Here is a 48,732-nt window from a genome sequence, read left to right on the forward strand (position 1 = left end):
GACGATGCGAACCTATCACAGACATAGCCTTGACCTATGGCTGTGACTCCGCCGCCGCATTCGGATAGGCGAACAGCGCCTCTTTCGCCATGCGAACCAGCTCGGTCGTCGCGGGCGAAAGAGCAGCATCCTGCCGCGTCAGCAGGGCGATGGTGTCGTACAGCGGTTCTGCGAACGGAACCGTGAAAATCCCCTCCGGAAAACCCGGTGAATTCGCCACCGCGCGCGACAACATCGTGTCGCCCATTCCACGTGCGACCAAGGCGAGAGCGGTCTCGATGTTCTCAACCTCGATGAGCGGGTCTAGGCGAAGACCGGCCAACTGGGCCCGCTCAGCCAGTTGACGTCGGGTCGGGTCGCTCCACCCAAAGTGGGCGTCGTACATGATCAGCGGCGCTTGGGCGATCGCCTCGATGGTCATAGGCGCAGTGGTGCGGCTCGGGTCAGCGCTTGCCCACAGCACCTCGTCTTTCAGCAGGGGCGTGACAGAGAGCCCGTCGTCATCGATAGGCAGCACCGCGAAGCCGGCCTCGAGCTCTCCGGATCGAACACCTTCGGCCACTTCAACCGAGTTCTGACCCACAAGACGCATACGTACGCCCGGACGCTCTTTGTGAAAGCGCTCGGCCAGATTCGACAGGAAGTAGTAGTCAGCGTTTCGCAGCACGCCGAATGCGGCGACCCCGCCCGTGAGGCCACGCAAGGCTTCGAGGGCCTGCTCTGCCCCGTCTACACCGTCGACGACGCGTTTCGCCCACGGCAACAGTTCATGACCCGCGGCGGTCAAGACAAGCCGTCGCCCCGAACGCACAAACAGGGGTAAGCCGCTCTCGACTTCAAGTTTGCGAACGAGTTCTGAGACGGTGGGCTGCGTGGTGCCGAGCGCGAGGGCTGCGGCCGTGAACGACCCGAGCGTCGCTGCAAGAAGAAACGCCCGTAGCTGCGTCAGTGTCATAGCCGCATCCTATACATTTGATAGCTTGTAGCGCCCTTGTCCGATGCAAATGTGCGTTTTATGCTCGCGGAATGCAATTCACGCCCGCCGTATTGGCCTCGCTCAACGGAACCTTTCACCACCTCAAGTCGCCACTCATCGAGGGACCAGCCGCTCAACGAGAGCCGGAGGTAATCGACACCGTCTCGCGGATGCTCCACGACATCGAACGTGGCGGGCGCGACGCGGTGATGCGCTATGCCGCCGAGCTTGACGGTTGGGCGGGTGACGACATCGAGCTCACTGAGGAGCAGATGAAGTCGAGTGGCGACAGGCTGCCTGCGCCGCTCCGCGAGGCGATCGAGTTGGGATCGGAACGGACGCAGGCATTCGCTCGGAAGCAACGCTCGCACCTCACCGATTTCGACCTTGAGTTGGTGCCGGGACTCATGACGGGAGTGCGCTACGTGCCGATCTCCCGTGTTGGCGCCTACCTACCCGCCGGCCGCTTCCCACTCACTGCGAGTGCGTTCATGACCGTAGGCGTCGCCAAAGCAGCCGGAGTGCCCTCGGTCGTCGCATGCACGCCGCCGCAACCGGACGGAGGCGCAAACGACGCTGTTGTCTACGCCGCCTATCTGTCTGGTGTGGATCGAGTCTTCACACTGGGTGGCGTACAGGCACTCGCCGCCATGGCATTCGGGCTGCTTGAAGACGCACCGGTCGACATGCTCGTCGGCGCAGGCAACGCGTACGTCGCCGAAGCGAAGCGACAACTGTTCGGAACCGTGGCGATCGACTTGCTTGCAGGCCCGTCAGAAGTCGCCGTCATCGCCGATGACAGCGCGGACCCCGAGATCGTTGCCGCAGACCTCCTGGGCCAGGCCGAGCACGGCCCCAACTCGCCAGCGGCACTGGTCACGACATCGGAACGGTTGGGTCGGGCAGTCATTGACTCCGTCACGCGGCAGCTCGAAACGCTGGACACAGCACACATCGCCGGACCCGCGTGGCACAACTACGGCTCGGTTACGGTCGCTGACAACGCCGACGTCGCGATCGCCCTCATGGACGACCTCGCGCCGGAACACCTGGAAGTCATCACCACGGATGACGCCTACTACCACGAGCGCTTGCGCAACTACGGTTCAATTTTCCTCGGCGAATGGAGCACCGTCGCGTACTCCGACAAGGGCATGGCGGGAACCAATCACGTGCTGCCGACCGCCGGTGGAGCGAAGCACAGCGCCGGGCTTTCGGTGTCCCGCTTCCTTAAGCCGCTGACCTATCAGCGTGTCGCGCGCGAGGCGACCGGCCACGTCGCTCCCGCCGTTGCCGTCATCTCCGAATCCGAAGGCATGTCGGCACACCAGGCAACCGCGACCATGCGGCTCGACCGGTTGTCCGATACGCAATAGTTCAGCGTCCGAGTCCAAGTGCGAGAAGGTGGCTTCTATGACCGCGGCAATCCCGTTTACGGAAGCCACCTCCTCGGCACGACAGGTGCGCATCCGCTGCCACGAGTTGGCGCCCCGCATCGCCGACAAAGCCGCTAATGGTGAACTGATTGAGTCAGCGATCCGTGAGGCGGTGGCGGACGGAATCGAGTTACTTGTCCTGCCAGAACTCGCTACCAGCGGGTACTACCTCACCGCCGAAGAGGCGCGTGCGTGCGCTATCGACGCCGACGACGGGGTCTGGGCGCAGTGGTGTTCATCCCTCGGGCCGAATACAACCGTCGTCGTCGGGTTCGCGGAGCGAGCGAACGAGACGATCTACAACAGCGCTGCCGTGCTCACCGCGGCAGGTGTAGCCGGCGTGTATCGGAAGACGCACCTCTGGGACGCCGAACAACACATCTTCGCCGCAGGCAATCAGCCGCCACCCGTTATCGATACTCCCGTAGGGCGCGTCGGCGTGCTGATTTGCTACGACCTCGAGTTTCCCGAGATGCCTCGCTCGCTCGCCCTTGAGGGTGCCGACATCATCGCCGTGCCCACCAACTGGCCTGTCGTGCCGAAGCCCGCCAGCGAGCACGCCCCGGAAGTCATTCAAGCGATGGCCGCAGCTCGTTCCTCCTGTGTCGCCATCGCATGCTGTGATCGCAGCGGCGAGGAGCGGGGTAAGGCCTGGACTCAGGGCACATCGGTGATCGGCGCCGACGGCTGGCTCGCCGGCACGCGGTCAGAAAACCGCGTCGACGCAACCGTCGAGATCGCCGACGCACGGGCACAGATCGGGCCACTCAACAATGTGCTGAGTGATCGTCGGCCGGAGCTGTACTTCCGGGGATGAGGTCGCCGCCCCGAAGCGGCGACTGCTAACCAGAACGCTCTCATGGGCGGCGCTCAGTGCGGATTTGTCCCCACCGGCTCCCCCGGGCGCGTCGGAGCCGCGCCCGGGGCCCCTCGCGCGGCGTGGGCCCACCTGCTCGCAGGTGCACCCTTGATTAACCCGCAAAATGCGAGAAGGCCGTCCTATTGGACGGCCTTCTCGCATTTTGTCGGGCTGACAGGATTTGAACCTGCGACCCCTTGACCCCCAGTCAAGTGCGCTACCAAGCTGCGCCACAGCCCGTGGCTGGCCCCGGAGGGCCTAGGAGAGTCTAGCGGTATTGGCGGGGGCGGCCGAACCGGGGTGGGTGGCAGAGTGGGAGTGTGAGCGGGGAAACCATCCGGGTGTCGGCGGCGCTCGTCGTGGACGACATCGGGCGGGTGCTTGTGGTGCGCAAGCGGGGGACGACCGTGTACATGCAGCCGGGCGGGAAGCCCGAGGCGGGTGAGACGGCGGCCGAGACGCTCAGTCGTGAGCTGCGGGAAGCAATTGGGGCGAGCATCCCGCCCGAAGAATTGGTGCCGCTCGGGCAGTTCACGGCGCCGGCCGCCAACGAGGCCGGGGCGACGCTGATCGCCGACGTGTTCCGTGCAACGCTGACCGGGCCCATCGCGGCGGCCGCCGAAATTGACGACGTGCGGTGGCTCAGCCCCGCCGAGCTCGCCACGCTGCCGGTCGCGCCGCTCATCACCCAGCACATGCTCGCCCTCATCGAGACGCCCGCGTGACAGGCTGAGACGATTACCGAGACGCGCACCGTGCTGCTCACCGGGTTTGAGCCCTTCGGCGGCGACGTGACCAACCCGAGCGGAGACGTCGCGCGCGCCCTCGACGGCGACACCATCGGCGACGCCACAGTCGTTGGGCGGGTGCTGCCCGTCAGCTTCGCCGCATCCGCCGCCCAGCTCGAGCAGCTCGTCGCCGAACACCGACCCGACCTCATCATCGCCCTCGGCCTCGCCGACGGGCGCGAGGCGATCACCCCCGAGCGCGTCGCCATCAATTATGCGGATGCGCGCATCCCCGACAACGACGGCGAGCAGCCCCGCGACGCGCCCCTCGACGCCGACGGGCCCGCCGCCCACTTCACCACCCTGCCCGTCAAGCGCATCGCGCGCGCCCTCACCGAGGCGGGGCATCCCGCCGCCGTCTCGCTCACCGCCGGCAGCTACGTCTGCAACGCCCTCGCCTACCGCGTCGGCACGATCGCCGGCCGCGACGCCTCCCGCGACGGCGGCGCGATCCCCGCCGGCTTCATCCACGTGCCGAACTGGTCCGCCGAACGACTCACCCCCGCCATCCGCCTCGCCATCGCCACCACGCTCGAGAACGCGCGCGAGCTGGATGAGGCGGGCGGCAGCATCCACTGACCGAAGGAGGCCCCGTGGCCGAGCACCGTAGCGACGTCCGCGTCGAACCGGCCCACCTCGTGCCCCGGCACGCGATCGACGCGGTGCTCGGCGAGGTGACCGACGCCTCCCGCTGCTGGTGCCGGTGGTGGATGCTCACCAACGCCGAACACGAGGCCACCACCGGCGACAGCCGGCGCGGCGCCCTCGACGCCGAGCTCGACGCCGGCGACAGCCCCGGGCTCATCGCCTCCGACGGTGGCACCCCGCTCGGCTGGGTCGGCGTGGCTCCCCGCCCGCGGTACCGCCGCATCCCCCGCACCCGCGCCATCGTCACCGCGGCGGGCGACACCGACTACGACGACGAGGGTGTGTGGTCGATCGTCTGCTTCACCATCCCCCGACCGCACCGCGGGCGCGGCCTCGCCCACGTGCTACTCGACGCCGCCATCGAACACGCGATCGCCGCCGGCGCGCACACCATCGAGGCCTACCCGCACGACACCGCCCAGGCACCCCGCGCCGCCGGCGCCCTCAACAGCGGAACCCTCGCCCTGTTCCAGGCGCACGGCTTCGCCGAGGTCGGCCGCAGCGGCTCGCGCGTCGTCGTACGCGCCCCTGCCTCCCTCACGCCCCGATGAGTTCCGCGTACGGCCCCTCGTGCAGCGCGAGGTACACCCGGTCGCGCAGCGCGTTCGCCTCCGCGTCGGTCAGCGTGCGGTCGAGCGGCCGCAGCACCACCCGCACGAGCGCGTTCACCTGACCGTCGACGATTCCGAGCCGCGCCCGCGCCGCCTCCGGCAGCTCCGCCGCCAGCGTGCGCGCGATGACGGCAATCGATTCGAGGTCGTCGGCATGAGCATCCAGCGCCGCGCGCACGCGGTCGCCGACCGTCTCGTCGTCCTCCCCCGCCCCGATCACGACCGACAGGTCGCGGGTGATCGGCGGCATCGCCGACACCGGACGCCAGGGCGACAGGTCGGCCAGCTGCGATCGGATGCGCGGATCCGTCGACCGCAGCACCCGAATGTCATCGATGCCCTTGCGCAGCATCACCGCGCGATCGAGCCCCATGCCGAGCGCGAGCCCCGACCAGCGGCGCGGATCGAGCCCGCAGCGGCGCAGCACGCCCGGGTCGATGAGCCCGCACTCGGCGAGCTCAAGCCACTCGTCGCCGTGCCACGCATCGATCTGACGGCCGTCGACCGTGTACGGATGCTCGGCCGGCACCGCGCGCCAGCGAGCGCCCGGCAGCACCGCCTCGACCAGCGCGCCGGCGAGCTCGAGCAGCTCGTCGACCGTGCGCCGCTCGGGCGCGCTGACGCGCCACACGTCGACCTGGTGCGGCGTGCCCACGTGGGTGCGGTCGATGGCGTCACGCCGGTGCACGACGCCCGGCAGCACGAGCACCTCGTCGCAGTCGCTGGCCGGGTCGAGCGCGCGCAGCACCGCCGGGATGCCCGCCGACGTGTGGCTGCGCAGCATCACCGTGGGGCTCACGTAGTGCGAGTAGCGGCGGTCGCGGGTCACCGCGACGGCCGAGAAACCCAGCTCGTCGTAGTTGTCGCGCGTCAACACGAGCGGGCTCGAGCGCACCACGCGGTGCGGCGCTCCGCCCGACGCTGCGACCGCCGCCACGGTGACGGCCTCCAGCATCAGGGCGAGGGCGTGCGGGGGTTCGCCCGCCGGCGCGCTCAGGTCGCGCACCGCGAGGGCGGCCGCCACCGAGGGGGGTGAGAGGTACATGATCGTGAGTCCTTCCGAAACGGTCGAGTGTGGGTGGGGTTCCCCTCGACCGAGTCGGTGCGACTCAGGCGACCAGTGTCTACGCGTGCAGCGTCAGCCCGAGTCGGCCGGTGTTCGGCCGAGGGCTGAGAAATCGCACGGATGTGGTCATGCGAGCAGAGTAGCGGAGCCCCGGCATCGACGAAAGCGCCCCACGGATCCGCCGGTCATTCCGCCCACTCCCAGATCGGCGACCGCTCGATTGCTACGCTTGAAAACAGGCAGCGTTACCCGGGCCGAGACGTCAAGTCGTGCGCAACGCGGGAGTGGTGAGGGATCGAATCGGCCAACGCGTGATCCCGAGAAACGCACTGAGTCGCTTGCGCGTGCGCTTGCGGCAATCCGTTTGCGGCCCGCCGGATCACTGTCACGCTTCGCGGTCGGTAATTGTGCCAGCGCTGGCAACGTGTCCGGCGATGGTTATCGCTCGCCTCTGCGGCGTCGAGCATCACAAAGGATGGGAGTTCATTGGACATCGACCAGTTCAATCTCGTCCTGGTGGCCGTCAGCCTGGTTGTGATCGTGGCGGTTGCGGCGGTGAGGGTGTCCACGCGAGCCGGTTTACCCACCCTGCTCATTTACTTGGCTCTCGGGCTTTTTCTTGGCGAAGCGGGCCTGGGTCTCGAGTTCGACGACGCGGCGCTCGCCCAGCTCTTGGGGCTGGGACTACTCGCGATAATCCTCGCTGAAGGTGGTCTCACGACGAGGTGGTTGGACATCAAGCCCGTCCTTGGCCCCGCTCTCGTGCTGGCAACCTTCGGCGTCGCGGTCAGCATCGCTGTGACTGCCGGTATTGCGTACTGGCTGCTAGATGTTAACCTGCAGACCGCATTGCTATTGGGAGCAGTGGTCTCGTCCACCGACGCGGCGGCTGTCTTTGCGGTTATGCGTCGACTCCCGGTGAAGCCACGGCTCAAGGCGACGCTGGAAGCAGAGTCGGGGTTCAACGACGCCCCCGTCGTCATCATTGTTGCCCTCCTTGTATCTGACGCGTGGGAAGAAACGAACGTGTGGGCTGCTGGCGGGCAGATGCTGTACCAGCTCATCGTGGGCGCCGCACTCGGGTTCGCGATCGCCTGGCTTGGCGAACTGGTTCTGCGCCGCGCAACTTTGCCCTCATCAGGTCTCTACCCCATCGCGACAATCGCAATCGCGATCCTGGCCTTCGGCACAGCGGGAGTCATTGGCGCGTCGTCATTCATGGCCGTTTACATCACAGCCCTGCACCTTGGCAACGCCAAGTTGCCGCATGCGGGACAGACGCGAGGCTTTGCGGAGGGACTCGCCTGGCTTGCGCAGATCGCACTGTTCGTTCTTCTCGGGCTCCTCGCGAGTCCTGCGCGCCTTGTCGACGCGATCATCCCGGCTCTGATCATCGGAACCGGCCTGTTGCTGGTCGCCCGGCCGCTGTCCGTCCTGGTCTCCGTCTTGCCGTTCCGCACACCGTGGCGTGATCAGGCGTTTCTCTCATGGGCCGGACTGCGGGGTGCTGTGCCCATCGTGCTCGCGACGATTCCGATCAATGCGGGGCTGCCCGCGGCGACGCAGATCTTCGACATCGTATTTGTGCTCGTCGTGATCTTCACGCTGATTCAGGCCCCTGTCTTGCCGTGGCTCGCGCGCCGCCTCCGGGTCGATCACGTCGACACCGAGCCCGTTCCCGATGACGAGAGCAAGCTCAGCGTCATCGAGTTTCAATTGCCATCGGAGTTGTCGATCGAAACGGGCATCCAAGAACTGGGCCTGCCAACGAAAACGGTCGTCGCTGCGATACATCGAGGCGGAAGAACTTTCGTTCCCGATGCTTCGACGGTCCTCCAGGCGAGGGACCGGCTCGTCATCGTCGTTCCGAAGCGATCCCTAGCCGGCGTCGAGAAGTGCCTACAAGAGATGGTCGGTGGGCACATCAGGGCAGAGAAGCCCCACTCCGACCCGGAGGCGTAACTAACACGTCTGACAGGACACACGCGAACACGTCCGCCACCCGAAGGGTCAGCAGAATCCGTCGCGAGAGGGATGCGCGCATCCAGTCACATTGATTGACTGGCTGTCATGAACGACCAGCCCCGCTCCCCCGACGGCCCTCCCGCGAAGAAGCGCGACGACGGACAGGAAGCGTTCGTGCCCATCGGCATCGTGTTCATCATGCTGGGCGTCGTGTTCCTCATCACGAACGACGGCATGGGGCCCGTCGCGTGGACGTTCATCCCGGTCGGCTTCACCTTCCTCGTGCTGGGCTTGAGCGCCGTGTCGTCGAAGCGCTCGCGGTGCGACATCGACGGCTCGGCGTGAGCGCGGCCTCGGCACCCATGCGTGTGCGCACCGCGCGCGCGTTCGGGCGCGGGTTTTTGTACGGTGCGGTCGGGGCGTTTCTCGCCGCGCTCATCCTGTTCGCCATGGGCCGGGCCGGCACGGCCGTCGCCCTGCTCGTCGTCGGGGCCGTGCTCGTCAGCCTCGGCGCCACACTGCTGAAGCGCGTCGGTGAGGCGCAGCGCGCCGGGCGCGAGACGGTCGAGTAGGCGCGCCCGCTATCCGGTCGGCAGCTGCGCGCGCAGTCGCGGCCAACTCGCGGCAAACCCCGGATGCAGCGGCAGATGCTCAACGTCGCCGACGGCGACCCAGCGCAACTCGATGCTCTCCGCGTCGCCGAGCACCGGGTCGAACAGTTCGTCGACGCGGGCGACGACGGTCGTGTAGCTCCAGAAGCCGAGGTCGTGGTGGCTCTCCCACAGCACCGTCACGGCGTCGAGCGGAACCCCCGCCTCCTCGTGCGCCTCGCGCACGGCAGCCGTCGCGGCGTCTTCGCCGAGCTTGCGCGCCCCGCCGGGGATGCCCCACGTTCCGCCGTGGTGCGACCACTCGGCGCGGTGCTGCAGCAGCACCCCCGCCGTCGGGTGCCACGCGAGCAGGCCGGCCGCCCCGAAGCGGCCCCAGTACCGAGTGCCGTCGGGCCCCTCAACCCAGGCGTCGCCCGGGTCGCGCAGGTGCGGCGGCGGAAGGCGCGGCGGCGTGCTGCTGCGGGCCGCATCGGCCGGGCTAGGCGCCGCACTCTCCATAGCCGAAGGCTACGCGCGTTGCCTGCGAGAACGCGCGCGGCCAACGCGATCAGCAGCTACCGCTGCCTCCTTTCGCGGTCCGGCGCCCGAGACGGGCACCGGCGAGCTCCGCGGCGGAGGCCAGAAATGGCCTCCGCTGGCAGCGCCTAGCGCTGCCTCCTTTCGCGGACTCGCATATTCACAACGATCGGCGTCCCTTCGAAGCCCCAGGTCTCGCGCAGGCGACGGGTGATGAAGCGTCGGTACTGCGGGTCGAGGAACTGCGTCGTGAACAGCACGAAGGTCGGCGGGCGCGTCGAGGCCTGCGTACCGAAGAGGATGCGCGGCTGCTTGCCCCCGCGCACCGGGTGCGGGTGCTCGGCGACGAGCTCGGTGAGGAACGCGTTGAACTTGCCCGTCGGAATACGCGTGTCCCACGACTCGAGCGCCGTCTCGAGCGCCGGAACCAGCTTCTCGAGGTGGCGGCCCGTGCGGGCCGAAATGTTGACGCGCGGGGCCCACGACACGTGCGCGAGATCCTGGTCGATCTCCCGCTCCAGGTACCGGCGGCGCTCGTCGTCGAGCAGGTCCCACTTGTTGAAGGCCAGCACGAGCGCGCGGCCCGATTCAAGCACGAGGTCGATGATGCGCACGTCTTGCTCGCTGATCGGCTGGGTCACGTCGATCAAGACGACCGCAACCTCCGCCTTTTCGAGCGCGGCGGCCGTGCGCAGTGAGGCGTAGAAGTCGGCGCCCTGCGCCATGTGCTGGCGTCGGCGAATGCCGGCGGTGTCGACGAAGCGCCACACCTTCCCGCCGAGCTCAATCTGCTCGTCGATGGGGTCGCGGGTGGTGCCGGCGAGCTCGTTGACGACGACGCGCTCTTCGCGGGCGGCCTTGTTGAGCAGGCTCGACTTGCCGACGTTGGGTCGGCCGATGAGGGCAACCCGGCGCGGCCCGCCGAACTCGGTCTTCGCGACCGCCGACACCTCGGGCAGCACCGTCAGCACGTGGTCGAGCAGGTCGGCCACGCCACGGCCGTGCACCGCCGAGGTGGGCCACGGCTCGCCGAGACCCAGGCTCCACAGGGCGGCAGCCTCCGGCTCCTGGCGGGCATCGTCGATCTTGTTGGCGACGAGAATGACGGGCTTGTTCGAGCGGCGCAGCATCTTGACGACGAACTCGTCGGTCGCGGTCGCGCCGGTCATGGCGTCGACGACGAACAGCACCGCGTCGGCGAGCTCAACGGCGACCTCGGCCTGGGCTGCGACGGAGGCGTTGATGCCCGACGCGTCGGGCTCCCAGCCGCCGGTGTCGACGAGGGTAAAGCGGCGCGTATTCCACTCCGCCTTGTACGAAATGCGGTCGCGGGTGACGCCGGGCTTGTCTTCGACGACCGCTTCGCGGCGGCCAAGGATGCGGTTGACGAGCGCGCTCTTGCCGACGTTTGGCCGGCCGACGATCGCGAGCACCGGAAGGGCCGGTAGCGTGACGATGCCGTCTTCGCCGAGTTCGGCGCCCTCCAGTAGCGCAAGGTCGTCGTCGTCGAGGTCGTAGTCGGCGAGGCCGGCGCGCAGCGCGTCGGCCCGCTGCTGGTCGAACGCGGCACGCTCCGGGTCGTCGTAGTCGGCCGGCTCGGCGGTCGACTCGAGGGATTCGATGTCGGCGTCGTCAAACTCCGGCGCGCTCGCCGGGCTGCCGGGGTGGTCGGGGGTGTTAGTCATGAGGAAGTCCAGAGCGCACGATGTCGATGAGCGCCTGCACCGTCTGCTCGAAGTCGATGTCGGTGGAATCAAGGGTGATCACACCTTCGGCGGCCGTCAGAAAGTCGACGACGCGGGAGTCTTGGCGGTCCCGCGAGGCCAGCTGCTGCGCGGTCGCTTCGGTCGACTGGGCGCTCACCTCGGCCGACCGTCGGGCAATTCTAGCCTCTTCCGACGCGGTCAAGAGAACGCGCACCGGAGCATCCGGCGCCACGACCGTCGTAATGTCGCGGCCCTCGACGATGACCCCGGGTGCGGGATGCTCGTCCATCAACCGCCGGAACATCGCGTTCAGCGACTGCCGCACCTCCGGCACCCGCGCGACGGCCGACACGACGGCCGAGACGCGCGGCTCGCGGATGTCGGGCGTGATGTCTTCGCCGCCGACCCGCACGTAGTAGCGGTCGGGGTCCATGCCGGTCGCGTAGTCGAAGGCGCGCACCCGCTCGACCACCGCATCCGGGTTCTCGACGTCGACCTGCTCGTCGAGGCAGTGCCAGGCGAGCGCGCGGTAGGCGGCGCCGGTGTCGAGGTAGGCGTAGCCGAGGCGGCGGGCGGCCTCCTTCGACACGCTCGACTTGCCACTTCCGGCGGGGCCGTCGACGGCCACGACGATGTCGCTCACGGGTGCTCCTTTACGGTCGGAGGTCAGTCGGTTCCGGCGGCGGCAATCTTCCAGCCGCGCGCCTCTAGCTCGGCCACGAGCCGCTCTTCCGCCTCGGGCACGACCGACACTTCGGCGAAGCCGACGGGCGCGCCGGGCGAGTGCTCGAGCCGGAGGTCTTCCATGTTGACGCCGAGCTCACCGATCTCGGTCAGCAGACGGGCGAGCTGACCCGGGGTGTCGTCGATCATGACGACGAGCGTCGCGTACCGCCGGTCTTGGCCGTGCTTGCCCGGAATGCGCGCGACGCCGACGTTGCCCGCACCCATCAGGTCGGCGATCGTGCGGCGCGCGCCGGGAGCATCGGGATGCTCGAGGGCGTCGATCGCGGCCGTCACGTCGTCGCGCAGCCCGCGCAGGATCGCCGCCACGGGCGCGGCGTTGGCGGCGAGAATCTGCACCCACAGCCCCGGATCGCTCGAGGCGATGCGCGTGACGTCGCGCAGACCCTGTCCCGCGAGCCCAACCGCGCCGTTCGACGCGGTGCGCAGCCGCGCGGCCATGACCGTCGACACCAGCTGGGGCACGTGGCTGACCATTGCCACCGACTCGTCGTGCTCGGCGACCGTCATCTCGATGGGCACGGCGCCCACGTCGAGGATGAGGTCTTCGATCGCCCCGGCCCGCGCGTAGCTGATGCCGTCGTGCCCGGCGAGCACCCACGGGCGCCCGACGAACATGTCGCTGCGCGCCGAGATGGGTCCGCCGCGCTCGCGCCCGGCCATGGGGTGCGTGCCGAGGTAGCGGCTCACGTCGGCGCCCATCGCGATCAGCTCGCGCAGCACGCTCTGCTTCACGCTCGCCACGTCGGTCACGAGGGCAGTCGGATGCGCGGTCAACTCGGCCGACACCGTCACGGCGGTCACGTCGGGAGGAACGCAGACGACAACAAGCCCCGGTTCGTCGTGCCGGCCACGATCGGCCGACGCGGCACGACCGGCGCCGTAGTCGACCGCCAGCTTGACCGCCGTCGGCGACAGGTCGTCGAGCGTGACGTCGACACCGCGCTCGCGAAGGGCGAGCCCGATGCTGGTGCCCAGCAGACCGGCGCCGACGATGCGCACGCGCTCGTTCAGGCGTCGGTCGGTCATCGTGTTCCTCGGTGAGAGCGGGGACGGCGGGTGGTGGGTTTTTTCGCGGGGCGCGCGTCGGCGGTGCTGCCGGTGTCGACACCGTCGCGCGCCGCGCGCGCCAGGGTCAACAGCGCACCGCGCTCCACTGTAGTGAGTTCGCGCACCGCGCCGAGCTTGAGCGGCCCGAGGTGCAGGGGCCCGAACTGGCGCCGCACGAGGTCGACGACCGGGTGCCCCACCTCGGCCATCATGCGCCTGACGATGCGGTTGCGCCCCGAGTGCAGGGTGAGCTCGACCATGGTGTGGCCGTGCTGCGGGCTGCCGATGACCTTCACGGCATCGGCGTGAATCGGCCCGTCCTCGAGTTCGACGCCGGTCTTGAGCTGGGTCAGCGTCTTCGGTGCGACGACGCCGCGTACTTTCGCGATGTACGTCTTCTCGACGCCGAACTTCGGGTGCGCGAGCACGTTGGCCAGCTCGCCGTCGTTCGTCAGCAGCAGCAGGCCGCTCGTGTCGGTGTCGAGCCGGCCCACGTTGTAGACCCGTTCCTCGAACCGGTCGGCGTACTGCCGCAGATCGGGCCGCCCCTGCTCGTCCTTCATGGTGCTGACGACGCCGCGCGGCTTGTTCAGCATCAGGTACCGCTTCGTCTGATCGAGCTGAATCGCCACCCCGTCGACGGCGATCTCGTCGGTTTCGGGGTCGATGCGGCGCCCCAACTCCGTCACGACCTCGCCGTTGACGGTGACGCGGCCGGCCTCGATGTACTGCTCGCTGACCCGGCGCGAGGCGACCCCGGCCGCCGCCATGACCTTCTGCAGCCGCTCCCCCGTGGGGGCCGCCGCGTCATCCCACGGCGGAATCTCGAACGAGCCGCCCCGGGCATCCCCGTTATCGGACGTCATCGAAGCCGTCCTGTCCGTCGTCGAGCAGCGGCGAGATCTGCGGCAGCTCGTCGAGCGAGTTGATGCCGAGCTGGGTGAGCAAGAGGTCGGTCGTTTCGTAGTGAATCGCGCCGGTTTCCGAGTCGGTGAAGGCTTCCGTAATGAGCCCGCGGCTCAGCAGCGTGCGCACCACCGAGTCGACGTTGACGGCGCGGATGCTCGCCACGGCTCCCCGAGAGATCGGCTGCTTGTACGCGATCACCGCGAGCGTCTCGAGCGCCGCCTGCGACAGCTTCGCCGGCGCCTGCGTGTGCACGAAGTCGCGCACGACGTCGTCGAACTCGGCGCGCACGTACAGCCGCCAGCCGCCGCCCACCTCGCGCAGCTCGAAGCCCCGGCGCGGGCGCGCAGGAGCGTCGGGGCCAGCAGTCGGGTCGGGCTCGCCGTCATAGTCGGCGACGAGGGACGCGATGGCGGCGCGCACCTCCTTCACGGGGCGGCCAACCGCGCTCGCCAGCCCCACGACGCTCTGCGGTTCGTCGACGACCATGAAGATCGCCTCGAGTGCGCGGGCGAGGTCGACGCCGTCGGCGAGCCCGGCGCGCTCGGGAGCGTCGGCGGTTTCGGTCACGGTCTCACTGGCCATACTCGGCTCCCAGGTTCACAAGATTTTCGTCGCTCCAGTGCTCGGCGGTCCAGCGCACGGTGAGTTCGCCGAGCGGTTCGAGCTGTTCGAAGCCGATCGCCGCGTGTCGATACAGCTCGAGCAGGGCGAGGAAGCGGGCGACGATGACGCCCATCTGATCGGCCCCGGCGATGAGCTGGCGGAAGGTGAGGGGCTCACCCGCGCGCAGCATGCCGACCACGTGGGCCGCCTCCTCGCGCACCGAGATGAGGGGCGCGTGCAGGTGGTCGAGCCCGACAACCGGCAACTCTTTGGGCGTGAACGCCAGCAGCGCGAGCGCGGCGAAGTCGTCAAGGCTGGTGGTCCAGCGCAGCTCGGTGGTCGTCTGCCGGAAACGATCTTCCAGGCGCACGCTGCGGGTGTGGCGCGCCGTCTCGGCGGTGATGCGCTCGGCGAACCAGGCGCTGACCTCCTTGAACGCGCGGTACTGCAGCAGGCGTGCGAACAGAAGATCGCGGGCCTCCAACAGCGCGACGTCTTCCGCGTCGACCAGCTCGCCCTGCGGCAGGAGGCTCGCGATCTTCAGGTCAAGCAGGGTCGCGGCGACGACGAGAAACTCGCTGGCCTCGTCGAGTCGCTCGGCGCCCTCGAGCGCGCGCAGGTAGGCGATGAACTCGTCGGTGACGGCCGACAGCGACACCTCGGTGATGTCGAGTTCGCGCTTCGTGATGAGGCTCAGGAGGAGGTCAAAGGGGCCGTCGAAGTCGGCGACGGCGACGCGGAAGCCGCCGCGTGCATCCGGCGCACTGTCCTCAGCCTCGACGACGACGGCGTCAGGCGGCGTGGCCACGGGCGATCAGCTCCCGTGCCAGCTGGCGGTAAGCGCTGGCGGCCGGGTGGTCGGGCGCGAACGTCGTGATGGGGGTGCCGGCGACGGTCGCGTCGGGAAACTTCACGGTGCGGCCGATCACCGTTTCGAGTACGGCGTCACCGAACGCCTCGACCACCCGTTCGAGCACCTCGCGCGAGTGCAGGGTGCGTGCGTCATACATGGTGGCGAGAATCGCGTCGAGCTCGAGCGCCGGGTTCAGCCGGTCTTTCACCTTGTCGATCGTCTCAACGAGCAGGGCCACGCCGCGCAGCGCGAAGTACTCGCACTCCAGCGGAATCAGCACGCCGTGGGCCGCCGTGAGGGCGTTCACCGTCAGCAGGCCGAGGCTCGGCTGGCAGTCGACGAGAATCACGTCGTACTCGTCAAGCACGGGCCGCAACACCCGAGCGAGAATCTGCTCGCGCGCGACCTCGTTCACGAGGTGAACCTCGGCCGCCGACAGGTCGATGTTGGCGGGCACGACGTCGAGGCGCGGGGTCGAGGTCGACTGGATCGCAGCGTGGATGTCTTTCTCGCGCCCGATCAACAGGTCGTAAATCGTTGGCACATCGTGGCTCGCAACACCGAGGCCCGCCGACAGGGCACCCTGCGGGTCGAAGTCGATGGCGAGCACGCGCCGGCCATACTCGGCGAGCGCCGCCCCCAAGCTGATCGTGGTCGTCGTCTTGCCGACGCCGCCCTTCTGGTTGCACAGTGCGATGACGCGCGCCGGGCCGTGACTGGTGAGGGGCGTCGGTTCGGGAAAACTGCGCAGCGGGCGGCCGGTGGGGCCGGGCACCATGTCCGACATTCCCGGGAGTTCAGGTGCCTCGTGCTGGTCGCCGCTCATGGCAGTGAAGTCTAGTGTTCACGCAGGGTTCGGCCTTCGCGACGAGCCGTATGGGCACGTGAACGCTGGCCTGGGCGCGCGAGGGCGTTGGCGCCGCGCATCCACCCCTCCTGCGGCCTCGTTTCCGGGCGTTGTGCGTGCTTGACTGTCGCCCATGGACCCGACGGAGGGTGACGACCTCGCGGCTCGCGACACCGAGGCGCTGATGGCGATCGCGTTCGGGCGGCCCACCAACGAGCAGGGAAGAGCCCGCGCCCGCGAGGCTGCCGCGATCCTCCAGGAACGCGCGGCGCGGAGAAACGGTCCGGGCGCGGCCGATCTCGAACCTCTCCCCCCGCCGGTCGCCGTAGATGAGCCCGAGCGGGAGCCGCGCTGGCGCGCTCGACGCCGCACGACAGTAGGCCTCGTCGCGCTCCTGTGTGCGTGCACGCTCATCGGGGTGTTCATCGGCTCGGCGGCGGAACGGTGGGGAGCGGCCGGTGCCGGTGACTCGCTGCAGGTATTCGACAGGACTGCAACGCTGGAGGAGCTCGACATGCTCACGCGCGTCTTCGGTCCCGGTAGAGAGGGCGACGCCCGACTCATCCACACCGCTGAGTCACTGTCCTTGTATGGGGTGCGCTTCCTTAGCGACAGCAACGGAGGGATCAACACTGGACCGCAGATCTGCGTCGTCGCGCTCGCGGACGGGTTCCTGCAGACAGCCGAGCAGTGCGTGCCCGAGGCCGTCTTCCGTGAGCAGGGAGTGACGGGCTTCTTCCCGCTCGTTGATCGCGGCATCTACCCGAGTGTCCTCGGCGGTTTCGGTTACACGTGGGGCCCTCGCGGCGACATCGAGGTTCGCGACCTCAGCAGCAGCCTCAACGCCTCGGCGATCTACAGCGCGCAGGAACTCGCTCAGGGACTCGACGTTCCCTCCATTCAGGCATTGGGCATCGCCCGACCACTGGCGAACACCGGGCTCACCCTCCACGATGTCGAGTTGGGGCCGATCCAGATCGGCGCGGTTGGATCGGTCGCGCTTCTGGGAACAACCCGGATGGCGGCAGGGCCGGACGCTCCCCGCATTGTTTGCCTCACGGCCATGCACTCCCGTGAGACCATCGCCGACGCGTGCACGCCGATGGATCAGTTCCGCGAGGAAGGACTGCGCGAGCGCATCGAGTTCGGCGGGAGCACCTTCACGGTTGACTGGTCGCCACGGCGCGGGGTTCTCGTCGACCGCAGTGGGGAATGAGCGCGCGCGACCCCGGGGCGAGTGCCGCGCAATGAATCTTCCCCACCGACCGCACTGTCGTGATTGACTGACCCTCATGGACGAGACCGGTCGTGGCACCCCCGCCGCCGGCGACATCCCGCCCGACCTCGACCGGCTCGACGACGCGGCGCTGCGGGCGATTGCGTACGGGCGCACCGCCTCCGAGAACGATCGGATGCGCGCTGATCGCGCCGCGCGCATCCTCGCCTCGCGCGCCGATCGCGCCCGCGAGGCCGAAGCCGCACGCGCGGCAGTCGCGCCCGGCGGGAGCGGGGCGACGCCGGGTGATGCAGCCGGGGCCACCGACGATCTCGACGAGGACGCCGACGACCGCCCCTCCTGGTGGACGCGCCCGCGGCGCATCGGTGTGGCCGTGTTCGTCGGCGCCCTCGCGGTGGGTCTGGGACTGTCGGCGATTGGCGACCGGGTCGTCGCGGCGCTCGCCCCCGACGCACTCGCTGTGTTTGACGAGCCGGCCCCGGCCAACGAACAGGCGGTCGTGACCGAGGTGCTCGGCAGTGTCGGCGGGGGCGAGGCACGCCTGCTCACCACGATCGACGGATTCGAGATCTACGCGCTGCGCAGCGCCCCAGGGGGCCTCCTGTTCGAAGCGACAACGCTCGGGCCTCAGGTGTGCCTGGGCGCGCGCGATCGCGAGCAGGTCGTGCGGTTCTTCTTCAGTGAGTGCGTGCCCGAGCCGGTGTTCCGCGAGCAGGGAATCGCCGGCGTGCTCTCCGGCTACGTGTTCGGCGTGCTCGAGAGCACGCCCACGCTCGCCGTGGCCTTCGTATTCGAGTGGAGACCTCGCGGTGAGCTGACCGTTCGCGACGCGAGCGAGCAGCTGCTCGGCGAGGTGGTCGTGCCAGCCCCCGTTCCGCCCGACGCAGCACTGCCTCCCGGCGAAGAACCGGCGCTCTATGCGACCCTGCGCGAGCTGCCGGTCAACATCACCGTCGGCGAACAGCTGGTGCCGTTCGCTGGCCCGGTCGAGCTCGGCCCCGCCGAACTGGGCGCAGCGAGCGTCAACGGCGCCCAGCTGATCTTCTTCGGCAGTGTTCATGAGGGGCCCGACGATGTCGGATCACGCGTCTGCCTCTCGGCCGGAACCACGGCCGCATTCCGAGACCTTCAGTGCGTTAACGAGGCAGAGTTCGTGGCGGCCGGCGTCACCCTGCGCGGAAGCGGCGATTTCGCCACGGTCACGATCACCCTCGATCCGTCCGGCGAGCCCGATGTGAGGTTCGACTGATGTCTCTGTCACGCCGCGCTATTGCCGGTCTCGCGGTCGCCGGTCTCGCCGCGGGCGTTCTTGTGGGTGCCGGCACTGGCCCTCTCCTGCAGGCGGCCTCCCCCGACTCGCTTGCCGTGTTCGACCGCGAATCGACCCCCGCAGACGAGGTAATTCCGGGGTCATCCACCTATGGAGCCTTCAGCGCGACGCGACTGATCGCCGAGATTGATGACGTTCGCGTGTTCGCTGTGCGCGCCAACCAAGACCGCCGCACGGGCATCGACGACCTCGGCTCGCTCGTCTGTGTTGCGGCCTCCGCACCCGGCGTTGAGTTCGTGCCCAGCACCTGTGTGCCGGAGGAAGCGTTCCGCGAGCAGGGTCTGCGCGGCGTGCTGCGAGGACTCGCGCCCTCTAGCACTTTCGGCGGCTCCCGCGACGTGGAACGCGTATTCGCCATCGAGTGGGGCCCACGCGGCGGGCCGCGCATTGTCGACATGACCGACAGCACCGTCGTCGCTCTCGACGATCTCTTCACCGATGACGAGCTCGCCCTCGGCGCCGACATCCCCCTCGTTCTGGCGATGCGCGACGCCCCCATTGCTGACGATGTCGCCGACGAGATCAACGCCCTCACTGAGCTGCCCGCGGCCATCGCCGGACCGGTCTCGTACGGCGAGTCTGGCTACGACGGCCTCGGCATCACCGAGCTGTTCGCGAGCCTGCACCCTCCTGAGGGTGACCAGGAAGCCCACGTGTGCCTGAGCGTCCGGGTCGAGGGGGAGTTCGTCGCCTGGCAGTGCAACCCGCTCGAGACGGTGCGCATTCGTGGAGTCCGCGTAGTCGTCGAGCACGACGGCGGCCAGACGGCCTTCCGCATCGGCCCGAAGAACGAGGGCATCAACGTGGAGCAGACCAGTTGAGTGCCCCTTTCCGGGCCGACGATCTCGACGCCCTCGACGACGCAACGCTGCGCGGCATCGCCTACGGGCGCGCCGATTCCGACACGGCGAGGATGCGCGCAGAAGCCGCCGCGCGCATCCTCGCCTCCCGCGGCGCTCCGGCCGCCCCAGCCACCGGGCAGCACGCGCCGCCCACGACCCCGTGGGAACAGTCCGGAGCGCAACCTGCGCAACGCGACCGAGACGATGCCGAACCGGAAGCACCGACGACGAACGACGCGTCCCAGCGCCGCCGCTGGAGCACCCCCGTGGTCGCGGGTGTCGCCGCGGCCGCGCTCGTGCTCGGGCTCGTCGGCGGTGCCCTCGCCGACCGCGCCCTGCCGACGCTCGGCGGCGACGACCCTCTCACCGTGTTCGACCGAGAGCCCACGAGCCGCGAACTCGAACACGCCGTAGCGCTCTTCGGCCCCGAGGCGTCGGCGGATGCGCGACACATCGGCTCCGTGGGCCTCACCGAGGTCTACGCCGTGCGCATCGACGGTGCGGGAATCTACGGCGGTGAGTCGCTCGGCACGCAGGTGTGCATGACCGGCCAGGCTCCCGGCGTCTACTTCCCTCCCGAGGTCTGTAACCCCGAAGAAGTGGTGCGCGTGCACGGCATGCAGGGTGTCCTCCGCGGCATCGACCAGGCCAGCGTGAGTTTCGAGGTGGTCCAGGTGATCCGCTTCGAGTGGGGTCCCCGCGGCGGCCTCACCGCCTCCGACGCGACCGAACTCGTACTCGGCGATGACGCGGGCCGCTTCAGCGACGGCGACATCGCCGACGGGCTCGACATCGCGGCGGTGCGCGCGCTCGAGCGCCTTCCCCGCTTCAGCGGCTCCGACGAGCGACTCGGCCGCGCCCTGATCGGCCCCGCCGTTGTCGGCCAGCGCGACTCCATCCTCTTCATCGGCACCGTCGAGCCGGCAGCTGGGGACGGCCGCCAGGTGTGCGTCTACTCGCTCGTCGGCGGATCATCGCGGGCATCGGTATGCGCCTCGCTCGGCCAATTCCGCCGTGAAGGGCTGCGCGGCTCGTACGCACTGCCCGACGGCCAGGCGTTTGTTACCTACGCACCGTCAGGCGAGTTCACGGTCGACGGAGGGTGAGCGTGCGGCGCGGTCGTGCTTGACTGTGCCCGTGGGCGACGACGCTGACCCGGCGGACCTCGACCGGCTCGAGGCGCTCGATGACGCCGCCCTCGCCCGGCTCGCCTACGGCCGCGCCGAGACCCCCGAATCGCGGATGCTCGCCCAGCGCGCCGCCCGCATCCTCGCCTCCCGGCGCCCCGCCCCACCGCCCGTCGCCGCGCCAACCGCACTCGGCGCGCCGCCGGTCGCCCTGCCCCGCGCCGCGGGCCCGGAGGTTGGCGACGCCGCTACCCCCGAGATCACGCCGGGTGCGGAGGAGGTGCCGGTAGGCCGTGACCGCGCCCCCGGCTGGATGCTGGCGGTCGCCGCAATCGCCGTCGTTGCCCTCGGCATCGGGGCCGCCGTGGCGAGCCTGCCGGCGGAACCGGCCGCGTTCGCCATCTTCGCCGACGAGGCGGATCCCGAACCGCTCGCCACCGAGGCCGTCTACGCCGACCGGCTGGCGACGGCCGGCGAACGCCTGCTGTCTCCGGCCCGTGTGATCGCCAGCACCGACCTGGTCGACGGCGGGACGATCGACATGGTCGCGTACCGCACCGGGCGCCCCGGAGCGCCCGCCGACGCCCGCCAGGTGTGCGTGGCCCTGTTCGGAACGCTCGGGACACCCGCCGCGTCCCCGCGCCGGTGGGAGCGCACGTGTCTTCCCGAGCCCGAGTTCCTCGCCGACGGCCTCGACGGCGTGCTGGCGCTCACCGGCGCGCGGGTGGAGTACCGCTGGCCCGTTGCGTCCGATCCGCGCCGGGCTGACGAGGTTGAGCCTGCCAGCGTGAGCTTCCGCGCCACCGGCCCTCGCACAGTGACGGGGGTGTACGCACTTGATTCCACCGCGCTGATCCTTCTTCCCGAAAGCGACCGCGCGCCGTCGCCGTTGGTTGCCTCGATCACGAGCGCCGCGCATCCACCGGGCATGCCCCCGATCGTGCTCGGCCCGGTCGAGCTTGCCCGCGTCGACGACGAGGCAATCCTGATCGGGTTTGTGGCGGAGGGCGCTATCCCTGGGTCGGAACTCGTGGTGTGCGCCGTCGCCGCGCAGCTGGGCGTTGCTCGCGGCACAATCGAAAATCGCTGCATTCCGGTCACGCAGTTCGTCGCCGGCGGCGTGGGCAGTGAGGCGAGTCCGAACGCCGGTGTGGGCACGTTCTCGTTTCGCTGGGAGTCGAACAACGCGGCGAGCCTCACAATCCTGCGCCCCAGCGACTAATCGACGACGCCGGCGCGGCACACCCCGTGGTGCGTCGCTCGCCGCTACCGCGCTCGCGGGTGCGCCAGCGCCCACGCCTCACGCACCGCGTCAGCCGTCACCAGCGTGTACAGCTGCGTCGTCGCGACCGATGCGTGGCCGAGCAGCTCCTGCACGACGCGCACGTCGGCGCCGCCCTCGAGCAGGTGCGTGGCGAACGAGTGCCGCAGCGTGTGCGGCGACAATTCCGCGGTGAGCTCGGCCCGCTCCGCTGCGCCGCGAATGATCAGCCACGCGCTCTGCCGGCTCAGCGGCCCGCCGCGCGCGCCGAGAAACAGCGACCCGGATGCTCGTCCCCGCGGCGCGAGCAGCGGCCGCGACCGCACGAGGTACGCGTCAAGCGCCTCGCGGGCAAAGCGTCCGATCGGAACGAGCCGCTGCTTGCGCCCCTTGCCGAAGAGCCGCACGACATCCGCCGCTCCCCCGTCGTCGCCCGTCACGTCGTCGACCGCCAGTCCGACCGCCTCCGAAACCCGCGCACCCGTCGCGTACAGCAGCTCGAGCAGCGCCCGGTCGCGCAGCATCAGGGGGTCATCGCCCGCGCACGCATCGAGGAGGCGCTCGACCTCGTCAATCGTGATCGCCTTCGGCAGGCGCTTCGCCTGCCTCGGCGGCTTCTGCTCGGCGGCGACGTTGCGCGTGGCGAGCCCCTCCTCGAGCAGAAACGCGTGCCAACCTCGCACGCTCGACAGCATGCGCGCGGCACTCGACGCCGACACCGGGGATGCGCCGCCTCGCGCAGCAGCATCCGGGTCGCGAACGGCCGCGACGAACGACGCGACGTCGTTCTCGGCGATGTCGCCGACAGCATCCACGCCGTTCGCGGCGAGGTGGGCGAGGTAGCGGGCGAGGTCGCGCTGGTAGGCGGCGACCGTGTGCGGCGAGCGTCCGCGCTCGAGGGCGACGTGACGCACGTAGCGGTCGACCGCGCGCGTCAACTCGGGAGACGGTTCGGGCGCCTCCGCCATCACTAACCCCTCGCCCGGGTGCGGTGCGCGTGCTCGGCGAGCACCGCCGCCATGAAGATGCCGTTGCGGGTGCGTCCGGCGAGCACCGCGTCGACGGCCTCATCGACCGCGACCCAGCGCGTGACGATGTCGGCCTCCTCGCCGTCCCGGTCAAACGCCTCGGCCGCCGCGGCCAACCCGGTCGCGCGGAACACGTGGATGATCTCGTCGGATCCGCCCGGCGTCGTGTGCAGGCTGATCAGCGGCTGCCAGTGACGAGCCGTGAGGTCGGCCTCCTCGGCAAGCTCCCGCTTCGCCGCCTCGAGCGGGTCCTCCCCGTCGACGTCGAGTAGCCCGGCGGGTAGCTCCCAATTGCGCTCGCGAATGGGGTGACGGTACTGCTGGATGGCGAGCATCCGATCGTCGTCGTCGATCGCGAGCACCGCGACGGCACCCGTGTGGGCGACGAATTCGCGCACCAGGGCGCCGTCACCGTAGGCGAAGCGTTCGCGGCGCACATCCCACACCGCCCCGTCGAAGACGACGTCGCTCGCCGCGATCGGCACCTCGTGCGCTTCGTCAGCGAGCGGCCCGCCCACCCGGCTACTCGCCCTCGGTCTGCTCGTCGTCGAACAGGCGGCTGGCCTTCTGCCGCTCGATCGCGGCAGCGACGAGGCCCGAGAACAGCGGATGCGCGCGGTTCGGGCGCGAGCGCAGCTCGGGGTGCGCCTGGGTGGCGATGTAGAAGGGGTGAACGTCGCGCGGCAGTTCGACGAACTCGACGAGCGAGCCGTCGGGGCTCGTGCCCGAGAACCGCAGGCCCGCCTCGGCGATGCGGTCGCGGTAGGCGTTGTTCACCTCGTAGCGGTGCCGGTGACGCTCGCTGATCGTGGCCTCGCCGTAGAGTTCGCGGGCCAGCGACCCCTCGGCGAGAGCCGCCTCATAGAGGCCCAGACGCATGGTGCCGCCCAGGTCGCCGCCGTCAATGTGGGCGACCTGCTCGGCCATCGTGGCGATGACGGGAAACTCGGTGTCGGGGTCGAACTCGCTCGACGAGGCACCGGGCAGCGCGGCTTCGTGCCGCGCGTACTCGATGACCATGCACTGCAGGCCGAGGCAGAGTCCCAGGGTGGGAATCATGTTCTCTCGGGCGAAACGCAGCGCTCCGAGCTTGCCCTCGATGCCGCGCACGCCGAAGCCGCCGGGCACGCAGATCGCGTCGACGTCGCTGAGGTGCTTCGCGGCTCCCTCGGGCGTCTCACACTCGTCGGATGCGATCCAGCGAATGACGGCCTTCGACTGGTGGGCGAACGCGCCAGCGCGCAGGGCCTCGGTGACGCTGAGGTAGGCGTCGGGCAGGTCGATGTACTTGCCCACGAGGCCGATCGTGACCTCGCGCTTGGGCTCGTGCACGGCGGCAAGCAGGTCGGCCCAGCCGTCCCAGGCGACCTCGTTCGCCTCGAGGCCGATCTGGTCGATGATGTAGGCGTCGAGGCCCTGGCTGTGCAGCATCGACGGGATGTCGTAGATCGACGGCACGTCGACCGCGTTCACCACGGCGCGCTCGTCGACGTCACACATGAGGGCGATCTTGCGTCGGTTGGCGCTCGTCACCGGCCGGTCGCTGCGCAGCACGAGGGCGTCGGGCTGGATACCGATCGAGCGCAGCGCCGCGACAGAGTGCTGCGTCGGCTTGGTCTTCTGCTCGCCACTGGCCCCCATGAACGGCACGAGGCTCACGTGCACGAAGAACACGTTCTTGCGGCCGAGCTCGTGGCGCACCTGACGGGCCGACTCGATGAACGGCTGCGACTCGATGTCGCCGACCGTGCCGCCGATCTCGGTGATGATGACGTCAGGCTGCGGGCTGTCCTCGGCCTGCAGGCGCATACGACGCTTGATCTCGTCGGTGATGTGCGGAATCACCTGAACCGTGTCGCCGAGGTACTCGCCGCGACGCTCTTTCGCGATGACCTGGCTGTAGATCTGGCCGGTCGTGACGTTCGCGGCCTGATTCAGGTTGATGTCGAGGAAGCGCTCGTAGTGCCCGATGTCGAGGTCGGTTTCGGCGCCGTCGTCGGTGACGAACACCTCGCCGTGCTGGAACGGGTTCATCGTTCCCGGGTCGACGTTGAGATACGGGTCGAGCTTCTGCATGACAACGCGCAGCCCGCGCGCGGTGAGCAGGTTGCCGAGGCTTGCCGCCGTCAGGCCCTTGCCGAGAGAGGAGACGACTCCTCCGGTGACGAAGATGTGCTTGGTGACGCGGTCACCGTTCCCGGAGTCTGAAGTGTCTGCCACGGGGTTCTATCGTATCCGACCCGTGACCGCGAAAGCCTCGACGCGCGGAATCGACCGGCGTACCCTGCCGGACATGGGGGAACGATCACGCACATCCACCCGATTCGGGATGCTCCGCGCACGCCCCGCGCGCCGCGCTGCGGCGACGCTCTCAGCGCTGGTCGCGATCGCAGCGCTCACCGCCGGCTGCGCGACGCAGCCGGCTCTTCCCCCGCAGCCCCAGTCAATCGCTGACGCGGAGGGTGCAGGGTGGCCGCCTGGTGCGCCCGTGCCCGAGCGTGAGTGGGAGGGCCCGATCGAGCCCATCGCCTGGTGGAACGAGGGCCCGGCGCGCAACGTGATCACGTTCATCAGCTACGGCTCCTCCAGCTGCCCCTTCGTCTTGACCGCGCTCGAGGTGCTCGCCGACGACCGGCTGAGCGCCACGTTCCAGAAGGGGGCAGCCGATGCCTGCACCGATGATCTCGCCGCGCACTTCCACATCGTCTCGGCGCCCGAGGGGGTCACGGCCGATGAGGTGTTCGCCGATGTCGAGTGGCGCGAGCCGCGGCTGGGCGACGAAGACTGGGTGCAGGCGTTCACGATCATGGTGATCGACCCGAACCGCGAGCCGGTTGATGTGCCCGCCTCGGTGGCGCTCGACGAGTATCCGGGACTTCCCGCGCTGCTGCCCGAACCCGCCCCCGACGCCGAGCAGCCGGACGGGCCACTGGCGTACTGGCTGAGCCCCGTGCTCGAGCTGGCCGACGATCGCGAGCTGACGATCGTCACGTACGGGTCGTCGAGTTGCCCGCTCATTCCGACGGCGGTTGACGCGGGTCTTGCCTCGGACACGATTGGCGTGACCCTGCAGGAACGCCGGGCTCCGAACACGTTCTGCACGGCCGACTTTGCGCCCTTCACGAGCGTGCTGGCGATTCCGTTGACCGCGGCCGCCGAGGCGACACGGGTGGAGTTCTCGACGCTGGTGGAGGGCTCCGAGCGCCAGGTGACGACGGTCGACATCGTCGACCTCGCCGGGTAGTCGAACGCGAACCCGGGCGGGAGGCGAACGCGAGCTCGGCCGGCGCGCGTCCGGCCAGCGCCGCCCTCGTGGACCGCGCTTAGGCGTCGGCGAGGCTGCGCGCCTCGGCGAGCAACTCGCGGGCGTGCTCGAGCCCGGTGTCGCTGTCGGCAAGACCCGACAGCAGGCGCGCCATCTCGGCGACCCGCGCTTCGCCGTCGAGTTGCTGCACGCTGGAGGCGGTGACGGTGCCGTCGCTGCCCTTGACCACGGTCAGGTGGTTGGTCGCGAAAGCCGCGACCTGCGCCAGGTGGGTGACGACGATGACCTGCGAGGTGCGAGCGAGTCGCGCGAGCCGGCGACCGATTTCGATCGCGCTCGCGCCGCCGACCCCCGCGTCGACCTCGTCGAACACAAACGTCGGAACGGGATCGGTTTCGGCGATGACCACCTCGAGGGCGAGCATGACCCGCGACAGTTCACCGCCCGAGGCTCCCTTGCCGAGCGGACGCGGGTCGGCGGCCGCGTGCGGCTGCAACAGCAGGGCGACCGCGTCGCGGCCCGATGCGGTGAGTTCGTCGCGGCGTTCCAGCGTGACCGAGAGCCGTGCATCCGGCATCGCCAAGGCTGCGAGCTCGGCGGTCACCGCGTCGGCGAGCCGCGTGGCTGCCGCGGAGCGCAGCGCGGTGAGGCGGTCGGCGAGCGCGTCGACCGCGACAGCCCCGCGCTCGACCTCTTCGGTGAGGCGGGCAATACGGTCGTCGTCGTGGTCGAGTTCGAGCAGCCGCGCCGAGCCGCTGTCGAGCATGTCGATGACGTCGTCCAGGCTCGGACCGAACCGACGCGTCAGGTCGGTGAGCGCGGCCCGGCGCTCATTGACCGTCTCGAGCTCTCGCCCGCCGTCGGTCTCGAGCGAGGCGAGGTACCCCGACAGCTCGGTCGCGGCCTCGGTCACGGCGTAGCCGGCCGCCGCGAGCTGCTCGACGATCGGCGCGAGCTGCGCGTCGTGCCCGCTGACCCGTTCGACCGAGCGGCGAGCGGCGTCGATCAGGCCGATCGCGTCGCTCGCCCCATCGAGCGACTCGCTCGACAGCAACTCGTGCGCCTGGGCCGCGGCGAGCCGCAGGTCTTCGAGGTTGCCGAGTCGCTCGGCACGGTCGGCCAGTTCGACGTCTTCGCCGCGCTGCGGTGCGAGCTGCTCAATCTCGTCGATGGCCGCGCGCAGCTCGTCGGCCTCGCGGGCCCGCGCGTCTTTGTCGCCGGTGAGCCGCTCGAGTTCGTCACGCGCGGCGTTCCAGGCGGCGAAGGCGGTGCGGTACTCGGCCAGCACGCCGGCGAGTTCAGCGCCCGCGTAGCGATCGAGCGCCTCGCGCTGGGCGGTCGCCGACCGCAGGCGCACCTGATCGCTCTGGCCGTGCACAACGACGAGGTGCTCACCGAGCTCACCGAGCACGCCGACCGGCGCCGAGCGCCCGCCGACAACCGCCCGCGACCGCCCCTCGCCCGACACGGTGCGCGACAGAATGAGTTCATCGTCGTCGAGGTCGCCGCCGGCATCGCGCACCCGCTCGGCAACCGGCCCACTCGGGTCGACGATCCAGCGCCCCTCAACGAGGGTGCGTTCGGCTCCCGAGCGCACGACTCCCGCGTCTCCGCGGGCGCCGAGCAGCAGTCCGAGCGCCGTGACCACCATGGTCTTGCCCGCGCCGGTCTCGCCGGTGAGCGCCGTGAAGCCCGGGCCGAGCGGCAGTCGGGCCTCGCCGATCACGCCCAGATCGCGGATCGAGATCTCGTCAATCACGTCGCGTCGCCCTCCGAGGCGCCCGCGCCCTCGGATGCACGCGGCAGCGCAATCGCGCCGGTCGCCGGCTGCTCGGCGTCGGCCCCGCCCCGCCACCCGTTGACGGGCAGGGCGAACTTGTGCACGAGCCGATCGGTGAACGGTCCGGGGTGCAGCCGCGCGAGCCGCACCGGCGTGGACGAACGCCTGGCGACCACGCGCGCCCCCGCGGGAAGATCGAAGGCTCGTCGCCCGTCGCACCAGAGCACGCCGGTCGCCCCGGTGCGGTCGAGCACGTCCACCGCGAGCGACGAGTTCGGGCCCACGACGAGCGGACGCGCGAACAGCGCGTGGGCGCTCAGCGGAACCATGAGCAGCGCGTCGAGGCTCGGCCACACGATGGGGCCTCCCGCGCTGAAGGCGTATGCGGTCGAGCCGGTCGGCGTGGCCATGACGACCCCGTCGGCCCCGAAGCTGGTGAGCGGGCGACCGTCGACCGCGACGGCGAGGTCGAGCATGCGTTCGCGACTCGCCTTCTCGACCGTCGCCTCGTTGAGTGCCCACGTTTGCCAGATAACCTCGCCGCCCACCTTGACCCGCACCGACAGGGTCATGCGCTCTTCGACGAGGTAGTCGCGTGACAGTGCGCGGGCGACGGCCTCGGTCAGACTGTCGCGCTCGCTTTCGGCGAGAAATCCGACGTGGCCGAGGTTCACCCCAAGCAGTGGGGCCGAGCCGCCGCGCACCAGTTCGGCGGCGCGCAGAATGGTGCCGTCGCCGCCGAGCACGATGACGAGTTCGATGTCGCCCACGGCGACGGTCGCCTCAGTGGCCGCGTCGTCGTCCAGCACCCGCAGCTCGGCACCGCGCGTGGCCTCCCGCAGGTCATCGAGACTGTCGGCGGCGACGACGGGGGTCAGCCCCGCGTCGCCGAGTAATCGGCAGACGGTGACGGCCGCCTCGAGCGACTCGTCGCGGCCCGTGTGGGCGACGACGAGGATGTGGCGTTCAGTCACGGGGCTCCTTCACACGGGTGGCTGATCGGCGGCCTCGTTAGGCCCCGGTCACGGCGCTGCGCGCCAGCTCGGTCGCGCGGCCCCTCCATTCTGTCGGATCGACCCCGTACTCACGCCGGAAGACGGCCAAGTACTCGTGATTGCCGTGGGTTCCGACGATCGGGGAGGACAGGAGCGACGATGCCCGCAACCCCTCGTCGGCGGCCGCCCAGAGCACGCCCATGATCGCCTCCTCCCGCGCGCCCGCGTCGCGCACGACGCCCTCGCGCACGCCCTGGCGCCCGACCTCGAACTGCGGCTTGATGAGTAGCACGTAGTCGGCATCCGTGCCCGCGGTCGCGACGAGCGCGGGCAGCACGAGCCCGAGCGAGATGAAGCTCAGGTCCCCCACGACGACGGTCGGACGCGCGCGCACCCCGCTCACCCGAGCGAGCAGCTCGGGAGTGAGGTCACGGGCGTTGACCCCTTCGACGACGGCAACGCGCGCGTCGAGGGCGATGCGCGCATCCAGCTGACCGTGCCCGACATCAAGGGCGATGACGGTGCCGGCGCCGCGTTCGAGCAGCACCTCCGTGAATCCACCCGTCGAGGCGCCCACGTCGAGCGCCGTCGCGCCGGCAATCGGCATCGGCCTGCCGGCCGCGTCCTCGGCATCGAGCGCCGCGATCAGCTTGTGCGCGGCGCGGCTCACGTATCGGCTGGCGCCCTCCACGCCCAATTCGTCGGATGCTCGCACCGCGTACGCCGGCTTGGTCACCACCCGGCCGCTCACCCGCACCCGCCCGGTCTCGATCGCCTGACGCGCGGCCGTGCGCGAGCGCACCAGCCCCGCGTCGACGAGCGCCACGTCGAGGCGGCGGGTCGCACCGGAGCCCGAGTCGGGTGTCGTCACGCCTCGAGCTGCTGGCGCAGGGCGTCGTGCAGTTGCGCGAACGCGGCCGCGCGGTCAGCGAGCGGTTGGTCATCGATGAGCGCGAGTTGCGACAGCAGCCCCTCGTCGGGCGTATCGAGATCATCCGTGCCGAATTCCCCCGCGTCGGAGAGTGCAGCGTCGGGCTCGATCGTTTCGTCGCGCTCCGTCATGGTCACGAATATAGCTGCGGGTCGACGTCGAGACCCCAGATTTGCAGTCCAGACGCCCAGATCACGGCGGCGCCCGCGCGCAGCAGGTCGACGGGGTCGTTTCCCGCCCGCGCGACCCGCACGACGTGCTGCTTCATGCGCACCACGGCCTGGCCGCACGACACCGAGCGCACGCCGTCGGCGTCGACCTCTTCGGTGACCTCCGGGTACGGCGCGAACAGGTCGCGCAGGTCGCGCAGGATGAACGTCGGGCGCTGGTCGGCGGGAGCCGCGAGCACCTGCTTCGCCTGGTCGATGCCGGTGAGCACGAGCGCGCTCGCCATGCCCGCGCGATTCGCGCCGAGGATGTCGGTGTCGAGCCGGTCGCCGATCGCGAGCGGGTTCGACGCGCCGAAGCGTTCGATGGCCTCGTCGTACATGGGCTTCTCGGGCTTGCCCGCGAACACGGGAAGACGCCCGACCGCGAGGTGCACCGCTGACACGAGCGTGCCGTTGCCGGGCGCGATGCCGCGCTTCTGGGGGATCGTCCAGTCAGTGTTCGTCGCCACCCAGTGCACGTGGTCGTGCTGCAGGGCGTACGCGGCCTCCGCGAGGTGCTCCCACCCGACGTGCGGGGCGAACCCTTGCACGACCGCCGCGGGCTCATCGTCGGCCGAACGCGTCACGCGGTAACCGGCCCGCTCAAGCTCTGACGTGATGCCCTCTCCCCCGACCACCATGACGAGAGCACCGGGCTCGACGAGGGTTGCCAGCACGCGCAAGGCCGCCTGCGGGCTTGTCACAACGTCGGCGGCGTTCACCGCCAAGCCGAACTCCGACAGGTGATCGGCGACCGACTGATCGGTGCGCGAGGCGTTGTTCGTGAGGTAGCCGATACGGGCCGATTTCGCCGCCTTCAGGATGCTCGGAACAGCGTGCTCAATCGCGTCCGGTCCCCGATACACCACCCCGTCGAGGTCCAGCAGCACAGCGTCGCGACCATCGAGCGGCGTGGGGAGCTTCTTACCGAACATCGTCCGTCTCCTCGTCGGGCGTCACAGCCTCAGTATCGCGCTCGACCAGCTCCTCTTCGATCACCTCGATGGCGTCATCGCCCCCGCCTTCGGCCTCGGCGATGGCCTGGGCGGCGACGTCGGCGCGGCGTCCCCACTCGGCGGCCTCGGCCTCGCGGCCGAGTTCGGACAGCACAACGGCGTACGAGTCGAACAGGGCGGGGCTAAAGCTGTAGGCGGTTGACGGATCTAGCTGCGGAATCTCGAGCTCTCGCAGCGCGGCCTCCGTCTGCCCGAGGTCAAGCCGCGCGCCCGACATCGCGATCGCCAGTTCGACGCGCGTGCCGACGCTGAGCTCAGAGCGGTCGACGCTGCGGCCGAGCTCGAGCGCCTTCTCGGGCCGGCCGAGCCCGCGCTCGCAATCCACCATGAGCGGAACCTGCTCGTTCGACCCACTGATACGACGGTGCGTGCGCAACTCGCGCAGGGCAAGAGCGAAGTCGCCCGTCAGGTAGGCCGTGATGCCGAGGGTTTCGCGGGCGACGGCGATGCGGCCGCCGCGGCGAGCCGCCGCCTGCGCGTGCCGGTGCGCGAGCTGCGGATCATCGTCGATCAGGCGAGCGGCCATTACGAGGTGCTGCGCGACGCGCTCGGCGTTCTCTTTACTCAGGGCTTTCAGCTCGGCCCGCGCGACCCGATCGAGCTCGCGCCCGGTGACGTCGTCCGCGATCGGCGGATCGTCGTGCCGGGGGCGTTCGTCACCGTCGGTACGACGCGGGCGCACACCGGCCTCGCCGCGCACGCGCGAATCGCCGTCTCGCCGAGGACGTGCGTCGCCCCCACGCTGCGGACGACCGCCTCCCTCACGCCGAGGACGACCATCACCGCTGCGTTGCGGGCGACCGTCGCCGTCGCGTCGGGGGCGACGCGCGTCGCCGCCGTCGCGCTTCGGTCGGTCGTGCTTCTCTGACATGGGATCTCCTCGCGCTGCACAAAAACGTGCGTTAACGCGAAATGGCCACCCATCACTGGGTGGCCATTTCACAAAGAAGTCCGGCGGTGTCCTACTCTCCCACGAGGTCCCCCTCGCAGTACCATCGGCGCAGAAGGTCTTAGCTTCCGGGTTCGGAATGTAACCGGGCGTTTCCCCTTCGCTATGGCCGCCGAAACACTATTGATTTATCAATCGTTTACGGACAGTCATGAAAGTCATGATCTGTGCGTAGCTCTCGACCGTAAATCGAGAACCACAAAGTGGACGCGAGCGCATACTCACTCCCTCCGAAGAGGGGTGTTGTCAAGTTATCGGCTTATTAGTACAGGTCAGCTGCAAGGGTCGTTAGTCCCCTCTTCCACATCCTGCCTATCAACCCAGTCGTCTGGCTGGGAGCCTCTCGCCCCGAAGGGCATGGAAGACTCATCTTGAGGCCGGCTTCCCGCTTAGATGCTTTCAGCGGTTATCCATCCCGAACGTAGCTAATCAGCGGTGCTCCTGGCGGAACAACTGACACACCAGAGGTTCGTCCAACCCGGTCCTCTCGTACTAGGGTCAGATCCTCTCAAACTTCCTACGCGCGCAGCGGATAGGGACCGAACTGTCTCACGACGTTCTAAACCCAGCTCGCGTACCGCTTTAATGGGCGAACAGCCCAACCCTTGGGACCTACTCCAGCCCCAGGATGCGACGAGCCGACATCGAGGTGCCAAACCATGCCGTCGATATGGACTCTTGGGCAAGATCAGCCTGTTATCCCCGAGGTACCTTTTATCCGTTGAGCGACAGCGCTTCCACAAGCCACTGCCGGATCACTAGTCCCGACTTTCGTCCCTGCTCGACCTGTCAGTCTCGCAGTCAAGCTCCCTTGTGCACTTACACTCGACACCTGATTGCCAACCAGGTTGAGGGAACCTTTGGGCGCCTCCGTTACTTTTTGGGAGGCAACCGCCCCAGTTAAACTACCCACCAGGCACTGTCCCTGAACCGGATTACGGTTCTAAGTTAGACATCCAGAGTGACCAGAGTGGTATTTCAACAACGACTCCACGAACACTAGCGTGCCCGCTTCACAGTCTCCCACCTATCCTACACAAGCCACACCGAACACCAATACCAAGCTGTAGTAAAGGTCACGGGGTCTTTCCGTCCTTCTGCGCGTAACGAGCATCTTTACTCGTAGTGCAATTTCGCCGAGTTCGCGGTTGAGACAGCTGGGAAGTCGTTACGCCATTCGTGCAGGTCGGAACTTACCCGACAAGGAATTTCGCTACCTTAGGATGGTTATAGTTACCACCGCCGTTTACTGGGGCTTAAATTCAGAGCTTCGCTTGCGCTAACCCTTCCTCTTAACCTTCCAGCACCGGGCAGGCGTCAGTCCGTATACATCGTCTTGCGACTTGGCACGGACCTGTGTTTTTAGTAAACAGTCGCTTCCCACTGGTCTCTGCGGCCTTCAACGCTCCGGGAGTAAATCCCTTCACGAATCCGGCCCCCCTTCTCCCGAAGTTACGGGGGCATTTTGCCGAGTTCCTTAACCACGATTCTCTCGATCTCCTCGGTATTCTCTACCTGACCACCTGAGTCGGTTTGGGGTACGGGCGGCTAGAACCTCGCGTCGATGCTTTTCTCGGCAGCATAGGATCACTGATTTCCCCCGTGAGGGGTACGCATCGGATCTCAGGCTATGTGAGAGACGGATTTGCCTATCTCTCGCCCTACGTCCTTACACCGGGACAACCATCGCCCGGCTCAGCTACCTTCCTGCGTCACACCTGTTAATACGCTAGCCGCACCAGCATAGGGTCGAGTGCTAGCCCTCAGCTCGCCGCACCCGAAGGTGCATTGAAAAGAGGATTCGGACTCTTAGCATTACTGGATTAGCTTGGGCGGTTCTTCGCCGGTACGGGAATATCAACCCGTTGTCCATCGACTACGCCTGTCGGCCTCGCCTTAGGTCCCGACTTACCCAGGGCGGATTAGCCTGGCCCTGGAACCCTTGGTCTTTCGGAGGACGGGTTTCTCACCCGTCTTTCGCTACTCATGCCTGCATTCTCACTCGTGTGGCCTCCACGGCTGGTTTACACCGCCGCTTCGCTGGCCACACGACGCTCTCCTACCGATCCGTACGGCTGGACCACGAAGGCCTACCAAATGTACGAATCCTACGACTTCGGTGCTGTGCTTGAGCCCCGTTACATTGTCGGCGCGGAATCACTTGACCAGTGAGCTATTACGCACTCTTTCAAGGGTGGCTGCTTCTAAGCCAACCTCCTGGTTGTCTATGCAACTCCACATCCTTTCCCACTTAGCACAGGCTTAGGGACCTTAGTCGGTAGTCTGGGTTGTTTCCCTCTCGACGATGAAGCTTATCCCCCACCGTCTCACTGCTGCGCTCTCACTTACCGGCATTCGGAGTTTGGCTGACGTCAGTAACCTTTTGGGGCCCATCGGCCATCCAGTAGCTCTACCTCCGGCAAGAAACACGCAACGCTGCACCTAAATGCATTTCGGAGAGAACCAGCTATCACGAAGTTTGATTGGCCTTTCACCCCTATCCACAGCTCATCCCCTCAGTTTTCAACCTAAGTGGGTTCGGTCCTCCACGACGTCTTACCGTCGCTTCAACCTGGCCATGGATAGATCACTTCGCTTCGGGTCTAGGACACGCGACTGAATCGCCCTATTCAGACTCGCTTTCGCTACGGCTACCCCACTCGGGTTAACCTCGCCACGTATCGCTAACTCGCAGGCTCATTCTTCAAAAGGCACGCTGTCACCCCTACTAAGGAGGCTCCAACGGTTTGTAAGCAAACGGTTTCAGGTACTATTTCACTCCCCTCCCGGGGTACTTTTCACCTTTCCCTCACGGTACTTGTCCGCTATCGGTCATCTGGGAGTATTTAGGCTTATCAGGTGGTCCTGACAGATTCACACGGGATTTCTCGGGCCCCGTGCTACTTGGGATACTCTCCGGGCCATTACGACATTTCGACTACGGGGCTGGCACCCTCTGTGGCTGGCCTTTCAATGCCATTCGTCTATATCGCGCTGTAACCCTTGCTGTTCGGCAGAACAGCGGGTGAGTCCCACAACCCCGACCATGCAACGCCTGCCGGCTATCACACATGATCGGTTTAGCCTCTTCCGGTTTCGCTCGCCACTACTAACGGAATCACTGTTGTTTTCTCTTCCTGTGGGTACTGAGATGTTTCACTTCCCCACGTTCCCTCTACCCGCCCTATATATTCAGGCGGGAGTCACTAGGTCGCACAAGTACGCCCAGCGGGGTTTCCCCATTCGGAAATCCTCGGCTCACAGCTCGCTTATCAGCTCCCCGAGGCTTATCGCAGATTGCTACGTCCTTCTTCGGCTCCAGATGCCAAGGCATCCACCGTTTGCTCTTAGAAACTTGACTACATGAGTATGAATCGATCGACAGCGTCTCACCCGAAGGTTCGACGCTGCAGATTGACCAATGATCTATATAAATCTAGATCGTAGATCTGATACCCGAAGGCATCAGTTCTAAGATGCTCGCGTCCACTGTGTAGTTCTCAACATACGGTCGGCACTCCCTGCAGCCAGCCATCGCGGCGACTGCCCAGAAGTCCGAGAGATCGTTTCCCGGTTTCCCGGGGCCCGGTCCCTCAGGACCCAACAGCGTGCATGTCGTCGCCTCTCCTCAGCGCGGGTTCCTGTCCACAAGGGACGTACTACCGAGCCGGCTCGAGCCGACGACCTAAATCAATGTTCCACCCTTGAGCAAACCGGCTGAGAACGTTCGTCTCAGTTCCGGCTCTGGATGCAGCCGCCGAAGCGACGCATCAGAAGCTCCTTAGAAAGGAGGTGATCCAGCCGCACCTTCCGGTACGGCTACCTTGTTACGACTTAGTCCTAATCACCGATCCCACCTTCGACAGCTCCCTCCTTGCGGTTGGGCCACTGGCTTCGGGTGTTACCGACTTTCATGACTTGACGGGCGGTGTGTACAAGGCCCGGGAACGTATTCACCGTGACGTTGCTGATTCACGATTACTAGCGACTCCAACTTCATGGGGTCGAGTTGCAGACCCCAATCCGAACTGAGACCGGCTTTTTGGGATTCGCTCCACCTTGCGGTATTGCAGCCCTTTGTACCGGCCATTGTAGCATGCGTGAAGCCCAAGACATAAGGGGCATGATGATTTGACGTCATCCCCACCTTCCTCCGAGTTGACCCCGGCAGTCTCCCATGAGTTCCCACCATTACGTGCTGGCAACATAGGACGAGGGTTGCGCTCGTTGCGGGACTTAACCCAACATCTCACGACACGAGCTGACGACAACCATGCACCACCTGTATAGAGACCTTGCGGGGCGTACATTTCTGCACGTTTCCTCTATATGTCAAGCCTTGGTAAGGTTCTTCGCGTTGCATCGAATTAATCCGCATGCTCCGCCGCTTGTGCGGGCCCCCGTCAATTCCTTTGAGTTTCAGCCTTGCGGCCGTACTCCCCAGGCGGGGAACTTAATGCGTTAGCTGCGACACAGAAACCGTGGAATGGTCCCTACATCTAGTTCCCAACGTTTACGGCGTGGACTACCAGGGTATCTAATCCTGTTCGCTCCCCACGCTTTCGCTCCTCAGCGTCAGTTACGGCCCAGAGATCTGCCTTCGCCATCGGTGTTCCTCCTGATATCTGCGCATTCCACCGCTACACCAGGAATTCCAATCTCCCCTACCGCACTCTAGTTTGCCCGTACCCACTGCAGGCGCGAGGTTGAGCCTCGCGTTTTCACAGCAGACGCGACAAACCGCCTACGAGCTCTTTACGCCCAATAATTCCGGACAACGCTTGCACCCTACGTATTACCGCGGCTGCTGGCACGTAGTTAGCCGGTGCTTTTTCTGCAGGTACCGTCACTTTCGCTTCTTCCCTGCTAAAAGAGGTTTACAACCCGAAGGCCGTCGTCCCTCACGCGGCGTTGCTGCATCAGGCTTGCGCCCATTGTGCAATATTCCCCACTGCTGCCTCCCGTAGGAGTCTGGGCCGTGTCTCAGTCCCAGTGTGGCCGGTCACCCTCTCAGGCCGGCTACCCGTCGTCGCCTTGGTGAGCCGTTACCTCACCAACAAGCTGATAGGCCGCGAGTCCATCCCTGACCGAAATTCTTTCCAGTCGGTGATCATGCGATCCCGACTCGTATCCGGTATTAGACGTCGTTTCCAACGCTTATCCCAGAGTCAGGGGCAGGTTACTCACGTGTTACTCACCCGTTCGCCACTAATCCACCAGAGCAAGCTCCGGCTTCATCGTTCGACTTGCATGTGTTAAGCACGCCGCCAGCGTTCGTCCTGAGCCAGGATCAAACTCTCCGTAAATGTTTGATTGCACAGCGACCCGAAGGTCACCGGCACATCTAGTTGCGTCGAGCGTTGCCGCTCGACACGAGTTCAATCTGACTGAAGTTGAATATCTACTGACATTCGTTTCAATCCAAAGGAATCTCACTCGGTTGGCGAACCAACCGACGAGGTTATTTGGCATTGACTTAGTGCACGCTGTTGAGTTCTCAAGGATCGGACGCTCCTGATGGTCGGCCTCTCGGCCGCCCTGTCAGGGCAACTTTCCTAATGTACCCGCCCGGGAGAGTCTCGGCAAGTCGAGAAGGCCAGTTATCTGGACTTCCGCTTGTCGTGTCGATCCTGCGGGGGGAGTTGGAATCCTACTTGGCGATGAGCGCACCCGCAAGGGCTGCTCTGTCTTGGAGGATTCAGGCCCGGTAGCTGGCTTCGAGCTTCTCGCTCTCGCCGCTCCGTCGGGCTGACAAGAGAAGACATTACGGGCGATTGAGGCACCGGGCAAATCACGACCGAATCCCGGGCGTGTCGCGCGGCGACTCCCCGCTATTCGGTCCCGAAACGCAGACCGGCGAGCGTCTTCTTCCCCCGGCGAAGCACGGCGACACCGCCGGCTAACGCGACGTCACCGAGAACGGCGTCGTCCGCGAGAACCTTGCGGTTGTTGACCGCAACGCCGCCCTGGGCGATAGCCCGTCGGGCGTCGGAGGCACTCGAGCACAGTCCGCTCTCGACCAGGGCCGCGACCACCGTGGTGTCGGCCGATACGTCTGCACCGGGGAGCTCCGCGACGGCCGCGCGCAGCGTGGCCGCATCCAGGGTGTCGAGATCTCCCTGGCCGAAGAGTGCCTGCGAGGCCGCGATGGCCGCACGCGCCGCCTCCTCTCCGTGCACAAACCCCGTGACCTCGAGCGCGAGACGGCGCTGCGCGGCGCGGCGGAAGGGCTCGTCGGCCACCAACCGCTCGTAGTGTTCGATCTCGGCCCGGTCGAGGAACGTGAACACCTTTAGTCGGTCGATCACGTCGGCGTCGTCAGTGTTGAGCCAGAACTGGTACATCGCGTACGGCGAGCACATCGCCGCGTCGAGCCAGATGGCGTTGCCCTCGCTCTTGCCGAACTTCGTCCCGTCGCTGTTCGTGATCAGGGGGGTACCGATCGCGTGCACGCTCACGCCGAGCGCCTTGTGCACGAGGTCGGTGCCGCTCGTCAGATTGCCCCACTGATCGCTACCGCCGGTTTGCAGGATGCAGCCGTACTGGCGATGCAGCTCGAGAAAGTCGTAGCCCTGCAGAATCTGGTAACTGAACTCGGTGTACGAGATGCCCGCCTCAGAGTTCAATCGCGCGGCGACCGCGTCTTTCTTCAGCATCGTGCCCACGCGGAAGTACTTGCCAATGTCGCGCAGGAAGTCGATGGCGCTGAGGCCGGCCGTCCAGTCGAGGTTGTTCACGAGCGTGACCGCGTTGTCGCCGTCGGCCGACAAGAAGCGGCTGACCTGCTGCTGCAGGTAACCGACCCACTCGGCCACCGTCTCGCGGTCATTGAGCTGCCGTTCGGCCGTCGGGCGCGGGTCACCGATGAGGCCCGTCGAACCGCCCACGAGCGCCAGCGGTCGATGACCCGCCAGCTGCAGCCGGCGCATCAGCAACAGTTGCACGAGGTTGCCGAGGTGCAGGCTCGGCGCCGTCGGGTCGAATCCGCAGTAGTAGGTGATCGGGGCCCCGTCGAGCACCTCGCGCAGCGCCTCGGGGTCGGTGGACACGTGCACGAGGCCGCGCCACAGCAACTCATCCCAGAGGGAGTCAAAGGATCGGTCAAGTCGGGGCGGAGTCAGCGAATCGAGCGCGTCGGTCACCGCGACAGGCTATCGCGGACGCGGGCGCGCATCCGCGAATCAATGACTAAGGGTTGATGTAGGCAATATCACCCCTCTAGGCTTGATGCATGTTCGTCGTGATCGCCGACCAGATCGGCAGCCGCTCCGACCGAGACCGCGTCGCCGACCTTCTCGACCGGCTGCATCGCCGACTCGGCGCCCACCTCGCTCTTCCCGCTGAACGCACCGCGGGAGACGAGTTGCAGGCGCTGACCGCCGACGCCACCACCGCCGTGGCGGTCGTACTCGAGTGCCTGCGCGACGGACACTTTCGCGCGGGCCTCGGCATCGGCGCCATATCCGGGACGCTGCCGGGAAGCATCCGCGAGGCGAGCGGGCCCGCGTTCATCGCGGGGCGGCGGGCGGTGCAGCGGGCGGCGCGCACGAGCATCCATTTTGCGGCGAGCGGGACGGGCGCGACAGAGCAGGCGGCCGCTGACGTGGATGCGCTCATCGCGTTGCTCCTGGCCGGGCGCGCCCGGTGGAGCGCGCAGAGTTGGGAACTCTACGACCTGCTCGAACAGGGGCTGACGCAGGCGGCGGCCGCTGAGCGGCTGGGCATCACCCCGCAAGCGGTCAGCAAGCGGGCGCGCGCGGCAGCGCTCGCCATCGACGCCGACGCCCGCCGCGCGATCGGCAACGTGTTGGCCTCCGCCGATGCCGAGCCTTCGCCAGTAGGGTGACGGGCATGTTCGCTGGAGCGTGGATCCTCGTCATTGGCTGGCTGGCCCTGTCGGCGGCCGTCGCCGTCGTACTCGCCCTCGCCATCGTCGGCGGAATTCAGCGCAAAGATCACTACGCGCTGCCGGCAGTGGGACTCGTGGCCGTCGGCCTCGTCGTCGTGAGCGTGACCGCGATCGAGTCCGTCGGGCTCGGCGGGCTGGTCGCCCAGCTGCTGATCGTCGCCCTCGCGATCGCCGGGGGCGCGCCCGTCGTACGCGGGGTGCTGCGGCTCGCCGACCGGCGCCCGCGCGGCAACGACACGACACCGACGTCAGCGGCCGGCACCTCGGCGGCGCCCGCCCCGACCGTCGCCGACGCCGCCGAGGTGCTGCGCGGGGGCGCGACGATCGGCTACCTCGAGCGCGCCGCCGTCGTCGCGGCCGTGCTGCTCGCGCGCTGGGAGATCCTGGCCGTGCTCGTCGCGATCAAGAGCGTCGGCCGCTTCCGCGACCTCGACGCCGGACACCACGTCACCGAACGGTTCATCATCGGAACCCTCGCCAGCCTGCTGTGGGCGGGGGCAACCGCCGCCCTCATCGCGCTGGCGTAACCCCGCGGCCCGGACGGTAGGGCGACACCGTGGGATCTCCGGGAATCCAAAAGCGCCACGGGTAGGCGTCCCCTCCCCCGGGATGCGCGACGCCGACGCGCGGGCCCGTCGCGATCTCGGGGACGAGCCCCGCGGCCGGTTCGAGGTCAACGGCACCGTCACCGAGCATCCGCCCGTCATCGTCCAGCGTGACGCCGAGGGCGCGCGCCAAACGGGCCGGACCGCGCGCCAGGTCGCGGTCGGCCACCGCGGGACCGCGGCCGTCCGCTCGCGGGACACGGCCGGCGAGCGCCCGAGCCCGTGCCCGCTCGAGGCCGCTCACGACCTCCCCCGCGCGCACCAGCACCGCCGATGCAACCCCCGGCTCGCCGGTGACAAGGTTCAGGCAACGATGCATGCCGTAACTCAGATACACGTACAGGGTGCCGGCGGCGCCAAACATGGGCGCGGTACGCGGCGTCTGCCCGCGGAAGGCGTGCGAGCCGGGATCGTCGCCGACGCCGCGATACGCCTCGACCTCGGTCAGGCGCACACTGACGCCCCGGCCGTGCACCACGGCTCCCAAGAGTCGCGGAGCGACCACCACGGCATCCCCCGCGAGCACCGCGGAAACCGACGAACGACGCGTCGGCTGGCCGGGCTCGGACACGGCGTTGGGCTCAGCCGAGCGCCGCCCGCAGCGCGGCCAGCCGCTCGTCGAGAAGGGCACGCTGGTGCGCGACGGCGACCGGCGCCGTGCCTCCCGCGCCGGCGCGGGACGCGATCGAGCCCTCGACGGTCAGTACGCCGCGCACGGCACCCGTGAGGCGCGGGTCGATGGCGGCGTAGTCGTCGTCGCTCGGCTCGTCGAGGTCGACTCCCGCGCGCTCACAGTGCGCGACGAGCGCCCCCGAGATCTCGTGCGCCTCGCGGAAGGGCACGCCCTGGCGCACGAGCCAGTCGGCGACGTCGGTCGCGAGCGAGAAGCCCTGCGGGGCAAGCTCCGCCATGCGCTCGGTGTCGAAACGCAGCGTGGCGACCATGCCCGTGAAGGCCGGCAACAGCACCTCGAGGGTTTCGACCGCGTCGAAGACGGGCTCTTTGTCTTCCTGCAGGTCGCGGTTGTACGCGAGCGGGAGACCCTTCAAGGTGGTCAGGAGCGCGGTGAGGCTGCCGATCAGGCGGCCGGTCTTGCCGCGGGCAAGCTCGGCGATGTCGGGGTTCTTCTTCTGCGGCATGATCGACGACCCCGTCGAATAGCCATCATCGAGGGTCACAAAGCCGAACTCGCGCGTGTTCCACAGGATGATCTCCTCGGCCAGGCGAGACAGGTCGACTCCGATTTGCGCGGCGATGTAGGCGAACTCGGCGATGAGGTCGCGGGCGCTCGTGGCGTCGATCGAGTTTTCGGTCGGGCCCGCGAAACCGAGCTCGGACGCCACGAGCGTTGGGTCGAGCCCCAGCGAGCTGCCCGCGAGGGCCCCAGCGCCATACGGTGAGCGGTCGGCGCGCGCCGCCCAGTCGCGCAGCCTCTCGAGGTCACGAACGAGCGGCCAGGCGTGCGCCAGCAGGTGGTGAGCGAGCAGCACCGGCTGGGCGTGCTGCAGGTGTGTGCGGCCGGGCATCACCGCCACGGGGTGCGCGTCGGCCTGCGCGATGAGGGCGGCGATCAGCGCGTGCACTTCGCCGGCGATCGTTCGGCCGTGGTCGCGCAGGTAGAGCCGGATCAGGGTCGCAATCTGGTCGTTGCGGCTACGACCGGCGCGCAATTTGCCGCCCAGCTCGGGCCCCGCCTCCGCCACGAGCGCCGCCTCGAGCGCACCGTGCACGTCCTCATCCTCGGGACGGGGCGTGAGTGTGCCGTCTGCAACACGCGACTCGACCGCGTCGAGGGCGGCGAGCATCCGCGTCAATTCGTCGTCGGTGAGGTAGCCGGCCGCGGCGAGCGCCGCCGCGTGCGCTCGCGAGCCCGCGAGGTCGTAGGGCGCCAACTGCCAGTCGAAGTGGGTCGACCGGCTAAGGCGCTGCAGTTCGGGCGAGGGCCCGCCGCTGAAGCGCGCGCCCCACAGCGCGCCCTCGTTGGTGGCGCCGCTCATGCGCCCGCCCCCGAGCCGCCGGTCGAGCGCTCGAGCAGCCACACAAGCAGCGCCTTCTGGGCGTGGAGGCGGTTCTCGCTCTCATCCCAGATGACACTCTGCGGGCCGTCGATCACCTCGGCGGTCACCTCGTAGCCGCGGTCGGCGGGCAGGCAGTGCAGGAAGATCGCGTCGGGCTTCGCCAGCGACATCATTTCGTCGTCGACGCGGTAGCGGGTGAGCGTGGCGACGCGGGCCGCCTTCTCTTCCTCCTTGCCCATCGACACCCAGGTGTCGGTCACGACCACGTCGGCACCGGCCACCGCCTCGAGCGGGTCGGTGAAGATCGTGATCGAGCCGCCCGTCTCGGCCGCAATGCGGTCGGCATCGGCGATGACCGCATCCTTCGGGCTGTACTCGGCGGGGCAGCCGACTCGCACGTGCATGCCCGCGGTCGCGCCCGCGAGAAGGTACGAGTGCACCATGTTGTCGGCGCCGTCACCGATGAACGCGACGGTGAGGCCCTCCAGGGATCCCTTGTGCTCGCGGATCGTCAAGAGGTCGGCGAGCAACTGGCAGGGGTGGAAATCGTCGCTGAGAGCGTTGATGACGGGGACCGTTGTGCCGGCGGCCATCTCCTCGAGACCCGCCTGGCCGTAGGTGCGCCAGACGATCGCCGAGACCATGCGTTCGAGCACCCGAGCCGTGTCCGACGGGGTCTCCTTGCCGCCGAGCTGGCTGGAGGCCGTCGAGATGATCAACGGCTGACCGCCCAAGTCGGCGATGCCCACCGCAAAGCTCACGCGCGTGCGGGTCGACGACTTGTCGAAGATCACCGCGACCGTCTGCGGACCCTCCAGCGGGCGCACCTGGAAACGGTCGGTCTTCAGCCGCTCGGCGAGGTCGAGAATCTCGCGCTGCTCGGCGGGAGAAATGTCGTCGTCGCGCAGGAAGTGACGGGTGGCGGGGGCGGCGGTCATGCGGCGGCCTTCAGGGAGTCAGCGAACAGGGACGTGAATTCTGCAATCTCGGCGTCGCCGATGATCAGCGGCGGGGCAAGGCGGATCGTCGTGGCGTTCGGCGCGTTCACGATCAGTCCGCGACGCATCGCCTCATCGACGACGCGGGGAGCCACCTCGGCGGCGAGACCGACGCCGAGCAGCAGCCCGCGGCCACGCACCTCGGTGACGAGCGGCGAGTCGAGCCCAAGAATGGCCTCGCGCAGTTCGATGCCGCGACGACGGGCGTTGCCCACCAGATCGGCGCGCTCGATCTCGGCGAGCACCGCCGAGGCGGCGCCGGTGGCGAGCGGGTTGCCCCCGAAGGTCGAGCCGTGCTGCCCCAGCGTGAACAGCTCGCTGGCGGCGCCCGTGGTGACGAGGGCGCCGACCGGCACTCCCCCGCCGATACCCTTCGCGAGCACCCAGGCGTCGGGGGTGACACCCTCGTGCTGCACGGCGAACCAGTCTCCGGTACGGCCCGCTCCGGTCTGAATTTCGTCGGCGATCAGGAGCGCGCCGTGTTTGCGGGTGAGCTGGCGCGCGGCCGTCAGGAACCCGTCGGGCAGCGGCACAACGCCCGCTTCGCCCTTGATCGGCTCAAGCAGCACGGCGGCAACGTCGTCGCCCATGGCCGCCTCGAGGGCCGCACGGTCGGTCGGCAGGTGGTCGACGCCCGGCACCATCGGCTCGAACGGCTCGCGCAGGGCCGGCTTACCCGTGACCGCGAGCGCACCCATCGTGCGACCGTGAAAACCACCCTCGAAGGCGAGGATGCGCGGCCTCCCCGTGCGGCGGGCAAGCTTCACGGCGGCCTCAATCGCCTCCGCGCCCGAGTTCGCCGGGTACACGCGGCCGGTCGGCCCCGCACCCGTGAGACGCACGAGGCGCTCGGCGAAGTCGACACCCTGCGGCGTCGTCACATAGTTCGACACGTGGATGAGGCGCGCCGCCTGGTCGGCGACCGCGCCCACGAGCGCGGGATGCGCGTGGCCGAGTGCGTTGACCGCGATCCCCGCGAGGAAGTCGAGAAAGCGCCGACCGTCCACGTCCCAGACGTACGCCCCCTCCCCGCGGGCGAACACGGCCTGCGGGACGGGCGCCGAGCGCATCGCGACGCGCGCGAACCGCTCGCGCAGAGCATCCGATTCGGGGGTGGCGTCGGGAAGAAGGGGGCTCACGCGGGAACCACCTCGGTTCCGATGCCGCGGGTGGTGAAAATCTCGAGCAGGATCGAGTGCGGCTGGCGGCCGTCGATGATCGCGGCGCGACTGACTCCCCCGTCAACGGCGTCCAGGCAGGCGGTCATCTTCGGGATCATTCCGGACTCGAGCTTCGGCAGCAGCTCGCGCAGCTCTGTCACCGAAATGCTCGAGACGAGGGAGTCGCGATTCGGCCAGTCGCTGTAGAGGCCCGGCACATCGGTCAGGACGACGAGCTTTTCCGCCTGCAGGGCGACCGCGAGAGCGGCGGCGGCCGCGTCGGCGTTCACGTTGAGGCTGTGACCGGGGTGGTCCATGTCGGGGGCCAGCGACGAGACGACGGGGATGCGCCCGGCGTCCAGGTGGGCGAACACCACCGACGGGTCGACGTGCACGATGTCGCCGACGTGACCGAGGTCGACCTCTTCGCCGTCGACGACGACGCCCCGGCGACGGCCCTGGAACAGTCCCGCGTCTTCGCCGCTGACGGCGGCCGCGAGACCGGCGCCGCTCTGGTTGATGAGGCCCACCAGCTCGCGGCTGATCTGGCCGGCGAGCACCATGCGCACGACGTCGATCGCCTCGGTGTTCGTGACGCGGTAGCCGCCGCGGAATTCACTCTCGATGCCGAACTTGTTCAGCATGGCCGAGATCTGCGGGCCGCCGCCGTGCACGACGACGGGCTTCAGGCCGACCGTGCGCAGGTACACCATGTCTTCGGCAAAGGCGGCCTGTAGCTCAGGGCTGACCATGGCGTTGCCGCCAAACTTCACGACGATGATGCGGTCGCGGAAGCGCCTGAGCCACGGCAGCGACTCAATGAGGGTCTGCGCCTTCTCGCTGGCGAGGGCGAAGTCGGAGGAATCGTGAAGGGTCGACATCAGCTGGAGTACGCGCTGTTCTCGTGAACGTAGTCGTGGGTCAGATCGTTGGTGAGGATCAGCGCCTCGTGCGCGCCGATCTTCAGGTCGATCTCGAGGTGCAGGGCGCGCGGCGTCAGGTCGACCTCGTCGCGCGGCCGATCGGGGCCGCCAGCCGTGCAGACGCGCACGCCGTTCATCGTCACGTCGACGTTGTACGGGTCGAACTCTGCGCTCGTCGTACCGATTGCGGCGAGCACGCGCCCCCAGTTGGGGTCGTTGCCAAACACGGCCGCCTTGAAGAGGTTATTGCGCGCGACCGAGCGGCCGACCTCGACCGCGTCGTCATCACTGGCAGCGCCGGTCACCCGAATGTGGATGTCGTGGCTCGCGCCCTCGGCGTCCGACTGCAGCTGCAGAGCAAGCTGCAGGCACACCCCAGTAAGCGCGTCCGTGAAGCCCGCTTCATCGGGGGTGATGCCGGATGCGCCGCTCGCCATGAGCGTCACCTGGTCGTTCGTCGACATGCAGCCATCGGAGTCGAGCCGGTCAAAGGTCACCCGGGTCGCGGCGCGGAGGCTGCGGTCGAGCGAGGCCGAATCGAGCACCACGTCGGTCGTGATTACGACGAGCATGGTCGCGAGCCCCGGCGCGAGCATGCCCGCGCCCTTCGCGATGCCGCCGATCGCCCACCCTGCCGCGTCGCGGTACTCGGCCATCTTCGGCACCGAGTCGGTCGTCATGATGGCGCGCGCCGCATCCTGACCGCCGTCGGCGCTCAGAGCGCCCGCTGCAGCCGCGACGCCCGCAAGCAGCCGCTCACGGTTGAGCTGCTCGCCGATGAGGCCCGTCGAGCAGACGAGCACCTCCCCCGCGCCCAGCTGCAGGTGCTCAGCAACGGCCTCGGCGGTGGAGTGGGTCGTCTGAAACCCCTGGTGGCCCGTGAAGCAGTTCGCGCCTCCCGAGTTCAACACGATCGCGCGCGCCCGACCATCGGCGATCGCCTGGCGCGACCAGATGATCGGGTTGGCCTGCGCACGGTTCGACGTGAACACGGCGGCGGCAGCGTCGCTCGGGCCGGTGTTGACGACGAGGGCGAGGTCGAGTGCGCCCGAGCTTTTCAGCCCGCACGCCACACCCGCCGCGGTGAAGCCAGCCGGCGTCGTCACGCTCACGGCGCGACCCCGTCAATGGGAAGACCCGTCGTCTCGTCGAGACCGAGGGCGAGATTGAGCGACTGCACGGCGGCTCCGGCGGTTCCCTTCACGAGGTTGTCGAGGGCGACAACGATGACAGCACGGCCCGCGTCGACGTCGAGGCCCACGCCGATCAGTGCGGTGTTCGCGCCGACCGTCTCGGCCGTTGACGGGTAGCGGCCCGCCGGCAGCACGTGCACGAAGGGCTCGTCGGCATAGCGGGCCACGTAGGCGGCATGTAGCTGCTCGGCGGTCACGCCGTCGGCGACCCGCGCGGTGATCGTCGCGAGGATGCCGCGCGCCATCGGCACGAGAACCGGCGTGAACGAGAGAGTCGGCGCGCTGGCGCCCGCGAGTCGCAGATTCTGCAGAATCTCGGGGATGTGGCGATGCACTCCGCCGACCGCGTATGGCTGGGCCGAGCCGAGCAGCTCGCTCGCCAGCAGGTTGGTCTTCAGCGCGCGACCGGCACCCGACGGCCCGACCGCGAGGGCTGCCGTCAGATCGCGCTCCTCGAGCAGCCCAGCATGGATGCCCGGGGCAAGCCCCAGGGACACGGCCGTGACATTGCACCCCGGCACGGCGATGCGGCGTGCGTCGGCAAGCACAGCGCCGTGACGGCTCCCGTCGGCGTGCGGCAATTCGGGCAGGCCATAGGCCCACGACCCGTGGTACTCGCCGCCGTAGAAGCGCGCCCAGTCGTCCGCGCTGGTCAGCCGGTGGTCGGCGCCGCAGTCGAGCACCAGCACGTCGTCGCCCAGCTCGGCGGCGATGGCCCCGGACGTGCCGTGCGGCAGAGCGAGCACAACGATGTCGTGGCCGCGCAGGTTCTCGGCCGTCGTGTCGACAAACGTGAGGTGGGCGAGCGAGCGCAGGTGCGGGTGCACGTCGATGAGTGCGGCCCCGGCGTTCGAGTGCGCGGTCACGGTGCGCACCTCGAGCTCGGGGTGGCGCGCCATGAGACGCAACACCTCACCGCCGGCGTAGCCGCTCGCACCGGCGATCGCGACGGAATACGGCATTGCTCTAGCTTAGCCTCGATCCACCGATGAGCCTGGGTGTTGAGCAGGTGTCGTGACGCAGAAATGCCCCTCTGACCAGGAAGAATAGAGCTTGCTAAAGGTCCTATTCGCCGAGTCCGAGAGGCATCTCGTAGGTGCAATTCAAGCATGCTCCCGCTGGCGTGTCAGCGATGTTCGACGATCCGAATCTCGTGTCGACCGCGGGTCTGGTCCCGATGCTCCGCCTCGCCCGCACTGCGGGCCTCGACGAGCTTGCCCAGTCGCGGTTGAGCGTCCCGACGGACAGGGGTGCGAACGCCGGCGGCAAGGTAATGGCGCTGGTCGCGGGGATGCTCGCCGGGGCTGACTCGATCGACGACATGAACGTGCTCCGTCATGGCGGGATGGGCCGGTTGTTCGATCGGACGTATGCGCCGTCGACGCTGGGATCGTTTCTGCGGGAGTTCCGGTTCGGTCATGTCCGCCAGCTCGACGCCGTCGCTTCGCGGACGCTGGTGAACCTCGCATCGGCCGCGCCACTGCTGCAGGTCCGGGATGGTGAGCGGGTGATGGTGGACCTGGATGACACGATCATCGAGGTCCACGGCTACCAGAAGCAGGGCGCGTCGTTCGGGTACTCCGGCGTCCGCGGTCTCAACGCACTGATCGCGACCGCGTCGACGACGGCCTCGGCGCCGGTGATCCTCGCCCAACGGTTGCGGCAGGGCAAGACCGGGTCCCCGAAGGGAGCGGCGAGGATCGTCGCCGACACCCTCGCCACCCTTCGCCGCACGAATGTGTCGACACGAGTTCGGCCGTTGCTGCGG

45 protein-coding genes, 1 tRNA gene and 3 rRNA genes are annotated in these 48,732 nt (G+C 68.2%); 18 read left to right on the plus strand and 31 right to left on the minus strand.

Annotated features, from left to right (window positions below; all coding sequences use genetic code 11):
- Window positions 1-34 precede the first annotated feature (34 nt).
- Window positions 35-955 (minus strand): LysR family transcriptional regulator, encoded by a 921-nt coding sequence (locus ACK4SC_RS07260; RefSeq protein WP_409616626.1) that lies wholly within the window; start codon window positions 953-955, stop codon window positions 35-37.
- A 71-nt stretch (window positions 956-1,026) separates the two neighbouring features.
- Here ACK4SC_RS07260 and hisD point away from each other — a divergent pair, with 71 nt between their 5' ends.
- Window positions 1,027-2,352, plus strand: a complete 1,326-nt coding sequence (hisD, locus tag ACK4SC_RS07265; RefSeq protein WP_409616629.1) for a histidinol dehydrogenase — start codon at window positions 1,027-1,029, stop codon at window positions 2,350-2,352.
- 37 nt (window positions 2,353-2,389) lie between these two features.
- Window positions 2,390-3,229 carry a nitrilase-related carbon-nitrogen hydrolase gene (locus ACK4SC_RS07270; protein WP_409616631.1) on the plus strand — a complete coding sequence of 280 codons (840 nt, stop codon included), beginning with the start codon at window positions 2,390-2,392 and terminating at the stop codon, window positions 3,227-3,229.
- A gap of 208 nt (window positions 3,230-3,437) precedes the next feature.
- Here the strand turns inward: ACK4SC_RS07270 and ACK4SC_RS07275 are convergent.
- A tRNA-Pro gene (locus ACK4SC_RS07275) sits at window positions 3,438-3,511 on the minus strand.
- 80 nt (window positions 3,512-3,591) lie between these two features.
- Between ACK4SC_RS07275 and ACK4SC_RS07280 the strand changes: the two genes are divergently transcribed.
- The 3 genes from ACK4SC_RS07280 to ACK4SC_RS07290 are packed head-to-tail and all read left to right on the plus strand — an operon-like array spanning window position 3,592 to window position 5,258.
- Window positions 3,592-3,996, plus strand: a complete 405-nt coding sequence (locus ACK4SC_RS07280; RefSeq protein ID WP_409616634.1) for an NUDIX hydrolase — start codon at window positions 3,592-3,594, stop codon at window positions 3,994-3,996.
- Window positions 3,997-4,026: 30 nt separating this feature from the next.
- A complete protein-coding gene (gene pcp / locus ACK4SC_RS07285; protein ID WP_409616637.1) occupies window positions 4,027-4,638 on the plus strand; it encodes a pyroglutamyl-peptidase I in 612 nt (203 codons plus the stop codon).
- Between the two features lie 14 nt (window positions 4,639-4,652).
- Complete coding sequence (locus ACK4SC_RS07290; protein ID WP_409616640.1) at window positions 4,653-5,258, plus strand: N-acetyltransferase family protein; 606 nt, start codon at window positions 4,653-4,655, stop codon at window positions 5,256-5,258.
- Here the strand turns inward: ACK4SC_RS07290 and ACK4SC_RS07295 are convergent.
- A complete protein-coding gene (locus tag ACK4SC_RS07295) occupies window positions 5,245-6,363 on the minus strand; it encodes a hypothetical protein (RefSeq protein WP_409616643.1) in 1,119 nt (372 codons plus the stop codon). The genes ACK4SC_RS07290 and ACK4SC_RS07295 overlap by 14 nt on opposite strands.
- A 507-nt stretch (window positions 6,364-6,870) precedes the next feature.
- On the opposite strand from ACK4SC_RS07295, the gene ACK4SC_RS07300 reads away from it, so the two are divergent.
- From ACK4SC_RS07300 to ACK4SC_RS07310, 3 genes are all read left to right on the plus strand, one after another.
- Window positions 6,871-8,346: a potassium/proton antiporter gene (locus ACK4SC_RS07300; protein WP_409616646.1), complete on the plus strand. Its 1,476-nt coding sequence runs from the start codon at window positions 6,871-6,873 to the stop codon at window positions 8,344-8,346.
- A gap of 108 nt (window positions 8,347-8,454) precedes the next feature.
- A complete protein-coding gene (locus tag ACK4SC_RS07305; protein WP_409616649.1) occupies window positions 8,455-8,694 on the plus strand; it encodes a hypothetical protein in 240 nt (79 codons plus the stop codon).
- Window positions 8,695-8,711: 17 nt separating this feature from the next.
- Window positions 8,712-8,921: a hypothetical protein gene (locus ACK4SC_RS07310; RefSeq protein ID WP_409616652.1), complete on the plus strand. Its 210-nt coding sequence runs from the start codon at window positions 8,712-8,714 to the stop codon at window positions 8,919-8,921.
- 9 nt (window positions 8,922-8,930) lie between these two features.
- On the opposite strand, the gene ACK4SC_RS07315 is transcribed toward ACK4SC_RS07310, so the two are convergent.
- The 8 genes from ACK4SC_RS07315 to ACK4SC_RS07350 all read right to left on the minus strand — a co-directional run bounded on the left by ACK4SC_RS07315 (window position 8,931) and on the right by ACK4SC_RS07350 (window position 16,167).
- Window positions 8,931-9,458, minus strand: coding sequence for an NUDIX hydrolase (locus tag ACK4SC_RS07315; RefSeq protein ID WP_409616655.1), 528 nt, complete (start codon window positions 9,456-9,458; stop codon window positions 8,931-8,933).
- A gap of 146 nt (window positions 9,459-9,604) precedes the next feature.
- The gene (gene der / locus ACK4SC_RS07320; protein WP_409616657.1) at window positions 9,605-11,161 is read right to left on the minus strand and encodes a ribosome biogenesis GTPase Der; all 1,557 of its coding nucleotides are present in this window, start codon (window positions 11,159-11,161) and stop codon (window positions 9,605-9,607) included.
- Window positions 11,154-11,825, minus strand: coding sequence for a (d)CMP kinase (cmk, locus tag ACK4SC_RS07325; protein ID WP_409616660.1), 672 nt, complete (start codon window positions 11,823-11,825; stop codon window positions 11,154-11,156). Before cmk ends, der begins: the two co-directional genes overlap by 8 nt.
- 23 nt (window positions 11,826-11,848) lie before the next feature.
- Window positions 11,849-12,955 carry a prephenate dehydrogenase gene (locus ACK4SC_RS07330; protein WP_409616663.1) on the minus strand — a complete coding sequence of 369 codons (1,107 nt, stop codon included), beginning with the start codon at window positions 12,953-12,955 and terminating at the stop codon, window positions 11,849-11,851.
- Window positions 12,952-13,842, minus strand: a complete 891-nt coding sequence (locus tag ACK4SC_RS07335) for a pseudouridine synthase (RefSeq protein WP_409616666.1) — start codon at window positions 13,840-13,842, stop codon at window positions 12,952-12,954. The genes ACK4SC_RS07330 and ACK4SC_RS07335 overlap by 4 nt, the downstream gene beginning before the upstream one ends.
- Complete coding sequence (scpB, locus tag ACK4SC_RS07340; RefSeq protein ID WP_409616669.1) at window positions 13,829-14,467, minus strand: SMC-Scp complex subunit ScpB; 639 nt, start codon at window positions 14,465-14,467, stop codon at window positions 13,829-13,831. Before scpB ends, ACK4SC_RS07335 begins: the two co-directional genes overlap by 14 nt.
- The gene (locus ACK4SC_RS07345) at window positions 14,457-15,296 is read right to left on the minus strand and encodes a segregation and condensation protein A (RefSeq protein WP_409616671.1); all 840 of its coding nucleotides are present in this window, start codon (window positions 15,294-15,296) and stop codon (window positions 14,457-14,459) included. The genes scpB and ACK4SC_RS07345 overlap by 11 nt, the downstream gene beginning before the upstream one ends.
- Window positions 15,280-16,167 carry a ParA family protein gene (locus tag ACK4SC_RS07350; RefSeq protein WP_409616673.1) on the minus strand — a complete coding sequence of 296 codons (888 nt, stop codon included), beginning with the start codon at window positions 16,165-16,167 and terminating at the stop codon, window positions 15,280-15,282. Before ACK4SC_RS07350 ends, ACK4SC_RS07345 begins: the two co-directional genes overlap by 17 nt.
- Before the next feature lie 154 nt (window positions 16,168-16,321).
- Between ACK4SC_RS07350 and ACK4SC_RS07355 the strand changes: the two genes are divergently transcribed.
- From ACK4SC_RS07355 to ACK4SC_RS07375, 5 genes are all read left to right on the plus strand, one after another.
- Window positions 16,322-17,404 (plus strand): hypothetical protein, encoded by a 1,083-nt coding sequence (locus tag ACK4SC_RS07355; RefSeq protein WP_409616675.1) that lies wholly within the window; start codon window positions 16,322-16,324, stop codon window positions 17,402-17,404.
- Between the two features lie 76 nt (window positions 17,405-17,480).
- Complete coding sequence (locus ACK4SC_RS07360; RefSeq protein WP_409616677.1) at window positions 17,481-18,674, plus strand: hypothetical protein; 1,194 nt, start codon at window positions 17,481-17,483, stop codon at window positions 18,672-18,674.
- Window positions 18,674-19,576 (plus strand): hypothetical protein, encoded by a 903-nt coding sequence (locus ACK4SC_RS07365; protein WP_409616679.1) that lies wholly within the window; start codon window positions 18,674-18,676, stop codon window positions 19,574-19,576. The genes ACK4SC_RS07360 and ACK4SC_RS07365 overlap by 1 nt, the downstream gene beginning before the upstream one ends.
- Complete coding sequence (locus ACK4SC_RS07370; protein WP_409616681.1) at window positions 19,573-20,703, plus strand: hypothetical protein; 1,131 nt, start codon at window positions 19,573-19,575, stop codon at window positions 20,701-20,703. The genes ACK4SC_RS07365 and ACK4SC_RS07370 overlap by 4 nt, the downstream gene beginning before the upstream one ends.
- Before the next feature lie 31 nt (window positions 20,704-20,734).
- A complete protein-coding gene (locus ACK4SC_RS07375; RefSeq protein ID WP_409616683.1) occupies window positions 20,735-21,946 on the plus strand; it encodes a hypothetical protein in 1,212 nt (403 codons plus the stop codon).
- A 44-nt stretch (window positions 21,947-21,990) separates the two neighbouring features.
- Here ACK4SC_RS07375 and ACK4SC_RS07380 read toward each other — a convergent pair whose 3' ends face one another.
- From ACK4SC_RS07380 to ACK4SC_RS07390, 3 genes are read right to left on the minus strand one after another with little or no spacing between them, the layout of a single operon-like run.
- Window positions 21,991-22,953, minus strand: coding sequence for a site-specific tyrosine recombinase XerD (locus tag ACK4SC_RS07380; protein WP_409616685.1), 963 nt, complete (start codon window positions 22,951-22,953; stop codon window positions 21,991-21,993).
- 2 nt (window positions 22,954-22,955) lie between these two features.
- Entirely contained in the window at window positions 22,956-23,531 is a 576-nt protein-coding gene (locus ACK4SC_RS07385; RefSeq protein WP_409616687.1) for an NUDIX domain-containing protein, read from the minus strand.
- 4 nt (window positions 23,532-23,535) lie between these two features.
- On the minus strand, window positions 23,536-25,233 hold the full coding sequence (locus ACK4SC_RS07390) for a CTP synthase (protein ID WP_409616689.1): 1,698 nt from the start codon (window positions 25,231-25,233) through the stop codon (window positions 23,536-23,538).
- A gap of 73 nt (window positions 25,234-25,306) precedes the next feature.
- Between ACK4SC_RS07390 and ACK4SC_RS07395 the strand changes: the two genes are divergently transcribed.
- Entirely contained in the window at window positions 25,307-26,257 is a 951-nt protein-coding gene (locus ACK4SC_RS07395; RefSeq protein ID WP_409616691.1) for a hypothetical protein, read from the plus strand.
- 79 nt (window positions 26,258-26,336) lie between these two features.
- On the opposite strand, the gene recN is transcribed toward ACK4SC_RS07395, so the two are convergent.
- Genes recN through ACK4SC_RS07425 form a run of 6 tightly spaced genes read right to left on the minus strand, consistent with a single transcriptional unit; the run spans window position 26,337 to window position 31,735 of the window.
- The gene (recN, locus tag ACK4SC_RS07400; RefSeq protein ID WP_409616693.1) at window positions 26,337-28,037 is read right to left on the minus strand and encodes a DNA repair protein RecN; all 1,701 of its coding nucleotides are present in this window, start codon (window positions 28,035-28,037) and stop codon (window positions 26,337-26,339) included.
- On the minus strand, window positions 28,034-29,032 hold the full coding sequence (locus tag ACK4SC_RS07405; RefSeq protein WP_409616695.1) for an NAD kinase: 999 nt from the start codon (window positions 29,030-29,032) through the stop codon (window positions 28,034-28,036). The genes recN and ACK4SC_RS07405 overlap by 4 nt, the downstream gene beginning before the upstream one ends.
- A 37-nt stretch (window positions 29,033-29,069) precedes the next feature.
- On the minus strand, window positions 29,070-29,924 hold the full coding sequence (locus tag ACK4SC_RS07410; RefSeq protein WP_409616697.1) for a TlyA family RNA methyltransferase: 855 nt from the start codon (window positions 29,922-29,924) through the stop codon (window positions 29,070-29,072).
- The gene (locus ACK4SC_RS07415; RefSeq protein WP_409616699.1) at window positions 29,921-30,115 is read right to left on the minus strand and encodes a hypothetical protein; all 195 of its coding nucleotides are present in this window, start codon (window positions 30,113-30,115) and stop codon (window positions 29,921-29,923) included. The genes ACK4SC_RS07410 and ACK4SC_RS07415 overlap by 4 nt, the downstream gene beginning before the upstream one ends.
- Window positions 30,116-30,117: 2 nt before the next feature.
- Window positions 30,118-31,128 (minus strand): HAD-IIA family hydrolase, encoded by a 1,011-nt coding sequence (locus tag ACK4SC_RS07420; protein WP_409616701.1) that lies wholly within the window; start codon window positions 31,126-31,128, stop codon window positions 30,118-30,120.
- On the minus strand, window positions 31,118-31,735 hold the full coding sequence (locus ACK4SC_RS07425; RefSeq protein WP_409616702.1) for a hypothetical protein: 618 nt from the start codon (window positions 31,733-31,735) through the stop codon (window positions 31,118-31,120). Before ACK4SC_RS07425 ends, ACK4SC_RS07420 begins: the two co-directional genes overlap by 11 nt.
- Between ACK4SC_RS07425 and ACK4SC_RS07430 the strand changes: the two genes are divergently transcribed.
- Window positions 31,694-32,077 (plus strand): hypothetical protein, encoded by a 384-nt coding sequence (locus ACK4SC_RS07430; RefSeq protein WP_409616704.1) that lies wholly within the window; start codon window positions 31,694-31,696, stop codon window positions 32,075-32,077. The genes ACK4SC_RS07425 and ACK4SC_RS07430 overlap by 42 nt on opposite strands.
- Window positions 32,078-32,158: 81 nt before the next feature.
- Here ACK4SC_RS07430 and rrf read toward each other — a convergent pair.
- The 4 genes from rrf to tyrS all read right to left on the minus strand — a co-directional run bounded on the left by rrf (window position 32,159) and on the right by tyrS (window position 39,300).
- Window positions 32,159-32,275 (minus strand): 5S ribosomal RNA (rrf, locus tag ACK4SC_RS07435).
- Between the two features lie 125 nt (window positions 32,276-32,400).
- Window positions 32,401-35,519, minus strand: a 23S ribosomal RNA gene (locus ACK4SC_RS07440).
- Window positions 35,520-35,943: 424 nt separating this feature from the next.
- Window positions 35,944-37,464, minus strand: a 16S ribosomal RNA gene (locus ACK4SC_RS07445).
- The 16S, 23S and 5S rRNA genes sit together here, the layout of an rRNA operon.
- Window positions 37,465-37,989: 525 nt before the next feature.
- Window positions 37,990-39,300, minus strand: coding sequence for a tyrosine--tRNA ligase (gene tyrS / locus ACK4SC_RS07450; RefSeq protein WP_409616706.1), 1,311 nt, complete (start codon window positions 39,298-39,300; stop codon window positions 37,990-37,992).
- A gap of 89 nt (window positions 39,301-39,389) precedes the next feature.
- On the opposite strand from tyrS, the gene ACK4SC_RS07455 reads away from it, so the two are divergent.
- Both ACK4SC_RS07455 and ACK4SC_RS07460 read left to right on the plus strand, forming a co-directional pair.
- The gene (locus ACK4SC_RS07455; protein ID WP_409616708.1) at window positions 39,390-40,004 is read left to right on the plus strand and encodes a SatD family protein; all 615 of its coding nucleotides are present in this window, start codon (window positions 39,390-39,392) and stop codon (window positions 40,002-40,004) included.
- A gap of 5 nt (window positions 40,005-40,009) precedes the next feature.
- On the plus strand, window positions 40,010-40,594 hold the full coding sequence (locus ACK4SC_RS07460; RefSeq protein WP_409616709.1) for a hypothetical protein: 585 nt from the start codon (window positions 40,010-40,012) through the stop codon (window positions 40,592-40,594).
- On the opposite strand, the gene ACK4SC_RS07465 is transcribed toward ACK4SC_RS07460, so the two are convergent.
- Genes ACK4SC_RS07465 through argC form a run of 7 tightly spaced genes read right to left on the minus strand, consistent with a single transcriptional unit; the run spans window position 40,578 to window position 47,926 of the window.
- The gene (locus ACK4SC_RS07465) at window positions 40,578-41,243 is read right to left on the minus strand and encodes a DNA-3-methyladenine glycosylase (RefSeq protein WP_409616711.1); all 666 of its coding nucleotides are present in this window, start codon (window positions 41,241-41,243) and stop codon (window positions 40,578-40,580) included. The genes ACK4SC_RS07460 and ACK4SC_RS07465 overlap by 17 nt on opposite strands.
- Before the next feature lie 10 nt (window positions 41,244-41,253).
- The gene (gene argH / locus ACK4SC_RS07470) at window positions 41,254-42,669 is read right to left on the minus strand and encodes an argininosuccinate lyase (RefSeq protein ID WP_409616732.1); all 1,416 of its coding nucleotides are present in this window, start codon (window positions 42,667-42,669) and stop codon (window positions 41,254-41,256) included.
- Window positions 42,666-43,628 carry an ornithine carbamoyltransferase gene (argF, locus tag ACK4SC_RS07475; RefSeq protein WP_409616713.1) on the minus strand — a complete coding sequence of 321 codons (963 nt, stop codon included), beginning with the start codon at window positions 43,626-43,628 and terminating at the stop codon, window positions 42,666-42,668. The genes argH and argF overlap by 4 nt, the downstream gene beginning before the upstream one ends.
- The gene (locus ACK4SC_RS07480; RefSeq protein ID WP_409616715.1) at window positions 43,625-44,827 is read right to left on the minus strand and encodes an acetylornithine transaminase; all 1,203 of its coding nucleotides are present in this window, start codon (window positions 44,825-44,827) and stop codon (window positions 43,625-43,627) included. The genes argF and ACK4SC_RS07480 overlap by 4 nt, the downstream gene beginning before the upstream one ends.
- Window positions 44,824-45,729, minus strand: coding sequence for an acetylglutamate kinase (gene argB / locus ACK4SC_RS07485; protein ID WP_409616717.1), 906 nt, complete (start codon window positions 45,727-45,729; stop codon window positions 44,824-44,826). The genes ACK4SC_RS07480 and argB overlap by 4 nt, the downstream gene beginning before the upstream one ends.
- Complete coding sequence (gene argJ, locus ACK4SC_RS07490) at window positions 45,729-46,883, minus strand: bifunctional glutamate N-acetyltransferase/amino-acid acetyltransferase ArgJ (RefSeq protein ID WP_409616719.1); 1,155 nt, start codon at window positions 46,881-46,883, stop codon at window positions 45,729-45,731. Before argJ ends, argB begins: the two co-directional genes overlap by 1 nt.
- Entirely contained in the window at window positions 46,880-47,926 is a 1,047-nt protein-coding gene (argC, locus tag ACK4SC_RS07495; protein ID WP_409616720.1) for an N-acetyl-gamma-glutamyl-phosphate reductase, read from the minus strand. Before argC ends, argJ begins: the two co-directional genes overlap by 4 nt.
- Before the next feature lie 134 nt (window positions 47,927-48,060).
- Here argC and ACK4SC_RS07500 point away from each other — a divergent pair.
- Window positions 48,061-48,732, plus strand: a 672-nt coding sequence (locus ACK4SC_RS07500; RefSeq protein ID WP_409616722.1) for a transposase, incomplete at its 3' end; no start/stop codon positions are given.

Source organism: Microcella sp., from assembly GCF_046293215.1.
Lineage (GTDB): Bacteria > Actinomycetota > Actinomycetes > Actinomycetales > Microbacteriaceae > Microcella.

Coding starts and splice junctions, on each gene's coding strand:
- ACK4SC_RS07260 (WP_409616626.1), bottom strand. CDS start 955: ATGACACTGACGCAGCTACGGGCGTTTCTTCTTGCAGCGACGCTCGGG.
- hisD (WP_409616629.1), top strand. CDS start 1,027: ATGCAATTCACGCCCGCCGTATTGGCCTCGCTCAACGGAACCTTTCAC.
- ACK4SC_RS07270 (WP_409616631.1), top strand. CDS start 2,390: ATGACCGCGGCAATCCCGTTTACGGAAGCCACCTCCTCGGCACGACAG.
- ACK4SC_RS07295 (WP_409616643.1), bottom strand. CDS start 6,363: ATGTACCTCTCACCCCCCTCGGTGGCGGCCGCCCTCGCGGTGCGCGAC.
- ACK4SC_RS07305 (WP_409616649.1), top strand. CDS start 8,455: ATGAACGACCAGCCCCGCTCCCCCGACGGCCCTCCCGCGAAGAAGCGC.
- ACK4SC_RS07310 (WP_409616652.1), top strand. CDS start 8,712: ATGCGTGTGCGCACCGCGCGCGCGTTCGGGCGCGGGTTTTTGTACGGT.
- ACK4SC_RS07315 (WP_409616655.1), bottom strand. CDS start 9,458: ATGGAGAGTGCGGCGCCTAGCCCGGCCGATGCGGCCCGCAGCAGCACG.
- der (WP_409616657.1), bottom strand. CDS start 11,161: ATGACTAACACCCCCGACCACCCCGGCAGCCCGGCGAGCGCGCCGGAG.
- ACK4SC_RS07330 (WP_409616663.1), bottom strand. CDS start 12,955: ATGACCGACCGACGCCTGAACGAGCGCGTGCGCATCGTCGGCGCCGGT.
- ACK4SC_RS07335 (WP_409616666.1), bottom strand. CDS start 13,842: ATGACGTCCGATAACGGGGATGCCCGGGGCGGCTCGTTCGAGATTCCG.
- scpB (WP_409616669.1), bottom strand. CDS start 14,467: ATGGCCAGTGAGACCGTGACCGAAACCGCCGACGCTCCCGAGCGCGCC.
- ACK4SC_RS07350 (WP_409616673.1), bottom strand. CDS start 16,167: ATGAGCGGCGACCAGCACGAGGCACCTGAACTCCCGGGAATGTCGGAC.
- ACK4SC_RS07355 (WP_409616675.1), top strand. CDS start 16,322: ATGGACCCGACGGAGGGTGACGACCTCGCGGCTCGCGACACCGAGGCG.
- ACK4SC_RS07360 (WP_409616677.1), top strand. CDS start 17,481: ATGGACGAGACCGGTCGTGGCACCCCCGCCGCCGGCGACATCCCGCCC.
- ACK4SC_RS07365 (WP_409616679.1), top strand. CDS start 18,674: ATGTCTCTGTCACGCCGCGCTATTGCCGGTCTCGCGGTCGCCGGTCTC.
- ACK4SC_RS07380 (WP_409616685.1), bottom strand. CDS start 22,953: ATGGCGGAGGCGCCCGAACCGTCTCCCGAGTTGACGCGCGCGGTCGAC.
- ACK4SC_RS07395 (WP_409616691.1), top strand. CDS start 25,307: ATGGGGGAACGATCACGCACATCCACCCGATTCGGGATGCTCCGCGCA.
- ACK4SC_RS07415 (WP_409616699.1), bottom strand. CDS start 30,115: ATGACGGAGCGCGACGAAACGATCGAGCCCGACGCTGCACTCTCCGAC.
- ACK4SC_RS07420 (WP_409616701.1), bottom strand. CDS start 31,128: ATGTTCGGTAAGAAGCTCCCCACGCCGCTCGATGGTCGCGACGCTGTG.
- ACK4SC_RS07425 (WP_409616702.1), bottom strand. CDS start 31,735: ATGGCCGCTCGCCTGATCGACGATGATCCGCAGCTCGCGCACCGGCAC.
- ACK4SC_RS07455 (WP_409616708.1), top strand. CDS start 39,390: ATGTTCGTCGTGATCGCCGACCAGATCGGCAGCCGCTCCGACCGAGAC.
- ACK4SC_RS07460 (WP_409616709.1), top strand. CDS start 40,010: ATGTTCGCTGGAGCGTGGATCCTCGTCATTGGCTGGCTGGCCCTGTCG.
- argH (WP_409616732.1), bottom strand. CDS start 42,669: ATGAGCGGCGCCACCAACGAGGGCGCGCTGTGGGGCGCGCGCTTCAGC.
- argF (WP_409616713.1), bottom strand. CDS start 43,628: ATGACCGCCGCCCCCGCCACCCGTCACTTCCTGCGCGACGACGACATT.
- argB (WP_409616717.1), bottom strand. CDS start 45,729: ATGTCGACCCTTCACGATTCCTCCGACTTCGCCCTCGCCAGCGAGAAG.
- argC (WP_409616720.1), bottom strand. CDS start 47,926: ATGCCGTATTCCGTCGCGATCGCCGGTGCGAGCGGCTACGCCGGCGGT.